This is a genomic window from Rhizobium sp. NZLR1b (assembly GCF_019685155.1).
Taxonomy (GTDB): domain Bacteria; phylum Pseudomonadota; class Alphaproteobacteria; order Rhizobiales; family Rhizobiaceae; genus Rhizobium.
In genome coordinates, this window is record NZ_JABDWC010000017.1 from 1 (window position 1) to 55,666 (window position 55,666).

56 protein-coding genes and 1 pseudogene are annotated in these 55,666 nt (G+C 62.3%); 25 read left to right on the plus strand and 32 right to left on the minus strand.

Annotated elements, in window-relative coordinates; genetic code table 11:
* Window positions 1–268: 268 nt before the first annotated feature.
* From ribB to HJB84_RS21975, 3 genes are all read right to left on the minus strand, one after another.
* The gene (gene ribB, locus HJB84_RS21965) at window positions 269–1,372 is read right to left on the minus strand and encodes a 3,4-dihydroxy-2-butanone-4-phosphate synthase (RefSeq protein WP_221116887.1); all 1,104 of its coding nucleotides are present in this window, start codon (window positions 1,370–1,372) and stop codon (window positions 269–271) included.
* Window positions 1,373–1,384: 12 nt separating this feature from the next.
* The gene (gene aroC, locus HJB84_RS21970) at window positions 1,385–2,482 is read right to left on the minus strand and encodes a chorismate synthase (protein ID WP_207583197.1); all 1,098 of its coding nucleotides are present in this window, start codon (window positions 2,480–2,482) and stop codon (window positions 1,385–1,387) included.
* 209 nt (window positions 2,483–2,691) lie between these two features.
* On the minus strand, window positions 2,692–5,865 hold the full coding sequence (locus HJB84_RS21975; protein ID WP_207583198.1) for an EAL domain-containing protein: 3,174 nt from the start codon (window positions 5,863–5,865) through the stop codon (window positions 2,692–2,694).
* A gap of 240 nt (window positions 5,866–6,105) precedes the next feature.
* On the opposite strand from HJB84_RS21975, the gene HJB84_RS21980 reads away from it, so the two are divergent.
* Complete coding sequence (locus HJB84_RS21980) at window positions 6,106–6,366, plus strand: DUF1344 domain-containing protein (RefSeq protein ID WP_003569889.1); 261 nt, start codon at window positions 6,106–6,108, stop codon at window positions 6,364–6,366.
* Window positions 6,367–6,457: 91 nt separating this feature from the next.
* A pseudogene (locus HJB84_RS33635) lies at window positions 6,458–6,652 on the plus strand (type II toxin-antitoxin system HicA family toxin).
* Between the two features lie 14 nt (window positions 6,653–6,666).
* Here the strand turns inward: HJB84_RS33635 and HJB84_RS21985 are convergent.
* The 4 genes from HJB84_RS21985 to HJB84_RS22000 all read right to left on the minus strand — a co-directional run bounded on the left by HJB84_RS21985 (window position 6,667) and on the right by HJB84_RS22000 (window position 10,152).
* Window positions 6,667–7,257: a histidine phosphatase family protein gene (locus tag HJB84_RS21985; RefSeq protein ID WP_207583199.1), complete on the minus strand. Its 591-nt coding sequence runs from the start codon at window positions 7,255–7,257 to the stop codon at window positions 6,667–6,669.
* 21 nt (window positions 7,258–7,278) lie between these two features.
* Window positions 7,279–8,097: an enoyl-ACP reductase FabI gene (gene fabI, locus HJB84_RS21990; protein WP_207583200.1), complete on the minus strand. Its 819-nt coding sequence runs from the start codon at window positions 8,095–8,097 to the stop codon at window positions 7,279–7,281.
* 122 nt (window positions 8,098–8,219) lie between these two features.
* Window positions 8,220–9,410 carry a DnaJ C-terminal domain-containing protein gene (locus HJB84_RS21995; RefSeq protein WP_207583201.1) on the minus strand — a complete coding sequence of 397 codons (1,191 nt, stop codon included), beginning with the start codon at window positions 9,408–9,410 and terminating at the stop codon, window positions 8,220–8,222.
* Between the two features lie 283 nt (window positions 9,411–9,693).
* A complete protein-coding gene (locus HJB84_RS22000; protein WP_207583202.1) occupies window positions 9,694–10,152 on the minus strand; it encodes an RT0821/Lpp0805 family surface protein in 459 nt (152 codons plus the stop codon).
* Between the two features lie 65 nt (window positions 10,153–10,217).
* Between HJB84_RS22000 and pdxH the strand changes: the two genes are divergently transcribed.
* A complete protein-coding gene (gene pdxH / locus HJB84_RS22005) occupies window positions 10,218–10,838 on the plus strand; it encodes a pyridoxamine 5'-phosphate oxidase (RefSeq protein ID WP_207583203.1) in 621 nt (206 codons plus the stop codon).
* Window positions 10,839–10,844: 6 nt separating this feature from the next.
* On the opposite strand, the gene HJB84_RS22010 is transcribed toward pdxH, so the two are convergent.
* Window positions 10,845–11,882: a polysaccharide deacetylase family protein gene (locus HJB84_RS22010; protein WP_221116888.1), complete on the minus strand. Its 1,038-nt coding sequence runs from the start codon at window positions 11,880–11,882 to the stop codon at window positions 10,845–10,847.
* 220 nt (window positions 11,883–12,102) lie between these two features.
* Between HJB84_RS22010 and HJB84_RS22015 the strand changes: the two genes are divergently transcribed.
* On the plus strand, window positions 12,103–13,386 hold the full coding sequence (locus HJB84_RS22015) for a D-alanyl-D-alanine carboxypeptidase family protein (protein WP_207583205.1): 1,284 nt from the start codon (window positions 12,103–12,105) through the stop codon (window positions 13,384–13,386).
* Between the two features lie 83 nt (window positions 13,387–13,469).
* A complete protein-coding gene (locus HJB84_RS22020) occupies window positions 13,470–13,787 on the plus strand; it encodes a pyrophosphatase (protein ID WP_207583206.1) in 318 nt (105 codons plus the stop codon).
* A gap of 19 nt (window positions 13,788–13,806) precedes the next feature.
* Here HJB84_RS22020 and HJB84_RS22025 read toward each other — a convergent pair whose 3' ends face one another.
* The 3 genes from HJB84_RS22025 to HJB84_RS22035 form a co-directional block, all read right to left on the minus strand.
* Window positions 13,807–14,298 (minus strand): GNAT family N-acetyltransferase, encoded by a 492-nt coding sequence (locus tag HJB84_RS22025; protein WP_221116889.1) that lies wholly within the window; start codon window positions 14,296–14,298, stop codon window positions 13,807–13,809.
* A gap of 17 nt (window positions 14,299–14,315) precedes the next feature.
* Window positions 14,316–15,731, minus strand: coding sequence for a metalloprotease TldD (gene tldD, locus HJB84_RS22030; RefSeq protein WP_221116890.1), 1,416 nt, complete (start codon window positions 15,729–15,731; stop codon window positions 14,316–14,318).
* A gap of 399 nt (window positions 15,732–16,130) precedes the next feature.
* On the minus strand, window positions 16,131–16,802 hold the full coding sequence (locus tag HJB84_RS22035; protein WP_221116891.1) for an invasion associated locus B family protein: 672 nt from the start codon (window positions 16,800–16,802) through the stop codon (window positions 16,131–16,133).
* A gap of 317 nt (window positions 16,803–17,119) precedes the next feature.
* Here HJB84_RS22035 and coxB point away from each other — a divergent pair, with 317 nt between their 5' ends.
* The 7 genes from coxB to plsY all read left to right on the plus strand — a co-directional run bounded on the left by coxB (window position 17,120) and on the right by plsY (window position 23,225).
* Window positions 17,120–18,004, plus strand: coding sequence for a cytochrome c oxidase subunit II (gene coxB, locus HJB84_RS22040; protein ID WP_207583210.1), 885 nt, complete (start codon window positions 17,120–17,122; stop codon window positions 18,002–18,004).
* Between the two features lie 17 nt (window positions 18,005–18,021).
* Window positions 18,022–19,728, plus strand: a complete 1,707-nt coding sequence (ctaD, locus tag HJB84_RS22045) for a cytochrome c oxidase subunit I (RefSeq protein ID WP_207583211.1) — start codon at window positions 18,022–18,024, stop codon at window positions 19,726–19,728.
* A gap of 66 nt (window positions 19,729–19,794) precedes the next feature.
* A complete protein-coding gene (locus HJB84_RS22050) occupies window positions 19,795–20,745 on the plus strand; it encodes a heme o synthase (protein WP_207583212.1) in 951 nt (316 codons plus the stop codon).
* Window positions 20,745–20,885: a hypothetical protein gene (locus HJB84_RS22055; RefSeq protein WP_207583213.1), complete on the plus strand. Its 141-nt coding sequence runs from the start codon at window positions 20,745–20,747 to the stop codon at window positions 20,883–20,885. The genes HJB84_RS22050 and HJB84_RS22055 overlap by 1 nt, the downstream gene beginning before the upstream one ends.
* Window positions 20,882–21,490: a cytochrome c oxidase assembly protein gene (locus HJB84_RS22060; RefSeq protein ID WP_207583214.1), complete on the plus strand. Its 609-nt coding sequence runs from the start codon at window positions 20,882–20,884 to the stop codon at window positions 21,488–21,490. Before HJB84_RS22055 ends, HJB84_RS22060 begins: the two co-directional genes overlap by 4 nt.
* 60 nt (window positions 21,491–21,550) lie before the next feature.
* Entirely contained in the window at window positions 21,551–22,429 is an 879-nt protein-coding gene (locus HJB84_RS22065; protein WP_221116892.1) for a cytochrome c oxidase subunit 3, read from the plus strand.
* Window positions 22,430–22,547: 118 nt separating this feature from the next.
* Window positions 22,548–23,225, plus strand: coding sequence for a glycerol-3-phosphate 1-O-acyltransferase PlsY (gene plsY / locus HJB84_RS22070; RefSeq protein WP_207583216.1), 678 nt, complete (start codon window positions 22,548–22,550; stop codon window positions 23,223–23,225).
* Between the two features lie 31 nt (window positions 23,226–23,256).
* On the opposite strand, the gene HJB84_RS22075 is transcribed toward plsY, so the two are convergent.
* The gene (locus tag HJB84_RS22075) at window positions 23,257–23,697 is read right to left on the minus strand and encodes a GNAT family N-acetyltransferase (RefSeq protein WP_221116893.1); all 441 of its coding nucleotides are present in this window, start codon (window positions 23,695–23,697) and stop codon (window positions 23,257–23,259) included.
* Window positions 23,697–24,338 (minus strand): chloramphenicol phosphotransferase CPT family protein, encoded by a 642-nt coding sequence (locus HJB84_RS22080; protein ID WP_221116894.1) that lies wholly within the window; start codon window positions 24,336–24,338, stop codon window positions 23,697–23,699. Before HJB84_RS22080 ends, HJB84_RS22075 begins: the two co-directional genes overlap by 1 nt.
* A gap of 119 nt (window positions 24,339–24,457) precedes the next feature.
* Between HJB84_RS22080 and HJB84_RS22085 the strand changes: the two genes are divergently transcribed.
* The 5 genes from HJB84_RS22085 (at window position 24,458) to rnhA (ending at window position 28,149) form a co-directional block, all read left to right on the plus strand.
* The gene (locus tag HJB84_RS22085; RefSeq protein WP_207583219.1) at window positions 24,458–24,838 is read left to right on the plus strand and encodes a DUF983 domain-containing protein; all 381 of its coding nucleotides are present in this window, start codon (window positions 24,458–24,460) and stop codon (window positions 24,836–24,838) included.
* Window positions 24,831–25,586: an SURF1 family protein gene (locus HJB84_RS22090; protein WP_207583220.1), complete on the plus strand. Its 756-nt coding sequence runs from the start codon at window positions 24,831–24,833 to the stop codon at window positions 25,584–25,586. Before HJB84_RS22085 ends, HJB84_RS22090 begins: the two co-directional genes overlap by 8 nt.
* 63 nt (window positions 25,587–25,649) lie before the next feature.
* Window positions 25,650–26,651 carry a 4-hydroxy-3-methylbut-2-enyl diphosphate reductase gene (ispH, locus tag HJB84_RS22095; protein WP_207583221.1) on the plus strand — a complete coding sequence of 334 codons (1,002 nt, stop codon included), beginning with the start codon at window positions 25,650–25,652 and terminating at the stop codon, window positions 26,649–26,651.
* Window positions 26,652–26,731: 80 nt separating this feature from the next.
* A complete protein-coding gene (locus tag HJB84_RS22100; RefSeq protein ID WP_207583222.1) occupies window positions 26,732–27,697 on the plus strand; it encodes a homoserine kinase in 966 nt (321 codons plus the stop codon).
* Complete coding sequence (gene rnhA / locus HJB84_RS22105) at window positions 27,694–28,149, plus strand: ribonuclease HI (protein WP_207583223.1); 456 nt, start codon at window positions 27,694–27,696, stop codon at window positions 28,147–28,149. The genes HJB84_RS22100 and rnhA overlap by 4 nt, the downstream gene beginning before the upstream one ends.
* Before the next feature lie 288 nt (window positions 28,150–28,437).
* Here the strand turns inward: rnhA and HJB84_RS22110 are convergent, their stop codons facing one another.
* From HJB84_RS22110 to HJB84_RS22120, 3 genes are all read right to left on the minus strand, one after another.
* A complete protein-coding gene (locus HJB84_RS22110; RefSeq protein WP_221116895.1) occupies window positions 28,438–29,505 on the minus strand; it encodes a putative zinc-binding metallopeptidase in 1,068 nt (355 codons plus the stop codon).
* 94 nt (window positions 29,506–29,599) lie between these two features.
* Entirely contained in the window at window positions 29,600–29,791 is a 192-nt protein-coding gene (locus tag HJB84_RS22115; RefSeq protein ID WP_007632797.1) for a CsbD family protein, read from the minus strand.
* Between the two features lie 100 nt (window positions 29,792–29,891).
* Window positions 29,892–30,497, minus strand: a complete 606-nt coding sequence (locus HJB84_RS22120; protein WP_207583225.1) for a YqgE/AlgH family protein — start codon at window positions 30,495–30,497, stop codon at window positions 29,892–29,894.
* A 139-nt stretch (window positions 30,498–30,636) separates the two neighbouring features.
* Here HJB84_RS22120 and HJB84_RS22125 point away from each other — a divergent pair, with 139 nt between their 5' ends.
* The 6 genes from HJB84_RS22125 (at window position 30,637) to HJB84_RS22145 (ending at window position 35,223) form a co-directional block, all read left to right on the plus strand.
* Entirely contained in the window at window positions 30,637–31,476 is an 840-nt protein-coding gene (locus tag HJB84_RS22125) for a protein-disulfide reductase DsbD domain-containing protein (protein WP_221116896.1), read from the plus strand.
* 142 nt (window positions 31,477–31,618) lie between these two features.
* Window positions 31,619–32,104, plus strand: coding sequence for a peroxiredoxin (locus tag HJB84_RS22130; protein WP_207583227.1), 486 nt, complete (start codon window positions 31,619–31,621; stop codon window positions 32,102–32,104).
* Between the two features lie 459 nt (window positions 32,105–32,563).
* Window positions 32,564–32,692 (plus strand): hypothetical protein, encoded by a 129-nt coding sequence (locus HJB84_RS33640; RefSeq protein ID WP_259669774.1) that lies wholly within the window; start codon window positions 32,564–32,566, stop codon window positions 32,690–32,692.
* Window positions 32,689–33,438 carry a metal ABC transporter ATP-binding protein gene (locus HJB84_RS22135; RefSeq protein WP_221116897.1) on the plus strand — a complete coding sequence of 250 codons (750 nt, stop codon included), beginning with the start codon at window positions 32,689–32,691 and terminating at the stop codon, window positions 33,436–33,438. Before HJB84_RS33640 ends, HJB84_RS22135 begins: the two co-directional genes overlap by 4 nt.
* Window positions 33,435–34,307, plus strand: coding sequence for a metal ABC transporter permease (locus HJB84_RS22140; RefSeq protein WP_221116898.1), 873 nt, complete (start codon window positions 33,435–33,437; stop codon window positions 34,305–34,307). Before HJB84_RS22135 ends, HJB84_RS22140 begins: the two co-directional genes overlap by 4 nt.
* Before the next feature lie 16 nt (window positions 34,308–34,323).
* Window positions 34,324–35,223 (plus strand): metal ABC transporter solute-binding protein, Zn/Mn family, encoded by a 900-nt coding sequence (locus HJB84_RS22145; protein WP_221116899.1) that lies wholly within the window; start codon window positions 34,324–34,326, stop codon window positions 35,221–35,223.
* A 12-nt stretch (window positions 35,224–35,235) separates the two neighbouring features.
* Here HJB84_RS22145 and HJB84_RS22150 read toward each other — a convergent pair whose 3' ends face one another.
* The 7 genes from HJB84_RS22150 to HJB84_RS22180 all read right to left on the minus strand — a co-directional run bounded on the left by HJB84_RS22150 (window position 35,236) and on the right by HJB84_RS22180 (window position 43,186).
* A complete protein-coding gene (locus HJB84_RS22150; RefSeq protein WP_221116900.1) occupies window positions 35,236–35,820 on the minus strand; it encodes a cation transporter in 585 nt (194 codons plus the stop codon).
* Between the two features lie 154 nt (window positions 35,821–35,974).
* The gene (locus HJB84_RS22155) at window positions 35,975–36,283 is read right to left on the minus strand and encodes a Dabb family protein (RefSeq protein ID WP_221116901.1); all 309 of its coding nucleotides are present in this window, start codon (window positions 36,281–36,283) and stop codon (window positions 35,975–35,977) included.
* A gap of 159 nt (window positions 36,284–36,442) precedes the next feature.
* A complete protein-coding gene (locus HJB84_RS22160; RefSeq protein WP_221116902.1) occupies window positions 36,443–38,623 on the minus strand; it encodes a methyl-accepting chemotaxis protein in 2,181 nt (726 codons plus the stop codon).
* Window positions 38,624–38,953: 330 nt separating this feature from the next.
* On the minus strand, window positions 38,954–39,379 hold the full coding sequence (locus tag HJB84_RS22165) for a hypothetical protein (protein ID WP_207583234.1): 426 nt from the start codon (window positions 39,377–39,379) through the stop codon (window positions 38,954–38,956).
* Window positions 39,380–39,573: 194 nt separating this feature from the next.
* Entirely contained in the window at window positions 39,574–40,734 is a 1,161-nt protein-coding gene (locus HJB84_RS22170) for a M20 aminoacylase family protein (protein WP_207583235.1), read from the minus strand.
* Window positions 40,731–41,978, minus strand: coding sequence for a Zn-dependent hydrolase (locus HJB84_RS22175; RefSeq protein WP_221116903.1), 1,248 nt, complete (start codon window positions 41,976–41,978; stop codon window positions 40,731–40,733). Before HJB84_RS22175 ends, HJB84_RS22170 begins: the two co-directional genes overlap by 4 nt.
* Window positions 41,975–43,186, minus strand: a complete 1,212-nt coding sequence (locus HJB84_RS22180; protein ID WP_221116904.1) for a diaminopropionate ammonia-lyase — start codon at window positions 43,184–43,186, stop codon at window positions 41,975–41,977. The genes HJB84_RS22175 and HJB84_RS22180 overlap by 4 nt, the downstream gene beginning before the upstream one ends.
* Window positions 43,187–43,290: 104 nt before the next feature.
* Here HJB84_RS22180 and HJB84_RS22185 point away from each other — a divergent pair, with 104 nt between their 5' ends.
* A complete protein-coding gene (locus HJB84_RS22185) occupies window positions 43,291–43,773 on the plus strand; it encodes an Lrp/AsnC family transcriptional regulator (protein WP_221116905.1) in 483 nt (160 codons plus the stop codon).
* Window positions 43,774–43,825: 52 nt separating this feature from the next.
* Here HJB84_RS22185 and HJB84_RS22190 read toward each other — a convergent pair whose 3' ends face one another.
* From HJB84_RS22190 to thrC, 4 genes are read right to left on the minus strand one after another with little or no spacing between them, the layout of a single operon-like run.
* Window positions 43,826–46,738, minus strand: a complete 2,913-nt coding sequence (locus HJB84_RS22190; RefSeq protein ID WP_207583238.1) for a sensor domain-containing phosphodiesterase — start codon at window positions 46,736–46,738, stop codon at window positions 43,826–43,828.
* Entirely contained in the window at window positions 46,735–47,349 is a 615-nt protein-coding gene (locus HJB84_RS22195) for a GNAT family N-acetyltransferase (protein WP_207583239.1), read from the minus strand. The genes HJB84_RS22190 and HJB84_RS22195 overlap by 4 nt, the downstream gene beginning before the upstream one ends.
* A 26-nt stretch (window positions 47,350–47,375) precedes the next feature.
* Window positions 47,376–48,674, minus strand: a complete 1,299-nt coding sequence (locus HJB84_RS22200) for a pitrilysin family protein (RefSeq protein WP_207583240.1) — start codon at window positions 48,672–48,674, stop codon at window positions 47,376–47,378.
* Between the two features lie 3 nt (window positions 48,675–48,677).
* Complete coding sequence (thrC, locus tag HJB84_RS22205) at window positions 48,678–50,102, minus strand: threonine synthase (protein ID WP_207583241.1); 1,425 nt, start codon at window positions 50,100–50,102, stop codon at window positions 48,678–48,680.
* A gap of 276 nt (window positions 50,103–50,378) precedes the next feature.
* On the opposite strand from thrC, the gene HJB84_RS22210 reads away from it, so the two are divergent.
* The gene (locus HJB84_RS22210; protein ID WP_221116988.1) at window positions 50,379–51,020 is read left to right on the plus strand and encodes a hypothetical protein; all 642 of its coding nucleotides are present in this window, start codon (window positions 50,379–50,381) and stop codon (window positions 51,018–51,020) included.
* Window positions 51,021–51,215: 195 nt separating this feature from the next.
* Here HJB84_RS22210 and HJB84_RS22215 read toward each other — a convergent pair whose 3' ends face one another.
* The 5 genes from HJB84_RS22215 to HJB84_RS33650 all read right to left on the minus strand — a co-directional run bounded on the left by HJB84_RS22215 (window position 51,216) and on the right by HJB84_RS33650 (window position 55,548).
* Entirely contained in the window at window positions 51,216–51,905 is a 690-nt protein-coding gene (locus HJB84_RS22215) for an HAD family hydrolase (RefSeq protein WP_221116906.1), read from the minus strand.
* 163 nt (window positions 51,906–52,068) lie between these two features.
* On the minus strand, window positions 52,069–53,895 hold the full coding sequence (locus HJB84_RS22220; RefSeq protein ID WP_221116907.1) for a methyl-accepting chemotaxis protein: 1,827 nt from the start codon (window positions 53,893–53,895) through the stop codon (window positions 52,069–52,071).
* A 231-nt stretch (window positions 53,896–54,126) separates the two neighbouring features.
* On the minus strand, window positions 54,127–54,570 hold the full coding sequence (locus HJB84_RS22225) for a hypothetical protein (RefSeq protein ID WP_221116908.1): 444 nt from the start codon (window positions 54,568–54,570) through the stop codon (window positions 54,127–54,129).
* Between the two features lie 9 nt (window positions 54,571–54,579).
* The gene (locus HJB84_RS33645; protein WP_246762719.1) at window positions 54,580–54,924 is read right to left on the minus strand and encodes a hypothetical protein; all 345 of its coding nucleotides are present in this window, start codon (window positions 54,922–54,924) and stop codon (window positions 54,580–54,582) included.
* Window positions 54,925–54,975: 51 nt separating this feature from the next.
* Window positions 54,976–55,548 (minus strand): hypothetical protein, encoded by a 573-nt coding sequence (locus HJB84_RS33650; protein ID WP_259671147.1) that lies wholly within the window; start codon window positions 55,546–55,548, stop codon window positions 54,976–54,978.
* Window positions 55,549–55,666 lie beyond the last annotated feature (118 nt).

Here is a 55,666-nt window from a genome sequence, read left to right on the forward strand (position 1 = left end):
ATGGAACGGCGGACGGAGACCCAGGCTCTCCCACGGGCTTGGTGTCCCAAAGGTGCAACGGTCTTCCATCCGCCACCGCAACAGGCAGTACTACGCCAATAGCGGGTAAAGGGAAGTTACAAAGGTGGCGGCAGCCGGATGAGGGGGCTTCATAGCACGCCGCTCATTATTGCCCTTCGCTCGCGCTCAGTGCATTCGCTCCTAGCGTCGCTCACCCCCTTATCTGTCCTTCGGACATCTCTCCCCGCTGGGGAGAAGGGGGAAACCCTCAGCAGATCTCCGTCGTGCTGATCTTGATGCCGAAACCTTCCAGGCCGACATAGTGGCGCTCGCGGCTGGTCAGCAGCTTGATCGAGCTGACGCCGAGGTCCTTGAGGATCTGGGCCCCGAGGCCGATTTCCAGCCATTCGCTGTCGCGCGTCTGGGCTTCGGCATGGGCCTCGCGGCCCTGGTTGCGGGCTTTGCGGCCATTGTCGTGGTGGCCGACGCCGACCGAGCCTTCGCGCAGATAGACGATGACGCCGCGGCCTTCCTCGGAAATCTTCTGCATGTAGAAATCGACCGGGCTGTTCTTGCCAAACAGATCCTCGGCGACATTTTCCGGATGCAGGCGCACCGGGATATCGACGCCGTCGCGAATATCGCCGAAGACGACGGCGAGATGCTGCATCGGGTCCCAGGGCAGGGAATAGGTATGGGCCTTGGCCTTGCCGAACGGCGTGTCGACATCGAAACTGGTGCCGAGTTCGATCAGCGTTTCCTTGCGCTGGCGATAGGCGATGAGATCGGCGACGGAGACGAGCTTCAGCCCGTGCTGCTCGGCGAAATCGACCACCTGCGGGCCGCGCGTGACGGTGCCGTCATCGTTGACGAGTTCGGAGATGACGCCGATCGGCGGCAGGCCGGCGAGCTTGCAGAGGTCGACGGCAGCTTCCGTATGGCCGGAGCGCATCAGCACGCCGCCCTCGCGGGAAACCAGCGGGAAGATGTGGCCTGGACGGACGAAATCGGCAGCGCCGACATTCGGGTTGGCAAGGTTGCGCACCGTCAGCGTCCGGTCGTCGGCGGAAATGCCGGTCGTCGTGCCATGCTTGAAATCGACCGAGACGGTGAAGGCCGTCGTATGGGCCGAATCGTTTTCCGCCACCATGGCGTTGAGGTTGAGGCGCCTGGCCTCCTCCTTCGGCATCGGCGCGCAGACGATGCCTGAAGTGTGGCGCACGATGAAGGCCATCTTCTCCGGCGTGGTATGGACGGCGGCAACGATCAGGTCACCTTCGTTCTCGCGGTCATTGTCGTCCATGACGACGACGATCTCGCCGGCCTCGAAGGCCCTGATGGCGTCGACGACGCGCTTCTGGTCATAAGACATGAGCGAGCACTCCTATTTCAGGCGGCCGGTCTGGCCGCGGTCGCGAAGATAATGGTCGGCGACGGCGCAGGCGACCATCGCCTCGCCGATCGGCACGGCCCGGATGCCGACGCAGGGGTCGTGCCGGCCCTTGGTGCGGATATCGACATTGTTGCCGCTGGCATCGATCGACTGGCGTTCTGTCAGGATCGAGGAGGTCGGCTTGACGGCGAAACGCGCCACCACCGGCTGTCCGGTCGAGATGCCGCCGAGAATACCGCCGGCATTGTTGGAAAGAAAGATCGGCACACCGTCATTGCCCATGCGCATTTCGTCGGCATTGTCTTCGCCGCTGGTCTCGGCAGCGGCAAAACCATTGCCGATCTCGACGCCCTTGACGGCGTTGATCGACATCAGCAGCGAAGCGATATCTTGGTCGAGCTTGGCGTAGATCGGCGCGCCGAGACCGGCCGGCACACCTTCGGCGATCACTTCGACGACCGCGCCGATCGACGAGCCGTTCTTGCGGATGCCGTCGAGATATTCCTCCCAGACCGGCACGATGGCCGCATCGGGGGAGAAGAACGGGTTCTGCCCGACTTGGTCCCAATCCCAGTTGCGGCGGTCGATCTTGTGTTTGCCGATCTGCACCAGCGCGCCGCGCACGGTGACGCCAGGCACGACGAGACGGGCGATGCCGCCGGCGGCAACCCGCGCCGCGGTCTCGCGCGCCGAGGAACGGCCGCCGCCGCGATAATCGCGAATGCCGTATTTGAGGTCATAGGTATAATCCGCATGGCCGGGGCGGTATTGCCTGGCGATCTCGCCGTAATCCTTGGAGCGCTGGTCGGTGTTTTCGATCAGCATCGAAATCGGCGTGCCGGTTGATGTCATCGTCTCGCCATCGGCATCGAGCATGACGCCGGATAGTACCTTGACCAGATCGTCCTCGCGCCGCTGCGTGACGAAGCGGGATTGCCCGGGCTTGCGCTTGTCGAGCCAGACCTGCAGATCCGCGAGCGTGAAGCGCAGCCCCGGAGGGCAGCCGTCGACGACGCAGCCGAGCGCCGGACCATGGCTTTCGCCCCAGGTGGTTACGCGGAAGAGGTGACCGAATGTATTGTGCGACATGTGTTCCCACGGTGGCGCGCCAAAGCCGGTCGCGCCATTGCTTGAAAAGGCGCGACACTCATAGGCCAAAAAACCGTCGAGGCAAAAGCCTTTCTTTGCGCCAAACCGGCAGTCGCGGGAATGCTGTTCCGGATGGAGCGCGCATCGTTAAGCCACCTTCACTCCGCCAGCCGAAAGAGCCGAGGACGAGGGCGATCAGCGGACGTCGATCACGACGCCAGCCGCCATCCCGTTCCGGTCGCCTCGTTGGTGAAATCATCGAAGGAGAGCGGCCGGGAGAAGGCAAAGCCCTGCAGGATATCGCAGCCGAGATCGCGCAGCAGTTCGGCATGCGCCGCCGTCTCCACCCCTTCGGCCACTGTCTCGACGCCGAGCGAGCGGGCGATCTCGATGATCGAGCGGACCAGCGCCCGCTCCTGCGAGGCATTGACGATCGGCTGCACCAACTGGCGGTCGATCTTCAGCCGCTTCGGCTTCAGCTTCAACAGGCTGACGATCGAGGTATGGCCGGTGCCGAAATCGTCGATCTCGATATCGATGCCGAGCGCCTTGATGCGCTCGAGGTTGTGCGAGACCACATCCTCGCTCTCGTCGAGGAAGATCGATTCCACCAGTTCGAAGGAGATCTCGCCGGGGCGGATCTGCAGATCTGTAAGCGATTCCAGCAGGCTGCCGTCATGCAGCCGCCGCGCCGAGACATTGACCGAGACCTTGGGCACGGCAATCCCCAGCGCCGTCCAGCGCATCTTGTCGCGCAACGCCGTTTCGAGCACGATCCGGTCGAGCATCTGCACCACATTGATCTCGTCGGCAATGCGCAGGAACTTGTCGGGCGCGAGCAGACCTTTGACCGGATGGTTCCAGCGCACCAGCGCCTCCACACCCGTCAGCTCCATCGTCCGGGCGCAGAATTGCGGCTGATACCAGGCGGTGAATTCGCCATTGTCGATGCCGGCGAGGATCTCGTCGGCGGTGCGCTTGGTGTTGATGATATCGGCCTGGAGATTGTGGTTGAAGAATTCGAAGCGGTTGCGGCCCATGCTCTTGGCGCGGTAGAGCGCGATATCGGCATTGATCAGCACCTTGCGTGCGTCGACATGAATGCCGTTGGCGAGCGCCACGCCGATCGACACGCCGCAGCGGCAGGAAAAACCCTGGAAATCGATCGGCTGGCGCATCTCCTCGATGATCCTGGTCGAAAGCTGCGCCATCTCCTTGTCGCCGACCTCAAGCGCGAGGATGACGAATTCGTCGCCGCCGATGCGCGCCACGATGTCGCTGCCGCGGACATTTTTGGCGAGCACCTTCGAGGCGTGCACGAGCATGGCATCGCCGGCGGCATGGCCAAGCGTGTCGTTGATGTCCTTGAAGCGGTCGAGGTCGATGTGCAGGATCGAGAATTTCTGCCGTTGCCGGCGGCCGTCATTGGTCAGTTCTTCAAGCGCGATGTCGAGCTTGCGGCGATTGGCGAGTGCGGTCAGCGGGTCGTGCAGCGAATTGTGCTCGATCCTGTTCTTGGCAAGCTCGAGCTCGATATTCTTGGCGACCGCCTCGTCCTTGGCCGCCTTCAGCCGGATGGTCATCAGCACGTCTTCGGTGGCGTCGAAGGCGATGCCCATGATCTTCATCTCGCCGGTCCCCGTCTGGTGGACCTTGCCGACCGAGCGCACGTAACGCACTGAGCCGTCGTCGACGATCACCCGGCAGACGAGGGTGTGCGTATCGCCGTTCTGCTTGAAGTGGCGTGCGCTTTCGAGCGCCAGAGCCCGATCCTCGGGATGGATGCGCGAAAGCCAGGTCTCCTCGGTCATGAAGCCGTTGCGCGGCCCAAGCCCATAGAGTTCGTGCATCCGCTCGTTCCAGATCGAGCCGCCTCGGTGGGGCCGCGCTTCCCATATGCCGCATTGATAGGAATTGAGCGCCAGGTCGAGCCGGCTCGACAGCTCGGCGAGCTGCCCCTCGCGGCTGGAAAGCTCTTCAAGCGCCAGCTCCAGCTCGGCATTCTTGACCTCGCTTGTATCCTTGGCCTTGCGCAGCATGTCGGTGGTCACCGCATCGGCGGTCACGTCCCAGACGATGCCGATCGTCTTGCTGACGCCGCCGGCATCCGTATAGAAGGCCCCGACCGAGCGCAGGTGCCGGATGCCGCCATCGGCAAGCAGGATGCGGTACTGCGCCGTGCAGGCAGTACCGGCGATGCTGCAGCTGAAGAAATGCACTTCGGCGATGTCTCGGTCCTCCGGCAGGATCGCCGCCAGCCATTCGTCGAGCGCCCGGCTTCCTTCCTGCGCCGGCTTGCCGTGCAGTGCTGCGGCGCGCGCATCCCAGAGCAGGCTGCTCGTATGATCCTGCAGCTCCCAGATGCCGATATTCGAGGATTTCAGCGCCAGATTCAGCCGCTGCGACAGTTCCTTGAGTTTCGCCTCGCGCGTCTCCAGCTCGGTGATGTTGCGATTGCGCTCGCCGAGCAGGAGTGTGGCGAAGAAGATCGGGATGATGATGATGCAGCCGGCGGCAGCGACGATCAGGCGCAACTCGGTTCGGTTTTCCGGTATCGCGTCCCAGCCGCTGTTCGGGACGACGGAGAGTTCCCACTTGCCGCCGGCAAAGCCGATCTTCTGGCGCATCGGATCCTTGTCGTCGATATCGGACGACCCGAAGAAGGGCGCGGCTGTCACGGCCCTCGCCGGCGAGCCAATATCCCGGATGGCGATCGAAAGATGGTCGAGATGCGGATAACGTTCCCGGTTCTCGCGGTCGCGCGCCGGCATCAGCCCGGTCGCCTCGTAGAACATCTGCTGGTCGATGATGAGTTCAACCGCTCCCCAGATCCGCCGCTGGCCGTTCTCCTTGATGAAAACCGGGAAGAATATGGCAAAGGCGTCGCGGCCCTCGGCGCTGATCGGGCCATAGAAGCGGGCCGACTGATCGCCGGCTGCAGGCGTCATCGCCTGGCGTGAAAAAAGCGCTTCGCGCACGTCGCGGCCGATTCGCGGATTGCCCGATTGCGGTGGATAGACGTTGCTGACGATGAAATCGGGGGCGACGGCGATATGAATGAAGGATGGGTTCTGAATCAGCAGCCAATTGATCTGCCGCTCCATCTCCTCTCCGTTTGCTGCGCTGACGGAGATCAGATTGGTCAGGTCGCGGACGATGCTGAGGTCCATGTGGATCTCCGCCATGACCCGGGCGCGGATGAGGTTAGCCTCGCTTTCGGTGCGGATATGAAGTTCGCGCTCATAAGATGCCGTATTCGCGCGGTCGAGGCCGAAGCCGACCATGATGACGACAAGGGCGGCAAACGATGAAACCAGGAACGAGACGCGGGTATTCCTCAACACGCGCCGCAACTGCTTGTTGTCGCTCAGCCTGGATAGCAAAATGAAACCCCCATCGTCCGGGCAACTGTAGGGGGCGGGGGTTAATTTACGATTGCCCGCAGGCGATGCCAAAAATCATGGGAAGGGAAAACCGCGGTTAACGCGGCACCTTGATTATATTTAAAATCCTATTCATCAATTAGGCGGGAAAAGACATTCTTACGGGCAATTTTCGCCATATTCAGGAGGCTATGTGTGGCCAGTCATGTTCTCGTGCAGCGTTTGAAAAGGATTGTCGCCATGCGTTTCGTCGTCGCCACGCTTTTGGCAACAGCAAGTTTCCTGTCGCCGATGAGCGGTTTTGCCGAGAGCGCCGATGTCGAGGCGACGATCAAGAAGGTCGACACCGCCAATCTCGTGCTGACGCTCGATGACGGCAAAACCTATCAGGCGCCCGAGGAATTCAATTTCGATGGCCTGGAAGCCGGCGTGAAGGTGATCGTCTTCTATACCGAAGTCGACGGCAAGCGCGTCATCAACGATCTCGATATCGTCAAGTAGGAAGCCTAAACGTCGAGAGCGGCTATAAATTCCTCTTCATTCAGCTACTACATACACTATGACACGCCGGCCAATCCGACCTACTGAGCGCATGGCCGGCTATCTACGTGAACTCAAAGAGCTACTGTTGAAAGCCGGCTGCGAATATGTGCGACCGGGAAAGGGTGATCACGAAATCTGGTAAAGCCCGATTTCCAACCGCCATTTCACGGTCGATCATGGGGTAAAATCACGCCATACAGCCAATGAAATGCTGAAACAGGCGGGACTTCCGAAAGCATTTTGATTCAGATGCAATGCCTACAGCCAGACGATCGTCCGCTCGGCGGTGTCGATCCTGGCGATCTGGTCCTGCGGGATTGCGCCTTCGGCAGCGCTGCTCTTCGGCAGGTTGGAAATCGCCTGGAACAGCGTGCGGATGACGCCGCCGTGGGTGACGCAGACCGTCGGGCGATCGACGGATTGCAGCCATGAGCCGGTGCGCCAGGAGAGGATCTCGTAGCTCTCCGCGTCATTGCCGGGCGGGATGAAATCCCATTTCGAGGCGTTGCGTTCGGCCACCCGCTCGCGCTGCGTCGCCTTCAATTCCTTGATCGTCGAGCCCTCCCAGTCGCCGAAGGAAATCTCGACCAGCCTCGGATCGGTGCGATAGGCAAGCGGCGGCAGGCCCATGGCGGTGCGCATGATTTCCATCGTCGCGCGGGTGCGGCCGAGCGGGCTCGCGACGAAATCGAATTCATCGACGGTGTCGCCGAGAATCCCGGCAAGCGCGATGCCGTTCTGCCGGGCCTGTTCCAGGCCCGTGGCATTCATCGGAACGTCCTTCTGACCCTGCAGGCGGCGCTCGGCATTCCAGGCAGTCTGGCCGTGTCTGATCACGTAGATAAGCACGGTCTCGGCTCCGGAAATGCTTTAGTCCTTGATGACGGAAATGTCGGGCGCGTCGACCGCCTTCATGCCGATGACATGATAGCCGCTGTCGGCATGGTGCACTTCGCCGGTGACGGAGCGCGACAGGTCCGACAGGAGATAGAGGCCGACATCGCCGACTTCCTCGATGGTGACGGTCCGGCGCAGCGGCGCGTTGTATTCGTTCCACTTCAGAATGTAGCGGAAATCGCCGATGCCGGAGGCGGCAAGCGTCTTGATCGGCCCGGCCGAGACGGCGTTGACGCGAATGTTCTGCGGCCCGAGGTCGACGGCCAGATATTTGACGCTCGCTTCGAGCGCGGCCTTGGCGACGCCCATGACGTTATAATTCGGCATCACCTTTTCGGCGCCGTAATAGGTCAGCGTCAGCATGGCGCCGCCATCCGTCATCAGCTTCTCGGCGCGGCGTGCGACCGAGGTGAAGGAATAGACGGAGATCTGCATCGTCTTGGCGAAATTGTCGGCCGAGGTGTCGACGTAACGGCCGGTCAGCTCGTCCTTGTCGGAGAAGCCGATCGCATGCACGAGGAAATCGATCTTGCCCCAGAGCTTTTCGACGTTTTCGAAAACGGCGTCGATCGTGGCTTCGTCGGCAACGTCACAGTGGCCGACCAGCGTCGCGCCGATTTCGGCGGCGAGCGGCTCGACGCGCTTCTTCAGCGCATCGCCCTGGTAGGTCAGCGCGACTTCTCCGCCCTGCGCATGAATGGCCTTGGCAATACCCCACGCAATCGAACGATTGTTGGCGACACCCATGATGACGCCGCGTTTGCCTGCCATGAGGCCGGATGCTTGAGCCATATTTCGCTCCCTAGGAATTCTGATTGATCCTGCCTATGGCATAGGCCGCTAATCGGTTCAAGCTTGGCCTGGATCATCAACTGTTAGGTATCGTAACAAAGGGTGCGAAAGTCATAAATATTTCACAGGAACAGGCCTTCGCGCATGCTCCGCATCAGATCGGTGACTTTGTCGTCGGGTTTTTCCCACAGGATAATGCGCAATTCGACGACTAGATCGCCTCTGCCGCCCTCTTCGCGGGGCAATCCCTGGCCGGGGATGCTGATCGTCTTGTCCGAGCCCGACCACGCGGGGACCGTGATGTTGAGCGGCCCGCTCGGTCCCTCGATGCGCGCCTCGGTGCCGAGAACGGCATTTTCGATGCTGAGCGGCAGCACGGCGTGCAGGTCGAAGCCGTCGACCGTGAAGCGCGGATCGGGCGCAATGCGGATATTGATGACGGCATCGCCGCGTTGCATGCCCGGCAGCTTGAAGCCCTGTCCCTTGAGCCGCAGTTCGTGGCCATCCCTCGTGCCGGCCGGCAATGCGAAGCCGATCTCGCGACCCTCCGGCAGTGACGCGGTGATCCAGCCGCTCTTCAACACGTCGTCGATCGTCACCGTTGCCGTCGCCACCTCATCCGGTGCTTTTTCCAGGCCGGTATCCTTGGCGCCGGTGAAACGGCGCACCAGGGAGGTCAGGATGCTGAGCGGCAGCGGCAGGTTGGCGCCGGCATTTGGCCCAGCCTCGCCGGCCTCCTCGTCGACCTTGGTGTCGGCCTCCGCGGCGTCGCCGTCCACGCGCCTGCTGGCCTCGCCCGCCTGCTGATTCTGGGCCTGCTGGTTTTGGGCCTGCTGGTATTGCGCCTGTTGCGCGCGGCCCTGCGCCTGGCCGCCGCCGGCAGCGCGTGCCTGGGCGCCGAAAATGCGCTCGACCATCTCGTCGGCGGGCTCAGCCGATCCTGCCTGTTGTCTGGGGCCTTCGGCAGCCGCCTTCTGGGCGGCGCGCGCAAGCTCTTCCATCACCCGCTCGGCATTGGCCTGCGCCGCCTTGGCGCGCACGGCAGCCTCGCGCGCGGCGTGCCGCTGCTGCATGATCGTCTGTTCGTTTTTCTTGGCTTCCGCCATCCGCACGGCATTGTCGAACAGACTGCGTTTGCGCGGGTCCTTCAGCGTTTCATAGGCGCGACCGATCTCGGCGAACCGGGCCGTCGCCGTCGGGTCGCTCTGATTATGGTCGGGATGGGCAGATTTGGCCATATTGCGCCAAGCCGCCTTAATCTCGTCTGCCGCCGCGTCGCGCCTGACGCCCAGAATTTTATAAGGATCGCGCATGTCAAACCGCCGGTGTTGCGATGCGGGAGGCCACGTCCTTGCCCGGCATCCCCAAATTTCAATAGTAAAAGCTCAATATCAACTCGGAACGCGCCATCCCGCCGCAAAGGCAGGGACAACCCCTCTCAACGCTGATCGTGCGTCGGAGTTGCTAATCACTTCTTATTTCTGTGGGGAGATGTGCGATGTTTTGCGTCGAATGGTTAGCTTTTTGCTAAGCATGCGGCGGAAAGCCCGCAGGCGTTAACCTGTCGGCGATGCCGGATCAGCTCGTTTGCCCGAATTAACTTTCCGGCTGAAAGCTCAAAAGCTGCCAGTTGCCGCCACCGACGAGGCAGGTCTTGCCGTAAAATTTGGCGATACCGACATAGGAATGCCGCGTGGTGCGGAACTGGCGGCAGATCTGGCCTGATTCGTTGTTCTCGACGATCGTATCGATGACGCCGGCGCTGCCCGTCGATGCATTCGCCCAGGGAAGCGGCTGGCCCTCGAGCCTTTGCACATCGGCCGAGGTTACGGCATTGCGCACGGTCATCTCGTCGGAAAGCGTATCGGTGCTCGGCGGCGTCTGCGGCACGGTGCCGGTTGCCACCGACCGGTCGACCTTGGCTTCACTGAGAAAATCCATGCCGCCTGCAAGGCAGCCGGAAAGCGAAAGCATTGCAACGCCGATGACGAAGAACACGCTGCTGCGTCGCCGCAGGCCCTTTGTATGGCGATATGACTTTGCTATGACTTCCACCCTGCATCCTGTCCAGTTATCGAAAGCTGGGCGAGTTTTGAATAATCCGGGGCATTTGAACCAATATGTCGGCAAACGAGTTAACAAGCGGTGACTTTACCGAAAGTGGCGAACCCTTCAAGCTCTTTGCCGAATGGCTTGGAGAAGCGGAGGCTTCCGAACCCAACGACCCGAACGCCGTGGCACTGGCAACGGTCGATGAGGATGGTCTTCCCAATGTCCGCATGGTTCTCCTGAAGGGATTCGACGAAGACGGTTTCGTCTTCTACACCAATTTCGAGAGCCATAAAGGCCTTGAAATTCTGGGCCAGAAAAAGGCCGCCATGTGCTTTCACTGGAAAAGCCTGCGCCGCCAGGTAAGGCTGCGCGGCCCGGTCGAGATCGTCACCGATGCCGAAGCCGATGCCTATTTCAAGACGCGGGCGCGCGGCAGCCGCATCGGCGCCTGGGCTTCGAAACAATCCCGCCCGCTCGAAAGCCGTTTCGCACTTGAAAAGGCCGTGGCCGAATATACCGCGCGATATGCCATCGGCGATATTCCACGCCCCGCCCACTGGTCGGGCTTCCGCATCCGGCCGACCTCGATCGAATTCTGGAAAGATCAGAAATTCCGCCTGCATGACCGGGTCGAATTCCGCCGGCCCTCGCCGGAAGGCGCATGGGACAAGGTCAGGATGTATCCATAAGCGGCGCTATTTGCCCATCAGCTTCAGCGGAATGCCGGAGGCAAGGGCGGAGACGTAGCGTCGCTTCTGGTAGAAGCCGTTCAGCGAAATGCGTGAGAGATAGGCGGTTTGCTTCGCCGCCGGCAGGCCCGGCTGGGTGGTGACGGCAGCCTGAAAGCCGAGATTGCGGGCAATCGCCGCCTCGCGCGCGGTCACAGCCTCCGGTGTGCCGTAGGGGTAGGCGATCGTCACGGGGCGGATGCCGGTCAGCGCCTCGACGTAATCGGCCGAAACCTGCATCTCGATCCGCGCTTCGGCTTCCGGCAGGCGGGCCAGCGCCCGATGGCTGATCGTATGGGCGCCGAGGGTTGCAAGCGGATGGGTCGCCAGCCATTGCAACTGGCCGGGCTGCATCACCAGTTCGCGGGTGATATCGGTCGGCTCGATGCCGTTTTCCCGGGCCAGCATGTCGATTGCGGCGACCGCCCGCGCCTCGTCGGAGCGGTGGATATAGGCGGCGAAGCGGTCGAAGGCACCCCATTGCTGCTGCGGATTGTTGAGCATCAGTCGTTCGCTGCCGCGGCCGAAATCGAAGCGGAGTTCGCTTTGCCGGCGCAACAGGACGGCGAGCGTCTCCCACCAGATGCTGTGCGAGCCCTCGGCAAAACCCTTGGCGACGAACACCGTGAACGGCGCCCGATGCTGTTCGAACAGCGGCAGCGCATGCTCCAGATTGTTGATGTAGCCGTCGTCGAGCGTGAAGGCCGCGAAAGGCTTTCCGCCCTCGGGCTCGGCCAGCAGCGCCGGCACCTGATCGAGCGGCACGAAGCGATAGCCCTCCCGCCGCAGCCGCCGCAGCGCGGTATCGAGAAAACGCGGGGTGATTTCGAGATGCGCGTTCGGCTCGAAAGCCTCCGGCACGTGCGGGCGGACATGATGCAGCGTGAAGATGACGCCGCGCCCACGGGCTTCGCGCATCAGCCCGGCGGCGGCGAGAAGCCAGGAGAGCTCGAGCCCGGCGCCGATCGCTGCGCGTTTTGCCAGTCGCTTCAAATGTCCCGTCATCAGGCGCCTGTCCCCAACATTTGCGGGAAAATAGCAAGCGCGACTTAAGGCTTGCTGAATCCCGATTTTGCACAGGCCTCTCATTTCCTGTTAACCAAGACGATGAAAAGACTAGAAAAATGATAGGCGTTGCCTCAAAGTCGCGCCAAACTTACGGCTTCTGTCACATTACGGCACAAAGGCCGATCCATTCGAGAGCCGACGCATCAAGGGGAACTGCATGAGAACGCTTTTGGCGGCTGTTTTGACCGTAACGCTTGCCGTTTCGGCGCCTCTTGCAGCCCTTGCCGGCAGCGCCTCGCTGGTCCTCGATGCCCGCACCGGCAAGGTTCTCGTCGCCGAAAACGCCGATACGCTGAACCATCCGGCCTCGCTGACGAAGATGATGACGCTCTATCTCACCTTCGAAGCTCTGAAGCGCGGCAAGATCGCCTGGGATACGCCGATCAAGATGTCGAAATACGCCGCTTCCCGGCCGCCGACCAAGCTTGGCGTCAAGGCTGGTGGTACGATCACCGTGCGCGAGGCGGTCTATGGCATGATCATCAAATCCGCCAATGATGCAGCCTCCGCCATGGGCGAAAAGCTCGGCGGCTCGGAAAGCGGTTTTGCCGGGATGATGACCGCCAAAGCCCGCCAGCTCGGTATGAGCCGCACCGTTTTCGTCAACGCCTCAGGCCTGCCGGACGGTCGTCAGGTCACCACGGCGCGTGACATGTCGACGCTCGCCATCGCGCTGATGAAGAATTATCCGAACGAATACCGGCTGTTTTCGACGGCGAGCTTCAATTTCCGCGGCCGGACCGTGCGCGGCCACAATAATCTCATGTATCGCTACCAGGGCATGGACGGCATCAAGACCGGGTATACCAACGCCTCCGGCTTCAATCTCGTCAGCGCCGTCAGGGACGGCAACCGCCGGGTCGTCGGCGTCGTGCTCGGCGGCCGTACCGCCCGCAGCCGCGACGACAAGATGGCCGGTCTGCTCGATCGTTATCTCGGCCGTGCCTCGTCTTCCGGCGGTGCAAAGCTGGTGGCGAGCGTCGGCGCCAGCGAGCCTGTCGAAGTCGCGTCGGCCGCCGACGATTCCGATGTTCCGGTGCCGCTCAGCGCACCACGCCAGGCCGACGATCTCGCAGCCAAGAGCCTGGCCTATGCCGATGACACCGTCGTGCCGCTGGAGCGTCCGGTCGCGATGGACGAAATCCTGAACGCCGGCAAGGCGCCGAAGATGTCGGCAGAGAAGAGCGATGGCGACTGGCAGATCCAGATCTCGGCCGCTCCGAGCGCCGATGCGGCCCGGGCGCTTCTCGCCCAGGCGAAGTCTGAGGGCGGCGCGCCGCTCGTTTCCGCCTCGCCCTATACCGAGGCGGTCGGGAAGGGCGCCAACAAGATCTACCGCGCCCGCTTCGTCGGCTTCGCCAGCAAGGACGCCGCGGTCTCCGCCTGCGCTGCGCTGAAGCAGCGCTCCTATGACTGCATGCTGCTGCCAGAGCACGGCTGATCGTCAAATCACCCACTCGGGCAATCCCCTCTGGACACACATCGGGAATCAGCGTCTCTTCCATAAACAAAAGGAGAACGCCGATGTTGCGTCGTCTTGCCGACCAGTTCGAAATCTCTTCCTCGGCGCATGTCGCCGCCAACGGCATCGAACGCGACGCCGACTGGTTTCTGCTGAAACTGCAGGAGGAAATGGGCGAGCTGACCCAGGCATGGAACCGGCTGACCGGCCGCGGCCGTGCGAAAGGCCGCTCGCCTGAAGACATGCGGCGCGATCTGGCCGACGAGACGGCCGACCTTCTCGGCCACCTTCTGCTGTTTGCCCGCCGCAACGATATCGACCTTGCCGCGGCGATTGAACGGAAGTGGCTGTTTCAGCCGGCGGAGGTGCTGAAGGGCTGAGGCATGCCGGCCGCTGGAGTCAGTCGACCTTATGTCGATAAAACTTGCTGTCCACCGCCATCAACGGAAAGGAGCGGGGCAGGGCGCTCTTGGCGATCTCGGTAAAGCCGTTCTTCTCGTAGAAGCGGTGGGCGGCGACGAATTTGTCAGTCGTGCCGAGGAAAATTTCGGTGAGGCGGGCATCCCTGGCGTGGGAAAACATCCGGTCGAGGAGCCGCGCCGCCACCCTGTGTTCGCCACCGCGAACCGCGGCGGCGACGAACATCTTGCGCAGCGCCGCCTGATGATTGCCGATATCCTTGAGCCCGAGCGTGCCGACGATCGCGCCATCCTCGACCGCGACCCAGAACTGCCCCTTGCCGGACTGATAGAAATCCGGGATCACCCGCAGATCCGGCTGCGCATCGGCTGATATATCGATGCCGAACTCCTGGCGCTGGATCGTCAGGATCACCGACAGCACGGCATCGGCGTCGTCTTCCGTGAAACGCCTGATCTCGACCTCCGCCATCACAGGCTCCTTTCGCCTCAGGTCTGAGTGCCGCCGACCGTCACCTGATCCATGCGCAGATGCGGCTGGCCGACGCCGACGGGAACCCATTGGCCGCCCTTGCCGCAATTGCCGATGCCGGTATCGAGCTTCATGTCGTTGCCGATCATCGATACCCGCTTCATCGCATCCGGGCCGTTGCCGATCAGCATCGCGCCCTTGATCGGCGCGCCGACCTTGCCGTTTTCGATCAGATAGGCCTCGGTGCAGCCGAAGACGAACTTGCCGGAGGTGATATCCACCTGGCCGCCGCCGAAGGAAACGGCATAGATGCCCTTCTTCACCGAGGCGATGATTTCCTCAGGCGGCTTGTCGCCGCCAAGCATATAGGTGTTGGTCATGCGCGGCATCGGCACATGGGCATACCCCTGGCGGCGGCCGTTACCGGTCGGCGCCATACCCATCAGCCGAGCATTCTGGCGATCCTGCATATAGCCGACCAGCTTGCCGTTCTCGATCAGCACATTATAGCCGGAGGGCGTGCCCTCATCGTCGATGGTGATCGAGCCGCGGCGGTTGTCGATCGTGCCGTCGTCGACGACGGTGACACCGGGGGCGGCGACCATCTGGCCGAGCAGGCCGGCAAAGGCCGACGTCTTCTTGCGGTTGAAATCGCCTTCTAGCCCGTGGCCGACGGCCTCGTGCAGCATCACGCCCGGCCAGCCGGAGCCGAGTACGACATCCATCGTACCCGCCGGCGCATCGATCGCCTCGAGGTTGACGAGCGCCTGGCGCAGCGCCTCGTCGGCGCCATATTGCCAGCTGCCCTCGGCGATGAAGTCGCCGAAGCCGACGCGCCCGCCGCTGCCGTAGGAGCCGCTTTCCTGCCGATCGCCTTCGCCGACCATCACCGAAATGTTGATGCGCGTCATCGGCCGGATGTCGCGCACGCGGTGCCCGTCGGCGCGCAGGATGTCGACCACCTGCCAACTCGCCGCAACCGAGGCCGTCACCTGCCGCACCTTGTCGTTCTTGCCCCTGAGATAGGCGTCGATGTCCTGCAGGACCTTGACCTTTTCCTCGAAGCTCGGCTGGCCGATCGGGTTCTGGTCGCCGTAGAATTTCTTGTTGGTGCGTTGGGGGGCGGCTGCGTAAGTGCCGGAGTAGCCGCGTGTCACTGCGCCGACCGCATCCGCCGCCCGCTTCAGCGCCGCCACCGAGAGATCGCCGGCATGCGCGAAACCGACCGCTTCGCCGGCAACGGCGCGCAGGCCGAACCCCTGCTCGGTGTTGAAGCTGCCGCCCTTCAGCCGGCCATTGTCGAAGGTCAGCGCTTCGGCCTGCGCATGCTCGATAAACAGCTCGCCATCATCCGCGCCGGCGAGCGCCTCGGCGACCAGACCACGCATCGTGGCTTCGTCGGCATCGAATAGCGTCAGGAGATCGGTGGTCATGGTCTGGCTCCAATGGGCATACGTTCAGAAATGCGCTTACGCACTTAGATAGGGCTCCAACCGACAAAGAGTGAAGCCCTGCCGTCGAATTTTCTTTGTTGAGCAAGTTCATCTCAGGAGATGGGAGTGCGCGCGAAGGAGATATAAGTGTTTTGTCGCATTGCCCTGCAGGGGCGCTCCCGCCGGATGGCTTTCCCCGCGCCAGCGTCAAGTTTGGCTGGAACGTCACCCTATCCTCCGTCATCCTCGGCCTTGAGCCGAGGATCCATCCCCGCCACCGAGGGTGCCGCGTGGATGCTCGGGTCAAGCCCGAGCATGACGGAGGGTGGGATAAGCCTATGGAGCAAGTACAGCGACGGGGGAGGGGGCGAGCGTAGTTGCGCTACGCTCGCATAGCCCTCAAGGCAGCGCGTCGAAGCCTTCGGCGAAGCCTTTGAGGTCGACCGGGATGCCGATGCCTTCTTCGGGTGTCTGGAAGACGATGAAGGTTGCCTGGGCGCCGCTGCGGAAGGTTTTCAGCAGTTCGTCCTCGAGCACGACCTCGGCATAACAGCCATCGGCGAAGCAGCGGACGAAATAGGCACGGCCGATATCCTTGCCGTCGACATTGAGGCCGAGGCCGTTCGGCAGCAGCACGCCGAGCGGCGCCAGCACGCGGAGAATCTTCGACTTGCGGTCGGCCGTCTTCAGCACGACGACGGAAAGCCCGACCTCCGGCCGATCCTCGGCGATGACGTTCTGCATCAGCGCGCATTGTTCGGTCGAGGCGCCTGCCGGCTTGTCGCAGACGACGGACCATGCGCCGTGATTGGATTTCACCGTGCCCGGCGCCTGCGGCTGGGTCTGGCCGGGTGTCACCTGGATATTCGGACTGGCCGCACTCGGCTGCTGCGGCGTCGTAGCGGGAGCCGGGGCAGGGGCCGGCGCGGCAGCCGGCGGTTTGGCCTGGGCCGGCGTGGGTTGCTGTTGTGCGAAAACGGGCGTCGTCGCTGCGGCCGCGATGCTGGCGGTCACGAGAAGCGACTGCGCGAGGGAACGGAAACCCATGGAAACCTCTGGATATCGAATCATTTGCGGCTATTGTTGAAGCTGCCCACCAAAAATGAAAAGCCCCACCCCGTGAAAACCGGGGGACTGCGGCGGAAATTGGACCTTTCGGAAATAATGTGTGGCGCGCGGGTTGGCCGGAAAGCCGATTTTTCATATGCTGATGAAAAACTTGGGATGTTTTGCCGTTCTGGCCTGCCTGTGCTTTCAGCAAAAATGCCGCATAGACAATTGCTCTGACCTGTTGCGGCAAATGCCAAACTGTGGTTTGAAGCGCTGAAGATGGCAAGGATTCTGCGTCCTATTTTGCAGGTCAAGCGCTCGAGGGAGATAATAAGGTGATGAAGAAGGCTTATGCAGCTCTGACCGCGCTGGTCTGTCTGCTTTTTGCTTCCGGCACATATGCCGACCAGCCAATGCCGTGGCAGGCGACGCTGCAGCCGGCGGCAACGCCGATCATGCGGGAGATCCACTGGTTCGAACAATATACCCTGTGGTTTATCGTTCCGATCACGCTCTTCGTTCTGGTCCTGCTCATCGTCGTCTGCTTCAAGTTCCGCGCCAGCGCGAACCCGGTTCCCTCGAGGACGAGCCACAACACGCTGATCGAGATTGCCTGGACCGTGGGGCCGGTCCTGGTGCTGCTTCTTCTTGCGATTCCCTCGTTCAACCTGCTGACGGCGCAGCTGACGCTGCCCGAAAACCCCGATGTGACGATCAAGGCAACCGCCACCCAGTGGCAGTGGAACTACGAATATGAAGGTTCGGGCGACAGCCCGCTCGCTTTCGACAGCTACCTGCTGAAGGATCAGGACCGCGCCGCGGCCGGCAAGGAAGACAAGTCGGTTTATCCCAGGCTTCTCGCCGTCGATAACGAGTTGGTCCTGCCGGTTAACAAGACGGTCCGCGTTCTCGTGACCTCTGCCCCGACCGACGTCATCCACGCTTTCGCCATGCCGTCCTTCGGCGTCAAGATCGATGCCGTGCCGGGCCGCCTGAACGAGACCTGGTTCAAGGCCGAGCGCGAAGGCCTGTTCTATGGCCAGTGTTCCGAGCTCTGCGGCAAGGACCATGCGTTCATGCCGATCGCCATCCGCGTCGTCTCCGAGGACAAGTACAAGCAGTGGCTGACCGCAGCCGCCAGCGACCTGCCCGGCGCCTACAAGACACTCATGGCCGCAACCGATGGTCCCGCAAAGACCCTCGACGTCGCCGAAGCACAGTAATTAAGGGGACCGGGACAATGGCTGGACCTTCCGCTCACGACGATCATTCTCATGATCACGACCACGCGCATGATGATCACGATCATGGGCACGGTGATCACCATGCGCACAAGCCGAGCTTTGCCAATCGCTGGCTGTTCTCTACGAACCACAAGGACATCGGCACGCTTTATCTGATCTTCGCGATCATTGCCGGCATCATCGGCGGCGCGCTTTCCGTCGCCATGCGCATGGAGCTGCAGGAGCCGGGCATCCAGATCTTCCATGGCCTGGCCTCGATGGTCTACGGCTATGAGGGCGATGCCGCCATCGACGGCGCCAAGCAGATGTTCAACATGTTCACCACGGCCCACGCGCTGATCATGATCTTCTTCATGGTCATGCCGGCGATGATCGGCGGTTTCGCCAATTGGATGGTGCCGATCATGATCGGCGCGCCCGACATGGCCTTCCCGCGTCTGAACAACATCTCCTTCTGGCTGATCGTTCCGGCCTTCGCGCTGCTCTTGCTGTCGATGTTCGTCGAGGGCCCGGCAGGCGCTTACGGTACCGGCGGCGGCTGGACGATGTATCCGCCACTGGCAACAACCGGTACGCCCGGTCCGGCGGTCGACCTTGCGATCTTCGCGCTCCATATTGCCGGCGCCTCGTCGATCCTCGGTGCGATCAACTTCATCACCACGATCCTCAACATGCGCGCTCCCGGCATGACGCTGCACAAGATGCCGCTGTTTGCCTGGTCGGTGCTGATCACCGCCTTCCTGCTGTTGCTGTCGCTGCCGGTCCTGGCAGGCGGTATCACCATGCTGCTCACCGACCGTAACTTCGGCACCTCCTTCTTCTCTCCGGAAGGCGGCGGCGACCCGATCCTCTACCAGCACCTGTTCTGGTTCTTCGGTCACCCCGAGGTCTACATCCTCATCCTGCCGGGCTTCGGCATGGTCAGCCACATCATCTCGACCTTCTCGAAGAAGCCGATCTTCGGCTACCTCGGCATGGCCTACGCCATGGTCGCGATCGGCGCCGTCGGCTTCGTCGTCTGGGCCCACCACATGTATACGGTCGGCCTGTCGCTCGACGCGCAGCGCTACTTCGTCTTCGCGACGATGGTCATCGCCGTTCCCACCGGTGTGAAGATCTTCTCCTGGATCGCGACGATGTGGGGCGGCTCGATCTCGTTCCGCACGCCGATGCTCTGGGCGATCGGCTTCATCTTCCTGTTCACGGTCGGCGGCGTTACCGGCGTCCAGCTCGCCAATGCCGGTCTCGACCGCTCGCTGCATGACACTTATTACGTCGTGGCCCACTTCCACTACGTTCTGTCGCTCGGCGCCGTCTTCGCGATCTTCGCCGGCTGGTACTACTGGTTCCCGAAGATGACCGGCTACATGTACAACGAGTTGGTCGGCAAGCTGCACTTCTGGGTCATGTTCATCGGCGTCAACCTGGTGTTCTTCCCGCAGCATTTCCTCGGCCTTGCCGGCATGCCGCGCCGCTACATCGATTATCCGGATGCCTTTGCCGGCTGGAACTATGTGTCCTCCATCGGCTCCTACATCTCGGCCTTCGGCGTGCTGATCTTCCTCTTCGGCGTCTTCGAAGCCTTCGCCAAGAAGCGCGTCGCCGGCGACAATCCGTGGGGCGAGGGTGCGACGACGCTCGAATGGCAGCTGCCTTCGCCGCCGCCCTATCACCAGTGGGAACAGCTTCCGCGCATCAAGTAATTGCGCGGGTGTCAGGACGCCGCATTCGATACGGCGTCCTGATATTCTGACATTCAGGACGGAATGATGACGGTCATCGACAATCACGGGACGCTTGCAAAGGACGGCGAATTGTCGGAAGCGAGTGCACGCGATTATTTCGAATTGCTGAAGCCGCGGGTGATGTCGCTCGTGGTGTTCACCGCCCTTGCCGGCCTGGTGCTGGCGCCGGGCCACATCCATCCCGTCCTCGGCCTGATCGCCATTCTCTGTATCGCCGTCGGCGCCGGCGCCTCCGGCGCTCTGAACATGTGGTACGATGCCGACATCGATGCCATCATGAGCCGCACCGCCAATCGTCCGATCCCGGCCGGCCGCATCGCCCCCTCGGAAGCGCTGGCCTTCGGCCTGGTGCTTTCGGGCTTTTCGGTGGTGATCCTCGGCCTTGCCGTCAACTGGCTCTCGGCCGGCATCCTTGCCTTCACCATCTTCTTCTACGCCGTCGTCTACACCATGTGGCTGAAGCGCTCGACGCCGCAGAACATCGTCATCGGCGGTGCTGCCGGCGCCTTTCCGCCGATGATAGGCTGGGCCTGCGTGACCGATAGTGTGACGATCGAGAGCACCGTGCTTTTCCTGATCATCTTCCTGTGGACGCCGGCGCATTTCTGGGCGCTGGCGCTGTTCAAGATGCGCGATTACGAGGCCGTCGGCGTGCCGATGCTGCCGAACGTCGCCGGCGAGCGGGTGACCAAACATCAGATCGTCGCCTATGCAGTGCTGACCGCCGTCTGCGCGGTGTTGCCAACCTTCCTCGGCTTCGCCAGCCTCGGCTATGGCCTGGTGGCCGCCGCCCTCGGCGCGATCTTCATCTACTGTTCCATCGCCGTCTGGCGGATGCCCGACGGCGATCTGAAGATGATCCCGGCAAAGAAGCTCTTCGGCTTCTCGATCTTTTATCTTTTCGCTGTGTTCTCCGCCTTGATGATCGACCGGCTGGCGTCGGTGCTGGTCTCGCATACGGGAGGTTGGTTCTGATGGAATTGGTCAAGCTCACGGAAAAGCAACTCAGGTCGCGCCGCAACCGCAACATCGCCCTGGGGCTGGTGCTTGCCGGCCTCGTCGTTCTCTTCTACGTGATGGCAATCGTGAAGATCGGCGGGGGAACGGCGGGATGAGCGACAACGCCGCCGCACCGAAAAAGCCGGGCCGCAACAACGGCGCCGTGGTGATGATGTGCCTGAGCTTCGTTTTCGGCATGGGCGCGATGAGCTACGCTGCCGTGCCGCTCTACCGGATCTTCTGCCAGGTCACTGGTTATAACGGTACGACCCAGCGCGTCGACCAGGTGTCGAGCGTCGTGCTCGACCGCACGATGCGCGTCACCTTCGACGCCAATGTCGCGCCCGGCCTGCAATGGGACTTCAAGCCGGTCGAGCGCGAGGTCAATCCGAAGATTGGCGAAACGATAAAGGTCCATTTCACCGCCGAGAATCGTTCGAACGAAACCCAGCGCGGCCAGGCGGTTTTCAACGTCACGCCGGGCGAGGCGGGCGTCTATTTCAACAAGGTGCAATGTTTCTGTTTTACGGAAACGGACCTGAAGCCGGGCGAGAAGCTCGACATGCCGGTGGTGTTCTACATCGATCCGGAAATCGTCAAGGCCGTGGAATCGAAGAACATCCGTACGGTCACGCTGTCATATACGTTCTACCCGAAAGAGGGTCCGAAGCCGCTGGCTTCGAATGAGGGTGGAGCGGTAAAGATTGAAAAGAAACTTTGATCAAGGCTCGTTTCCGGCTAAGCCGGGAGCCGAGTGAAGGAAGACATCCGGGGATAATACATGGCCGATGCTCATCAGAAAAATCACGACTATCACATCATTGATCCGAGCCCGTGGCCGATTATCGCCTCGCTCGGCGCCTTCCTCATGGCGATCGGCGGCGTCTGCTACATGCGTTACCTGAACGGCGGCTCGTTCAAGGTCGCCGGCTTCGAACTCGCCAATCCCTGGCTCTTCTACATCGGCTTCGCGCTGGTTCTCTACGTCATGTACGGCTGGTGGGCCGATACGGTGAAGGAAGCCCATGAGGGCGCCCACACCCGCGTCGTCTCGCTGCACCTGCGCTATGGCATGATCATGTTCATCGCTTCCGAAGTGATGTTCTTCGTTGCCTGGTTCTGGGCCTATTTCGACGCCAGCCTCTATCCGAACGAAGCGATTCAGGCCGCGCGCCTGCTCTATACCGGCGGCACCTGGCCGCCGAAGGGCATCGAGGTCCTCGATCCCTGGCACCTGCCGATCTACAACACCGTCATCCTGCTGCTTTCCGGCACGACGGTCACCTGGGCGCACCATGCGCTGTTGCACAACGACCGCAAGGGCCTGATCCAGGGCCTGACGCTAACGGTGCTGCTCGGCGTGCTGTTCTCCTGCGTGCAGGCCTATGAATATGCCCACGCGCCCTTCGCCTTCAAGAATTCGATCTACGGCGCGACCTTCTTCATGGCGACCGGCTTCCACGGTTTCCACGTCCTCGTCGGCACGATCTTCCTGGCTGTCTGCCTGATCCGCGCGATGCGCGGCGACTTCACCCCGAAACAGCATTTCGGCTTCGAGGCGGCCGCCTGGTACTGGCACTTCGTCGACGTCGTCTGGCTGTTCCTGTTCTTCTGCATCTACGTCTGGGGCGGCTGGGGCGCACAGGTCGCAGCCGGCTGATTGCAGCGATATTCAAATAGAAGGCGGGCCTCGTGCCCGCCTTTTTTATGGCTTGATGCGTGTCGCCCGAAAACGACGAAATGATGATTGCCTGACATTCGAGCGGCGAGGTGCCTCCATGGTTTTCTGGATAACTGGCGTGGTTGGTTTGGCGATCGCTTATCTCATCGGTTCCATGCCGACAGGTTATCTCGCGGGGAGACTGCTCAGGGGCATCGATATCAGGGAGCACGGGTCTCGGTCGATTGGCGCAACCAACGTATTGCGAACGCTGGGGAAGTGGCCTGCGTCGGCCGTTCTCCTGGTGGATGTGCTGAAAGGCGTGGGGGCAATCCTCTTTGCCTGCTGGTTTTATCCCTGGTTCCACAGATTGCTGTACGGCACGCCGCCAGGGCTTGATCTGGAAACCTGGCTGGCCTGGACTGTTTGCCTGGCCGGATTGGCCGTGTTGCTGGGCCATAGCCGGTCGATCTGGCTGAATTTCAAAGGTGGAAAATCCGTTGCGACCGGGCTCGGCGTATTGCTCGCAATATCCTGGCCGGTGGGTTTGGGCGCCGTGGCGGTTTTTGGCGGCGTCCTCGCCGTCTTCAGGATTGTGTCCCTTGCTTCGATGCTGGCGGCTTTGACCGCGATCGCCCTCATCTGCAGTCTGGAGCAGCCGGTGCCCTATCGCTTGCTGGTGATTGCAGGCGGCGTTTATGTGATTGCGCGCCATCGCGCCAACACCCAGCGACTGCTGGCGGGGACGGAGCCGCGCCTGGGGCAAAGCAGCCCGGAATCGAAAACGTCTGCGTGAATTCAGAGCCGCGACCTGGACTGTTGCCCGATCAGGTGCCTCGAACGGATTGAATGTCCTTCACCATGAGCGGACTGCTTCTGTCGGTGTCGACCATGACCCAGCCGAGCTTTTCGTAGAAAGGCACGGCATCCGGCGCGGCATGGACCTCCAGGCGGCAGAGGCCGTGCTTGGCCGATAGTTTCTCGACTTCGGACATCAAAATCCGCCCGAACCCTTGTCTCTGGTGTTCCGGCAGGATGGCGACAAGCCGCACGACACCGGTCACACCATCCGACAGATCGAGGCGGACTGTGCCGAGAGCAACGCCGTCCTTCCTCAGCAGGAGCGGTATATGGCGCGCCTCATGCTCATCCGGATGCTGGTCATCGTAACCGTCGAGGCCGCGCAGTTCGAACAATACATGCCGCCGAATGGCATGATAGGCTTGCCAGCCCGCGGCCTCTTTCACCTGCTGAAGTTCTATAGCCATCAGCGCGCGCCAGCAATCCGCTCGAAAGCCGAAGGCACTGGAATGCCGAGATCCAGCCGCAAGCTGATCGCCTCGGCGCATTCGAGCGCGGTGAGCACCGACGTATCGACCTCCATGTCATAGATGCCCGGCCGGTGCACTTCATCCTGCCAGCGCTGCACCGGCTCGGGGACCGGCACCGCTTCGCTGGCGCGGAGATAGAGTGTCTCGCGGCCTTCTTGTTTGAATTCCCGCCGCTGCATGATCGTCTCGATCGGACAGTGCACGCCGACGAACAGCACGGAAAAGCCTTCCAGGCGTCGGGTACAGTCGCCGAGGATGCCGAGCGGCTGCGAGTAGCTGTCATGATGGCCGAGATCGGCCACTACATTGAGCCCCAATCCGGCGTGGATGGCGATCGACTCATAAAGGGCCGCATAGAGGAACGGCACCAGTTCTTCGAGTTCCGGCCGCTCACCGCCGGGCCTCAGGCCGATGCCGGGCAGGAAACGCTTCGGCGTCATGGTATTGTAGCTGTCGACGCCGAGGTTGATCCACGGCCCCTCGAATTCCTCCTGGATTGCGCGCGCAATGCTGGATTTTCCGCTTCTCGGCGCACCGTTCAGGATAATGATCTGTCCGGCATGGTTATCGCTCGTCATCAGTTTTCTTCTTCTGTTTGGCGCGAATCACCAACAGGTGGACGCGCAGGCATTTCCATTCGGGATGCGAATACTTTATGGGAGAGTTAAGGCAGCATGGACTGCCGAGAAGGAATGGCATGAGCGAAGATAGCGCCCATTATCCCCCCGTCGACCCGGTCAAGACAGGCATCAAGGGCTGCTGCCCGCGCTGCGGCCAGGGCAAGCTGTTCGATGGTCTGCTCGGGCTCAAGCCGCGCTGCGCGTCCTGCGGCCTCGATTATTCCTTCGCCGATTCCGGTGACGGCCCGGCCGTTTTCGTCATCCTCATCGTCGGCTTCATCGTCATAGGCATGGTATTGTGGCTGCAGGTGAATTACGGGCCGCCGATCTGGGTGCACATCCTGCTCTTCGGGCCGCTGACGATTATCCTGTCGCTGCTGACGCTGCGCTGGTTCAAGGGCATCCTGATCGCCATGCAATACCGCCATAATGCCCGCGAAGGACGCCTGAGTGACTGATATAGAGCACGTAATGCCGCGCCGCCGGCTGCCTGTCATCACCGGCATCCTGGTCCTGATCGCCCTTGCCATCCTGATTTCGCTCGGCACCTGGCAGGTGGAACGCCTCCACTGGAAGGAAGGCCTGCTTGCCGATATCGCCGCGCGCCAGCTGGCTGCCCCCGTTCCGCTTGCCGATATCGAGGCGATGGCAGCAAGCGGCGGCGACATCGAATATCGCAGGGTCACCGCCACCGGCCGCTATATCAACAACAAGGAGCGGCACTTCTTCGCCACCTGGCGCGGCCAGACCGGCTTCTACGTCTATACGCCCCTCGAGCTTGCCGACGGGCGCACGCTCTTGGTCAATCGCGGCTTCGTTCCCTATGAGAACAAGGAGCCGGAAATGCGCATGCAGGGCCAGCTGACCGACCAGCAGACCGTCACCGGCCTGGCCCGCGAAAAACTTCCCGGCAAACCCTCCTGGGTGGTGCCGGACAACGACGTCGCCAAGAACATCTTCTACTGGAAAGATCTCGACGTCATGGCCGAAAGCGTCGGGCTGGACAAGGCGCGCGTCATTCCGTTTTTCGTCGATGCAGATTCCACCCCCAATCCGGCCGGCCTGCCGATCGGCGGCGTCACCCAAGTGGCTCTGCCGAACGACCACCTGCAATATGCCTTCACCTGGTACGGGCTTGCCGCCGTGCTCGTCACCGTGGTCGGGATCTCCTGGTTCCGCAAACCCGGCAAGCAGCCTGCGCAATAGTATCGCTTCAATTCTCGCTTATATTGGGCTAGAGGTCCCTAAATCTCTCAACCCGGAACAGACATGAATATTGCGGCGAAACCTCCTTTGACGATCAGGCTCTGCGGCCCGCGCGGCTTCTGCGCCGGCGTCGACCGCGCCATCCAGATCGTCGTGCTGGCGCTGAAATCCTATGGCGCGCCAGTCTATGTGCGCCACGAGATCGTCCACAATCGCTACGTCGTCGAGGGGCTGGAGGCCAAGGGCGCCGTCTTCGTCGAGGAGCTCGACGAGATCCCGGCCGAGCATCGCGCCCAGCCGGTGGTCTTTTCAGCCCATGGCGTGCCGAAATCCGTGCCGGAGGATGCGGCGAGCCGCAACCTGTTCTATCTCGACGCCACCTGCCCGCTGGTCTCCAAGGTCCACAAGCAGGCGATGCGCCACAATCGCCTCGGCCGCCATGTCGTCCTCATCGGCCATGCCGGCCACCCCGAGGTGATCGGCACGATGGGGCAGCTGCCGGAGGGTTCGGTTTCGCTGATCGAGACGATCGAGGATGCCGACGCCTATGTTCCCGTTGACGCCGACAATCTTGGCTATGTCACCCAGACGACGCTGTCGGTCGACGATACCGCCGGCGTCATCACCCGCCTGCACGAGCGCTTCCCGAATCTGACGGCGCCGGCAGCGGACTCGATCTGTTATGCGACGACCAACCGCCAGGAAGTGGTGAAGCAGGCAGCTCCCGGCTGCGATCTCTTCATCATCGTCGGCGCGCCGAATTCCTCCAATTCCAGGCGCCTCGTCGAAGTGGCGCTGAGGGCAGGGGCGAAGAAATCGATCCTGGTGCAGCGCGCCGCCGAACTCGACTGGAACGAGATCGGCACGATTTCGACGCTCGGCCTTTCCGCCGGCGCCTCCGCTCCCGAGGTCATCGTCAATGAGATCATCGAGGCGTTCCGCGCCCGCTTCGACGCCCGCGTCGAGCTGGCCGAAACGGTGCGGGAGACCGAAAATTTCCTCGTCAATCGCGAATTGCGCAGCATCGAGCTGACGGCGGCCGACATGGCCTTCGTCAACGGCTGATCATTTTAAAACCCTATCGCGACCCCGGATCGTCAGTCCGGTGGATCCAATAACAGCAATGCATGAAGGCGAGACCTCACTTGGCAGTCTATACCGATATCGCCGAAGACGATCTGAAATGGTTCCTGACGGAATATGACGCGGGCACGCTGCTCTCCTACAAGGGGATCGCCGAAGGCGTCGAAAACTCCAATTTCCTGCTGCACACCTCCAAGGACCCGCTGATCCTGACGCTCTATGAGAAGCGGGTGGAAAAGACCGATCTGCCGTTTTTTCTCGGCCTGATGCAGCATCTTGCCGCCCGCGGCTTGTCCTGCCCGCTGCCGCTGCCGCGCCGCGATGGCGCGCTGCTCGGTTCGCTTTCCGGCCGCCCGGCGGCGCTGATTTCCTTCCTCGAAGGCATGTGGCTCAGAAAGCCGGAAGCCAAGCATTGCCGCGAGGTCGGCCGGGCGCTGGCCGAAATGCATGTCGCCGGCGAAGGTTTCGCGCTGAAGCGCCCGAACGCGCTTTCGATCGACGGCTGGCAATCGCTCTGGGAGAAGTCCGAGGCACGCGCCGGCGAGGTCGAGCCCGGCCTGCAGAACGAGATCCGCAGCGAACTCGATTTCCTCTCCGCCGCCTGGCCGAAGGGCCTGCCGGCTGGCGTCATCCACGCCGACCTCTTCCCCGACAATGTCTTCTTCCTCGGCGATCGGCTCTCCGGCCTGATCGATTTCTATTTCGCCTGCAACGACCTGCTCGCCTATGACGTCTCGATCTGCCTGAATGCCTGGTGTTTCGAAAAGGACGGCGCTTACAACATCACCAAGGGCACGGCGATGCTCGAGGGTTACCAGAGCGTGCGCCCGTTGAGCGAAGCCGAAATCGCCGCCTTGCCGGTGCTGTCGCGCGGTTCGGCGCTGCGGTTCTTCCTGACGCGGCTCTATGACTGGCTGACGACGCCTGAGGGCGCCATGGTCACCAAGAAGGACCCGCTTGAATATCTCCGCAAACTGCGCTTCCACCGGCAGATCAAATCGCCGGCCGAATATGGATTGAGCCTATGAAACACGTCGATATCTTCACCGACGGCGCATGCTCCGGCAATCCCGGCCCCGGCGGCTGGGGCGCGGTGCTGCGTTATGGCGACACCGAAAAAGAGCTGTGCGGCGGCGAGGCGGATACCACCAACAACCGCATGGAACTGCTGGCGGCAATCTCGGCGTTGCAGGCATTGAAGAGCCCGTGCGAGGTCGATCTCTATACCGACAGCGCCTATGTCAAGGACGGCATCTCCAAGTGGATTTTCGGCTGGAAGAAAAACGGCTGGAAGACCGCCGACAAGAAGCCGGTGAAGAATGCCGAGCTCTGGCAGGCGCTGGAAGAAGCCCGCAACCGCCACACGGTGACGCTGCACTGGGTCAAGGGCCACGCCGGCCACCCGGAAAACGAACGCGCCGATGAACTTGCACGCAGGGGCATGGAGCCGTTCAAGAAGGGCAAGGCGGTTTCGTTCTAAGTAAGCCGGATAATGGGCAGGATTGTTTCTCCTGCTGCTCGAGGCGCTGCCACGATTCCCCTTCTCCCCAGCGGGGAGAAGATGCCGGCAGGCAGATGAGGGGGTGAGCGGCGAGCGCGAATGCGCTGAGCGCGAGCGAAGGGCAATGATGAAGGGCACGCCGTGCGTGCACCCTCATCAGACCCTTCGGGCCACCGACCGCGGTCGAGCCACAGGTCTCGACCCGTCCTTCGGACCCCCGCTGGGGAGAAGAGGAAGCAAGCAGCAGCTCTCTCGCGCCGCCGCCTGCTACGATGCCGCCGCGCCTTGGATCAGCCGGTGCAGATATTCGAGCTTGGCCACGACAGGTGAGGAGAGCACGAAGGGGTAGGAATCCGGTTGGCCCATGCTGCGCTGGATGGCGTTGATCGCCAGGCTGAGCGGCACCCAGGCGCTGACCAGCTGTTCGGCGCTCCTTGCCCGGTAGGGGAGGAAATCCACCTCGCCGGCGATTTCCTCATGGCCGCGAGGATCGATGGCGATGCCGAAGGCGCGGGCGGTTTCGAGCGTATCGACGATATGGAGGTAGTGGGCGAAACATTCGGCAAAATCCTCCCAGGGGTGGGATGCCGCATAGGCGCTGATGAAATTGTCCTGCCATCCCGAGGGCGCGCCGCCGGCATAGTGGTTTTGCAGGGCGGCTGCATAATCCTGCCGCTCGTCGCCGAAGACGGCGCGGAAATCCGCCTGGCCGTTGCGGTCGCGCACCAGCTTGTTCCAGATGAAATGGCCGGTCTCATGGCGGAAATGGCCAAGCAGGGTGCGATAGGGTTCGTTCATCGAACTGCGCGCCTGCTCGCGCGTCGCATCGTCGGCCTCTGCGGCGCGGATGGTGATCAGCCCTTCCTCGTGGCCGGTCATGGCCGGCACGACGTAGCCGTTGCTCTCGATCGAATCTTCGAGGAAATCGAACACCAGGCCACCTTTCGGATCTTGCGCCCGATCGGGATGCGGCAGCCTCCAGCGCAACAGCGAATAAAACAGATGACGCTGCGCCTGGCTGATGCGCCGCCAGCGATCGATTCCGTTTTGGGTATCGGTGTTCGGAACCAGCCGGTTATGGCGGCAGGCAACGCAGAATTCGCTTTCGCCATCGCCATCCACCAGCCAGTTGCAGATATCGAGGCCGGCATTGGCGCAGAAGCGGACTTCACGGTCGGGGTCCGAAACGAGCTGCCAAAGCGTTTCGTCGCGCGGCTCCAGCGCATGCATGGCGAGATCGCCGGGCAGGAAGCCGAGGCGATGGTTGCAACGGACGCATTGGCGGTTGTCGAAGTGGACGACCTGATCGCAATTGTCGCAGGCGAAAAGCTTCATCGTATATCTCTGCACAGCCTGAGTGTGGTGGATTAAAAATGCCTGCCGCGCGAGGGGCGCAGCAGGCATGGTTCATGACGGATGAGCTTGTGGCTCAGAGCCGGTCGACGGCGCCCTTGAGCTTGTCCTTGACCTTACCGGTTGCGACCTGCCCCTTGCCTTTGGCTTCCTGAACGGTGCCCTTGGCCTGCATTTCGCGATCATCCGTGGCCTTGCCGACGGCCTGCTTGGTCTTGCCGGCAATTTCGTTTGCCTTGCCGGAAATCTTGTCGCTGGTGCTACCCATAGGTGATGTCTCCTTCGTCAGCACGGGCCTCTTGCCCGTGTTTGCCGAAATGAAACGTCAATCGCAACTATTCGTTCCCGCCACATTCAGGCCAGTCGGCTCAGGCATGCCCGGCTTCGGCCGAAAGCATGGCAGCGGTAACACCCATGCCGGCGAGCGCCCGCTCGTATTTGTCGTCGAGGCTGCGGTCGAAGATCAGTTCCTCATTGGCCGCGCAGGTGAGCCAGCCATTGTTGACGACCTCGTTTTCCAGCTGGCCGGCCGACCAGGAGGAATAGCCGAGCAGCATCGTCGCGCGCGTCGGCCCATCGCCCTTGGAGATGGCGCGCACGATGTCGAGCGTCGCCGTCAGGCAGATGTCGTCGCTGACGGGGATCGAGGAGTCGCTGGAGTAATCGTCCGAATGCAGCACGAAGCCGCGGCCGCTTTCCACCGGGCCGCCGGTCTGGATCGGGAAGTCGCGCGCTCGCTTCGGCAGCACGATCGAATCTTCCTGCTTGATCATATCGAGATGCAGCAGCACATCGGTGAAGGTGAGGTTCTGCGGGCGGTTGATGACGAAGCCCATGGCGCCGGCATCCGAATGAGCGCAGATATAGATCACCGTGCGCGCAAAATTGCGGTCTTCGATGCCGGGCATGGCGATGAGGAACTGGCCATCGAAGAAGCCACGTTCCCGTCTGTTCTTCAGCGTCGATAAGGACATCGTTCCTCCTGCTGCCAACCGCACCGAGGCTTGACAAGAGAAACATGGGCCAATGTCACACATCAATCAACCAAAAATGAAGATTTAAATCGCCGCGACTTCTGGCGGCCAAACAGCACTTTCGATAAACCTTTGTTCCATGATGATTATTTCCTCGGTCCCGCGCCGGCTTTTAATTACGGTCGTCTCAATGGGCGCAGCCCTCGCCGCCCATTGTTCGGCCCACGCGGAAATGAGCGCCTGGGCGGAGAACGAAGGCGGCCGCATGCGCCTCGTCGCACTGGCGCCCGATGCCGCCGGCAAAATCCGCGCCGCTCTGCAGATCGAGCCGAAAGCCGGTTGGATCACCTATTGGAAAGAGCCCGGAAACACCGGCATTCCGCCTCAGTTCACCATGGCGGCGGGCAGCGGCGTGACGCTCGATGCCATCGGCTATCCCGTTCCGAAGCATTTCTTCAACGGCGCGGTCGAGGATATCGGCTATGACGCGCCGGTAACGCTGCCGCTGTCGCTGAAAGCGGCAGGCAAAGGCGAAGTCGAGATCGACGCCTTGGCCTTCATCGGCATCTGCAAAGATATCTGCATTCCCTTCCAGGCGAATTTTCAGCTGAAGCTTGGCCCTGCCATCCAGTCGCACCGCCAAGAGGAGGCGATCCTTGCGGCGGCCGATGCAAGCCTGCCGAAGCCGCCATCGGCCGATTTCGATGTGACGGCGCATGCGATGGCGGCTGACCGGAAGACGCTGTCGCTGACGCTGGCCTTGCCGGCCGAGGGCAAGGGCGCGCCCGATATCATCGTCACCGGGCCGAGCGGTTATGCCTTCACCAAGCAGATCGGCGGCAAACGCGACGGCGCTGTCTTCAAGACCGATGTCGCCATCGGCAAACTGCCGAAGGATTACGACATATCAGGCAAGCGCTGGGGCGTGCTGGTAATCAATGGCGAAAGGGCAATGGAGACGACCGTTCCTTTTGAGTGACGGGCTTGCCTTTGAACGCTCGGCCTTGCCTTTGAAGGAGCCGATCTTATAGTCGCCGCAGATCCTTCTGCGGTGCCCGCCGCCGCCAATGCCAGAACCTCAACAAGCCGGCCCTCCAAAGCCGGAACTCAAGGAGAAAACCATGACCATCGCAATCGGCGACAAGCTTCCTGCTGCCACCTTCAAGGAAAAGACCGCTGACGGCCCGGTCGAAATCACCACCGAACAGCTCTTTTCCGGCAAGCGCGTCGTGCTGTTTGCCGTGCCGGGCGCCTTCACGCCCACTTGCTCGCTGAACCACCTGCCGGGTTATCTCGAAAACCGCGACACCATCCTCGGCAAAGGCGTCGACGACATCGCCGTTGTCTCTGTCAACGACTGGCATGTGATGGGCGCCTGGGCGCAATCCTCCGGCGGCATGGGCAAGATCCACTTCCTCGCCGATTGGGACGCCGGCTTCACCAAGGCCGTCGGCCTCGACACCGACCTCTCCGCCGGCGGCCTCGGCCTGCGCTCCAAGCGTTATTCGATGCTGCTGGAAGACGGCGTGGTCAAAGCCCTCAACATCGAGGAAAGCCCCGGCCAGGCCACGGTCTCGGGTGCAGCCGCGATGCTGGAATTGCTCTGAGCTTTCGATGGGTATCTGCCACTTAATACCTGGAAATCGACGCACTGAGTTTGGCCTATTGGCCCCCAACCCTCTGTCATCCCAGGCCTTGAGCCTGGGATCCACGCCCGGTGCCGATCGAGGTCAGGGTATCCTCGGGGCAAGCCCAAAGACGACGGAGGGTGGGGTGGGTTCTGCAGCAAGGACAGCAACGTTGGTGGGATGCGCGCGGATTATGCCTCCCATCGATAGCTCTCTCTAGCTCTCATCACGCTCAGGCTCCGCTGCCGATCGACGCCACATCGACGGGTTCAGTTTCTCCGCCGACCCCTATATGCGCTAAGCCGCCCTGACGCACTTGGCTGTCAAATGGCCGCACCTCGCTATCCCGCAATAACAACTTCGCGACGAAGCCGCGCCTCAATCTCGCCGCAATCGTTATAACATAACCGTAATGTTATTACATTTGTAGGATGAGCCATGCCCCCGAGTCCCGACCGCCCCTTCGTTAGCCTGCTGGGACAGTCGGCTCTATCCAGGGTGATCGGCATCTCGCTGGTCGTTGCCGCCCTTTGGCTGGCCATTCATTGGGCGGTTCTGCTGCCATGACGCCGGCGATCCGTCTCGACAACCTGACGGTCGCCTATAACCGGCATCCCGCCATCCACCATGTCTCCGGCGCCTTTGCGCCGGGCAGCCTGACGGCGATTGCCGGGCCGAATGGGGCGGGCAAGTCGACGTTGTTGAAGGCGATTATGGGTGAGCTTCGCCCGGCCGAAGGCAGGGTCGAGCACCGGCTGGGGCGAGCGGAGTTCGGTTATCTCCCGCAGGCGGCCGAGATCGACCGGCGTTTTCCGATCTCGGTCATCGACACCGTCATGCTCGGCGCCTGGAAGACGGCAGGAGCCTTCGGTCGAATTGCTGCGGCCGAGGTGAAGAGGGCAGGCGAGGCGCTATCTGCCGTCGGCCTCGAAGGTTTTGGAAAACGTCATGTCGGATCGTTGTCGGCCGGCCAATTCCAGCGTGTGCTGTTTGCCCGCCTGCTGCTGCAGGATGCCGGCATCATCCTGCTCGACGAGCCGTTTACGGCAATCGATGCCCGCACCACCAGGGACCTGATCGATATCGTCACCCGCTGGCATGGCGAGGGCCGCACGGTGATTGCCGTGCTGCATGATTTCGAGCTCGTGCGCGCGCATTTTCCCGAGACCCTGCTGCTTGCCCGCGAGCTTGTCGGCTGGGGCCCGACCGCCGAGGTCATGTCTTCAGTCAATCTGCTGAAGGCCCGCGCCATGGCCGAGCGCTGGGATGAGGATGCCGAGGCTTGCGGCCCTGAACAGGCGCCGGCGGCATGACGGCTTACGATCTCTTCTTCGCGCCGTTTGCCGATTTCGGTTTCATGCGCCGGGCGCTGGTCGCCTGCCTTTGCCTCGGACTCGGCTCCGGGCCGATCGGCGTCTTCCTGATGCTCAGGCGCATGAGCCTGATGGGCGATGCCATGAGCCATGCCGTGCTGCCGGGGGCGGCGATCGGTTACCTCGTCGCCGGCTCGCTGTCGCTGACGGCGATGGGCCTCGGCGGCCTTGTCGCCGGCCTGTCGGTGGCGCTGCTTTCCGGCGCCGTCAGCCGGATGACCGTGCTGCAGGAGGATGCGAGCTTTGCCAGCTTCTATCTCGCGTCGCTGGCGCTCGGCGTGCTGATCGTCTCGCTGCGCGGTTCGAATATCGATCTGCTGCATGTGCTCTTCGGCACCATTCTGGCGATCGATGCTCCGGCCCTTTATCTGATCGGCGCGATCACCTCGCTGACCCTTGTCATCCTCGCCCTCATCTACCGCCCGCTGGTGGCCGAATGCTTCGATCCCGGTTTCCTGCGCGCCGTCGGCGGGCGCGGGCCGGTCTATCACGTGCTGTTCCTGCTGCTGGTGGTCTTGAACCTCGTCGCCAGCTTCCAGGCGCTCGGCACGCTGATGGCCGTCGGCCTGATGATGCTGCCGGCGGCGGTCGCCCAGCTCTGGTCGCGCAACTTAGCCGTGATGATGGCGATCGCTGCTTCAAGTGCCGCCGCCTCCGGCTATCTCGGCCTGATCGCCTCCTACCATCTCGAACTCGCCTCCGGCCCGACGATCATCATGACGGCGGCGATCCTCTACGCCTTTTCCATCCTTTTCGCGCCCTCCGGCCTCGCCAGGCGCTTCTTTCCCCGCCCGCATCTGAAGGGCTGATCCCAAGGAGACTTCGATGACCCCGCAAAGACTGCTTCTCTCCGCAGCAATCCCCGCTCTGATGGCGCTGTCGGCCATGCCGGCCTCCGCCGAAACGCTGAAGGTGGTTGCCTCCTTCACCGTGCTTGCCGACGTCGTCAAACAAGTCGGCGGCGACCATGTTGACGTGAAGAGCCTGGTTGGGCCGAATGGCGATCCCCATGAATTCGAGCCGTCCCCGGCCGACGCCAAGAATTTGAACGCGGCTCAAGTGACTTTCGTCAGCGGCGAAGGGCTGGAAGGCTGGATGGACCGGCTGATCATCGCCTCGGGCTACAAGGGCAAGCCGGTCACCGTCTCCGAAGGCATCGACACCCGCACCATGGATGAGGACGGCGAAAAGATCACCGATCCGCATGTCTGGAACAGCCCGGTCAACGTCAAGATCTGGGTCGCCAATATCGAAAGGGCGCTGTCATCTGCCGACCCCGCCGATGCCGCGGCGTTCAAGGCCAATGCCGAGACGTATACAAAGAGGCTGGACGAATTGAACACCTACGCCCACGCGAAATTCGACAAGGTAGCCGACGATCGCCGCAAGGTGCTGACCAGCCATGACGCCTTCGGTTATTTCGGCCGCGAGTATAATGTCAGCTTCCTCGCGCCCCTCGGCCTTTCCACCGAAAGCGAGGCATCGGCCGCCGACGTCGCCAAGCTGATCGAGCAGATCAAGGGCGAGCACGTGAAGGCCTATTTCTTCGAGAATTCCAACGATCCCCGCCTCGTCAAGCAGGTCGCCAAGGCAACCAGTGCCGAGCCCGGCGGCGAGCTCTATGTCGAGTCCCTCTCCGACGCCAAGGGTCCGGCGCCGACCTATGAGAAGATGTTCCGCTACAATGTCGACCAGCTCGCCGCCGCCATGGCGAAATCGAGCTGAGCCGGCGCACAGTCAGGGTGCGGCCCGGTGCTCGTCACGGGCCGCAGTCCACACCTCGCGCGCCGCATCGACATTCATGATTGCGATGCCGATCCCGACGATCAGGTCGGGCCACGCCGACGTCCAGAAAAACGCGGTGATCAATCCCGCACCGACGATTGCAATATTCGCGACCGCGTCGTTGCGGGCGGACAGGAAGGCCGCCTTCGTCAGGCTTCCGCCGTGATGACGAAAGCGGGCGAGCAGCAAGGCGCAGCCCAGATTGACGACGAGGGCGCCGAGGCCAGTCAGGGATAACGCAAAGGCCTCGGGCGCAACAGGCACGGTGAACTTCTGCCAAGCGGTCCAGATCGTGGCGATCGCCGGTGCGAGCAGAATTGCGGCGAGTGCCATGCCGACGCGGGCTCGCGACCGCATCGACCAGCCGAGCGCCATCAGGATCAACAGATTGACCGAGGCATCTTCGAGGAAATCGACCGAGTCTGCGAAAAGCGAGACAGACCCGATCGAAAGGGCGACCGTGAACTCGATTCCGAAATAGGCGAGGTTCGCGAGCGCGACGATCGTGACGGCGCGGCGAAGGGCGGAACTTTGCATATCCGTATCAGTCTTTTCCATAAATCAGCCGAGGACGGCGCTGTTTGCTCGCGGCTGCGAGACACTGCTGCAAGCCTAAGTGCAGCATGTCCTTGCAGCACAAGGGGAGGGCCGCTCGGGCCGATCCCGTTTTCGCGTAGACCGCTTGCGGCTCTTACAGATTGAGGTCGAAGACCAGGATGCCGGCAAGGCCTCCATCCGTCGAAGAGACGATACGCTCGCCAACGGTCGCATGCTCGGGATGGATGAGATAGGCGTCGCGAGCCTCAGCACTCTCAAAGGTCACGGCAAAACCGTCGACGAAGCCGCCGTGCAGCCCCTCGGGCGAAACGTTCGGCCCGTATTTGATATCAAGGATGCCGGGAATGATCTGCTTGAGGGCGGCGATCGCCGCAAACAGCGACTGCTTGTCGTCGCTCGTCACCGCGGTCTTCAGCCGCAGGAATACGCAGTGCAGGATCATCAGTGCTCCTCCCGATTTTCTGTGTCGGCAGAATAGCCGCGAAAGCCGGGAGGGCAATGAGATTATTTCCACGCCGGCGTTGCGGCGTGAAGCTGGCTCTTTTGTTTATGCAGGTCGGTGTCTCGGAACCGCTGCACACGTCCTGATGACATGCATTGATCAGCTCGCCAGCTTCATCGCTGCTGGCGACTGGCTGGCGCGCGAAACTGCGCCGCCGAGGCCGAAGCGGCCGACGACCGCTGCCAGGTTCTCCGTTTCCTGCGCAAGCCCCTGTGCTGCGGCCGTCGTCTCTTCGACCATGGCGGCGTTCTGCTGGGTAACCTTGTCCATCAGATCGGCGGCGGCGGAAACTTCCCGCAGGCTGATTGCCTGCGCCTGCGCGCTGGTGGCGATTTCATTGACCGTATCGCTCATGCCGACAACGCGATCGACGATCTTGGAGAGCGCCACACCGGTTTCTTCGACCAGGTTGACGCCGGTCTGAACCTGCGACGACGACATCGAGATCAGCCCGCTGATTTCCTTTGCCGCCTGGGCGGAGCGTTGCGCCAGTTCCCTGACCTCCTGGGCGACGACGGCAAAGCCCTTGCCGGCTTCACCGGCCCGCGCTGCCTCGACGCCGGCATTGAGCGCCAGCAGGTTGGTCTGGAAGGCGATTTCGTCGATCACCCGGATGATATTGCCGATCTTGCCGGAGGAGCCCTGGATTTCGGTCATCGCCTCGATCGCACGGGCAACGACTTCGCCGCCCTTTTCGGCATCGGCGCGGGCAAGCTTCATCGTTTGCTGCGCGCTGTTTGCCCCTTCGGACGTGTCGTTGACGCCGCGGGTGACTTCACCGAGTGCCGCGACCGTTTCCTCCAGTGAGGCGGCCTGCTGTTCCGTGCGCCGCGCAAGATCGTTCGACGCCGTCGAAATCTCGCCGAGGCCTGAGCGGATGGTGTAAACGGCGTGGACGACGTTGCGGATGGTGTCTTCCAATGCGGAAACCGACGTATTGAAGTTCGCCCGGATCGTCTCGAATTCCGGCGCCACCTTGTCGTTCATCCTGACGGTCAGATCGCCCGAAGCCAGAAGGCCGAACCGGCTCTGCACGACTTCGACGAAATGGTGCAGATCCTCGGCCTTGGCCTGCTCGAGGTCGCCCTGGCGTTTGCGGTCGGTTTCGACCTGCGCCTGAAGCGTCTCCTGCTCGTCCTTGAGCGCCTCGCCGCGGGCGAGTTGATGGCGGAATTTTTCGAGCGCGCTCTTCAGGCTTCCAAGCTCGTCGGCGCTGCCATTATGGTCGATCTGCTCGCGATAATTCCCGCCCGCCATCTTCTGGACGGCGCTCAGAATCCCCTTCAGCGGCTTGCCGATCAGGGTGCGGCTCGCCGTCAGGATGACGCCGAGCATCACGGCCAGAATAAGAAGTCCGCCAATGACCGTATTGTAGATCTGTTGCCAAACCGGCGCCGAGAAGGTTGCGGCCGGCACATCCAGGACCGCCGCCCAGGTGGTGTTCATTCCGCGGGCGGTAAACGGATAGACCAGGCGGACGGCGCCATCAGGCAAACCAGATATCACCCGCATCTTGCCGTCGGCCAGCGCCTGCTTGACGTCATCTGCGCCGGCATCGGCGTAGTCCTTCATCAGATTGTCTTTGTCGGGATGGGCGAGCCACTTGCCGTCATTGGCAAGCAGCATGACCCGCCCGCCATCGAAGGGGTGCATCTGCGTCAAGGCGGCTGTGAGATCATCGAGCTTGATATCGACGCCGGCAAGGCCAACGACAGTCCCGTTCACTTGCATCGGCACCGAAACCGAGGTGACGAGCTTATTCATGTTGGTCAGATAGGGAGAGGTGATGATCGCCTTTCCGCTCTTCAGCGGCGCGCTGTAATATTCGTCCTCAGGCTTGATGCTCCATGTCGAGAATTCCATCTTGCCGTCATCGCCCTTGGTCCAATACGGCGTGAAAATACCTTCCTTGTTCAAGGCCTCCGTGCCGGTTGTCGGGTGGGGACCGTCGATCAATTCGCACATCCAGGCGCCGAACACGCTCGGATATTGCGGAGCCACGGCCTTGATCATCGCAACGATGTCGGCCCGGCTTTTCGATCCGCCGTCGACGAAACCGGAGAGGCTTGCGGCCAGAGCCGTACCGGCCGAGGTGGCCTCGGTGATATTGGTTGCCACCTGTTGGCTGACCACGGCCGCCTGCTCGGTCGCCAGCGCCATGACCTCCCGCTCGGTATTGGTCTTGGCACTCACCGCATTGAAGGCGGTGTAAGCGATCAGGACGCCGGCGATCACAGTGCCGGTCGCAAGGATGAGTTTCGCTGAAACGGTTCTGATCATCTAAAAAGCCCTTCATGTCGGCTGATGAAATCTGCTTCGGGCGCGAGGTCATCGAGGAAGGCTGGCGGCGCTGAATGAGGGATAGGCGAGCCACGCATGCGTGCGGGTGAGCACGCGTCTCTGTCTTCGAAACCAGGCGAATTGAAAATTTCGGCGGGTTCATCCCGAAGATGCAAGCGGAAACATCACCGCGCGCCGTGCGGATCTTCATCGGGAGCGGCAACATTGCCGGCTGCGATGACGATCATCATTGCGGTCAGTACAAGATCAGCAGGCTGTGAATAAAAGTTTAAGGGCTAGGAAATTCAATCAAAATCGGCGAGATGAAGACTACATCTGATCGGTCGTGACCATCGGGCGCTTATAGATCTTCTGGACCAGATCGCGGGACAAGGCGCGGGCCTGGTCTTTCTCAGCCGGCGTCATCGGCCGGCAGGTGTTCCTGAGGTTGGAACCATCGAGCACTGTCGCGGCACCCGAATTGGCGATGACGAGGTGCCAGCTGCAGGAAGCGACCTTGTCGATGGTGACGGCGCCATGGCATCCGGTGGACAGGCAGAAGGCGACGGTTACCTGTGCGCCGTGATCGCCTTTATGCGCCAGTTCCGTGGCTGTCTTGAAATCCTTGACCCAGCGCTCGCAATGCCCTTGTTTTTCCCCCGACAGGCAGCTTTTGGTGGCGGGAGTGAGTTCGCCGGCCTGAAGCGGCGCGACGCAAAAAACACCCAAGGACAGGGTGAGCAGAAATTTGAGCATGGGATTTTCCTTGTGCAAGCACTGAGAGGCGCACATCGCAGACCGTTGGTCAATGGTCTGTCGGAGGGGGTTGTAGACGCCTTCGTCTATTCCCGTAACGCGATGCATCCGAAAACGGGCGGCGAGGTCCCCGCGCGCCTCAGATGTCTTCGGTTTCGAGGCTCGGTGCAGGCCGCGCCCGATCGGATCGGATGTCAGTTTGCGTTCAGGCGCCGACGCACGATGCTCGTGTGGAATTTGGCCCCATGGATCAGTCCATCGTCGTTGAAATCGTAATTCGGATTGTGAAGCGGCGCGGAGTCTTCGCCATTGCCCAGGAAGACGAAGCAGCCGGGGACATGGTCGAGGAAGCGCGCGAAGTCTTCCGATCCGGTCATCGGCTCGCGCCGGGCATTGATATTTTCCGTGGGGAAGACACTGCTGGCTGCGGCAAAGGCTTCCTCCACAAGGACGGCATCATTGAGCAGCGGGACGAATTCTCTGGTGTAATTCACCTCGGCCGAAACATTGTGGGCAAGCGCCGTCCCCTCTGCGATCAGGCGCATCTGCTTCTCGACCAGCGCGCTGACCTCGGGGCGGAAGCTGCGGGCATCGCCGAGGATGCGCGCCAGCCCGGGCAGAGCGTTGCGGGTGCCGTCGGTCAGAAGTTCGGTCACCGAGACGACGCCGATATCGGTCGGATCGAGCCGACGGGAAACGATCGTCTGGAGGTTCGTCACCAGTGCGCAGGCGGCGACCAGGACTTCGTTGCCTGAGTGCGGACGCGCGGCGTGTCCGCCGACGCCCTTGAGGACAATCTCGAAATTATCCTCAGCCGACATGATCGCGCCGGCGCGGGTCTCGAAAACGCCGACCGGAAGACCCGGCATGTTGTGCAGGCCGTAGATTTCGTCGAAGGGAAAGCGCGTCATCAGGCCATCGCCGAGCATCGCCAAGGCGCCTTTGCCCCACTCCTCGGCAGGCTGAAAGATGAACCGGACCGTGCCGTCGAAATGGCCTTCCTCCGACAGCATCCTGGCGGCGCCAAGCAGCATTGCCGTATGGCCGTCATGGCCGCAGGCGTGCATCACGCCGGCGGCCTGCGATCGATAGGACCGATCGCCCTGTTCGGTGATCCTGAGGGCATCCATATCGGCGCGCAGCGCGATGGAACGATTGCCGCCGCCACGCCTGAGCGTTCCGACAACCCCTGTGCCGCCAACACCTTCGACCACCTCGTCGAGCCCGAATTCCCGCAATTTCCGCGCGACGAAGGCCGCCGTCCGCTTCTCCTCGAAGCCGAATTCGGGATGGCTGTGAAGGTCGCGCCTCCAGGCGGTCATTTCCCGTTGCAGCATCTGGCTGTCGACGCTCATTTCGGCCGTTCCCCTGTTGCAAGTCCGCAAACGACGTCGAGGAGGATATTCGCTCCCGCGACAAGGTCCGTGTCTGATGTGAACTCCTTCGGATTATGACTGATCCCGCCGCGGCTGGGCACGAAGATCATCGCGCTTGGCGCGATGCGCGCAATCATCTGGGCGTCATGGCCGGCACCCGATGTCATGCGCCTGCACGCCAGGCCGCGATCCCCGGCGGCAACCTCAATCCGTTGAACGATCGCTCGATCGAACTTGACCGGCTCGAATCGTGCCAGCCGCTCGACGGATACGCCAACCTTTTCGTCTGAGGAAAGCAGATCGAGGAATGCGGCGAGCGCGTTTTCCTCTTCTTTCAGTCGGTCTTCGTCCGGATCACGCAGATCGACCGTGAACGTCGCGCGTGAAGGAATGACATTGATGGCGTTCGGTTCGAAGGCGATGCAGCCGACGGTCGCGACAGTTGGGGTGTTCGATGCCTTTGCGCGGTCCCGCAGAAAGGTGATGATGCGGGCAGCCGCGTATCCGGCGTCCCGGCGCATCGAGATCGGTGTCGTGCCGGCATGATTGGCATCGCCGTCGATGGTCACCCTCTGCCAGGAAATGCCCTGCAGGTCCTGGACCGCGCCGACCGATATGCCCTCCCTCTCGAGAACCGGACCCTGCTCGATATGCAGTTCGACATAGGCATTCGGCATCATGAAGCCGGGCGCATGGGTGCCGGCATAGCCGATCCGCGCGAGTTCATCGCCGAGCACCGTGCCATCCGTGCCCACCGTCTTCAGCGCCGCCGTGACATCGAGGCCGCCGGAATAGACCAACGAACCCATCATGTCGGGTGCATAACGCACCCCTTCCTCATTGGTGAACGCGGCAACAACGATGGGGCGCGACGGTTCAAACCCTTGGCTTTTGAGGGTCTGGATCACCTCGAGGCCGGCCAGCACGCCATAACATCCATCATAGATGCCCGCATTGATCACCGTGTCGATGTGGGAGCCGATCATGATTGGCTTTTCGCCGTCGACGCCCGCGGCATTCCAGACGCCGAAGATGTTGCCGATGTGGTCGACTGTAACCTCCAGCCCGGCCTCATCGAGCCAGGAGACAACCTGATCGCGCCCAAGCTTTTCGCTATCGGACGCCGCCAATCGAACAAGCCTTCCCTCCGCATCGCGGCCGATCGTGCCGAGCGTGGCGATGCGTCCGAGCAGGCGCGCGGGATCGATCGAACGATGGCTCATGCTGAAGCTCCGATCTTGCCTTTAGCGGCGACCACCGCCGGGGATAGGCCGACGATCTCTTCATATTTGCCGGGATCGGTCGCGCCTTCGGTGTTCACCAGGAAGATACGGGAATGGCCGTCGAGAGACAGGGCTTGTTTGATTGCGGGATCGCTGACCGCGCGGATCAGCCCGGCAAGCCCCACCCCGCCACTTTCGCCGGCGACCATCGCGGGATCGTTGCCAGCCGGATCGGCGAGCCGCTTCATCACCGAGATCGCCTCGTCTTCGTCCACGGTCATGAACGCGTCCGCGACCCGAGAGAGAATACGCCAGGCGACGAGCGAAGGTTCGTAACATTCGAGCATCGCCATAACCGTCGGCTCGCCATGGGCAACGGTCACCAAATGTCCCGCCCGCGCCGTTTCGAACAGGCAGGCGGCGCGGGCGGGATCGACGACTGTGAAGGTCGGGCGTTTGTCGCCGAAGGCGATGGCCATGTGGCCGGCCACGGCGGCAGCGATCCCGCCGACGCCTGCCTGAATGAAGACATGGGTGGGCGGCTGCGGCATTGCCCTCAGCGCCTCCCGGACAAGGGCGGTGTAGCCCTGCATCACCAGCCCGGGAATGCGCTCATAGCCGGGCCATGAGGTGTCCGAGACGATGGTCCAGCCTTTTTCCTCGGCAATGCGCGCCGCCTCCCGAACGGAATCGTCATAGGTCCCGTCCACACGGATCATCTGAGCGCCAAAGCGGGCGATGGCGGCGACGCGTTCGTCGCTGACACCGGCGTGCACGAAAATCGCCGCCCGGGCTCCCACCAGCTGTGCACCCTGCGCCACCGACCGGCCGTGATTGCCGTCGGTGGCGCAGGCCACCGTCATCGCCTCGGCGACCTCTCGAACATGAGAAGAATGCAATTCCGAGACATCGACGGCGCGGCCGAGCCTGTTTGCCGCTTCCTCGAGGACGAGCCGGATCACCGCATAAGCGCCGCCAAGCGCCTTGAAACTTCCGAGGCCGAGGCGGTGGCCTTCGTCCTTGATGTGGATCGAGCCGACACCAATCTCGGCCGCCAGTGCCGGCAGAGCAACGAGGGGCGTTTCCGCATGATTTTCCCGGAATGTCAGGTGGCTCTCGACGGCGTTTGCGGCATCCATGCCGAGGGTTTCGGCGTCTCGCGGGTCGAGCGGCTGACGGTAGTCGGAATTGGTGTTCAGCAGAAACATGCGCGCCTCGCTTAATGTGTTCGGCTAAATTATATTGCAGGCGAGGCGAAAAAGGCGCTGTATTTTGGCGTCGGTTTTGCAATTTTGTTTCGTTGGGGCCTGTTTTGAGCCGACCAGTAAATTCCCTCTTGGATGCGTTCGACCACAAGATCCTGGCGATCCTGCAGAGGGACAATACCACGCCGCAACGGACGATCGGTGAAGCCGTCGGCCTGTCTGCGCCTGCCGTCCAGCGCCGGATCAAACGGATGGCGCAGGAGGGGGTCATCCAGGCAAACGTCGCCGTTCTCGACCCCACGGCACTTGGCCAATCGATCACCATCTTCGTGGAGGTGGAGGTTATCAGCGAAACTGCAAAACAGATCGAACAGGCAAAAAGCCAGTTCGCCGCCGCGCCGGAAATCCAGCAGTGTTACTACGTCACCGGCGAGGCAGATTTCATTCTGGTCATCGTCGTCCCCTCAATGGCCGACTACGAGGCGCTGACGCGGCGGCTGTTTTTCGGCAACAACAACGTCAAGCGCTTCCGGACATTCGTCGCGATGGATCGGGTGAAGGTCGGTCTCAGCGTTCCTATTGAGCGGTGAGACCGGCCGTCGTCAGTTAGGCCGACCGGTCTGAAACCATCCTGTTCTAAGATCACGCCCGCTTGGTCAGCGGAAACCGCTCCCGCAGCAGCCGCAGCACCGATTCCGAAGCGATCGGCGGCCCGAACAGATAACTTTGCCCGTAGTTGCAGCCCATCTTGGCGAGCTCGATCGCATCCTCGTTGGATTCGATCCCCTCGGCCACCACCTTCATTTCAAGTTCGCGCGCCATGGCGATCACCGATCTGAGCACGGTCGCCTTCTTGTCGCTGCCGTCGCGCACCAGGGCCTTGTCGAGCTTGATCATGTCGAAGGGAAAACGGGTGAGATAGGCGAGCGAGGAATAGCCGGTGCCGAAATCGTCGAGTGCCAGGCCGATGCCGGCTTCCTTCAGCTTCTGCAGCACGAGCCGGGCCTGTTCCGGATTTTCCATCACCATGGACTCCGTCAGTTCGAGCTTGAGGCGCGAGGGCTGGCAATGCGTCTTGGCAAGAACCGAACGCACGTCGTCATAAAGCTCGTTGTTGAGCAGCTGCACGCTCGACAGATTGATCGACACGAAGATCGGCAATTCGCCGGTCAGTTGCTGCCAGCTCATCAGATCGTTGGTCGCCTGTTCGAGCGCGAACATGCCGAGCGCGCCGATGAGATCGGAGGCCTCGGCGATCGGGATGAATTCGGAGGGCGGGATGTTGCCGCGTTTGGGATGTTCCCAGCGCATCAATGCCTCGAAACCGGCGACCTCGACATCCTCAAGCCGGGCGATCGGCTGGTAGACCATCGACAATTCCTTGCGCTCGATGGCGCGGCGCAGATCCGTTTCCAGCTGCAGCCGGTCGGTGCCGAAGTCGCGGAAGGCCGGCTGGAATGGCTCGACACGGTTGCCGCCGGCCCGTTTTGCCCGGTACATGGCAAGCTCTGCGTCGCTGAGCAGGCCGGTGGCGCTCTCCTGACGGTCTACCCAGGAGGTCAGTCCGATCGAGGCCGTCAGGATGATCTCGCGGTTGGCGAAGTTGATCGGCACCATGATCGCCTTGCTGATCGCATCGGCGAAATCGGCGACCTTGGTCGGATTGTGCTCGGAAACCAGGATCAGGCCGAACTGGTCGCCGGCCAGCCGCGCCAGCGTGTCCTGCGGTTTCAACAGCCGGCGCAGGCGCCGCGTCAGCGCGATGAGGATATTGTCGCCGGCAGCGACCCCGAGCGAATCATTGACCAGCTTGTAGCGGTCGATGTCGATCACCATCACCGTGGGCTTGAGCGTATCGCCGCCCGGCGCCAGCGCCAGGACCGACTGCAGCCGGTCGAGGAACACCTGCCGGTTCGGCAGCCCGGTCAGATTGTCGTGCAGCGCATCGTGCAGCAGCCGTTCGACGGAGTTCTTCTGCTCGGTCACGTCGACGATCGTGCCGACGCAACGGATGATTTCGCCGTTGGAGCCGAGCACCGGCCGGGCGCGGATCAACAGCCAGTGGAAATGCCCGTCCTCGGCGCGGATGCGGAACTCGTGGTTCAGCCGGCCGCGCCGGTGTTCGAGCAGCACGTCGAGCGTGGCGCGGAAGCGGTCGCGGTCATCGGGATGCAGCCGCGGCAGCCAGTTGCGCGCTGCGCCATGCATGGTGCCGGGGGAAAGGCCGAGCTTGGTCGAGACGTCGGGAATGGTGACGACGCGGTCGCGCGCCACGTCCCAATCCCACACCATGTCGCCGGATCCGGTCAGCGCCAGCGATTGCCGCTCAAGATCGGAAAACAGCCCCTGCTGGAAGGCGCCGCCGGCAAAAGCATGCTGCATGACGGTGAAGCCGATCAGAAGCACGATGAGCACCAGGCCGCCGCCGAGTGCCGGCTGGATGATGTCGTTGTCGAGCCGCCCGGTGACCGTCATCCATGCCCCGAACAGCCAGACGAGCGTCAGCGCCCAGGCCGGCACCAGGAGGATGGCGCGGTCGTAGCGATTGAAGCCGAGATAGATGATCAGCAGCAGCCCGGTCGCCGCCGTCAGCGCGAAGGAAAGCCTGGCGATGCCGGCGGCAATCGACGGATCGTAGATCGCCACGCCGAAGAGCAGGGCAAGGCCGAGCACCCAGGCAAGCGTCGCGTAGCCGAGATGCGCATGCCAGCGGTTGAGGTTGAGATAGGTAAATAGGAAGATGACGAAACTGGAGGCGAGCGCCACTTCCGCGCAGGCGCGCCATATTCGCTGGTCGGCGGAGGCGACGCTGATCAGTTTGCCGAGAAAACCGAAGTCGACGCAGATATAGCCGAGCACCGCCCAGGCGAGTGCGGCGGTCGCCGGCAGCATCGAAGTGCCCTTGACGACGAAGAGGATGGTCAGGAACACCGCCAGCAGGCCGGCAATGCCGAGCACGATGCCGCGATAGAGCGTGAAGGCGTTGATCGTGTCCTTGTAGGCGTTCGGTTCCCAGAGATAGATCTGCGGCAGCTCCGGCGTCGACAGCTCGGCAACGAAGGTGATGACGGCGCCGGGGTTCAGCGTAATGCGGAAGACGTCGGCCTCGTCGCTCGGCTGCCGATCGAGCGCAAAACCTTCGCTCGGCGTGATGGCGCTGATGCGCTGCGAGCCGAGATCCGGCCAGAACAGCTTGGAATTGACCAGACGGAAATGCGGCGCGACGATGACGCGTTCGAGCTGTTCCTCCGAAACATTGGCAAGCGCAAACACCGCCCAGTCACCTTGGTGGTTCTCCGAGCTTGCCCTGACCTCGATGCGGCGGCGGATACCGTCGGCGCCGGCAGCCGTCGAAACCTGAAAGGCCTCGCCCTGATTGACGTAGATTTCGGTCGTCGCGGTCAGGTCGAGCGCGGTGTCGTCACGGGAAATCTTCACCGGTTCGGCCGCCTGGGCAGCGCCCGCCACCAAGGCGAAGACTGCCAGGAAAAGGGCTGCGATCACCGCGATCATTCGTCCGGACGGTGACTTGGGCAGCATGCGGTCTCTGGTCATCGGCTGTCGGGTTTCCTGCCGTTATCCGTATCGGTGGCGAGACGTGAAAACATCACATGGTCATGCCACTGACCGTTGATCTTCAAATATCCGCGCAAATAACCCTCCTGCTGAAACCCGGCCTTTTCAAGCAGGCGGATGCTGCGCGCGTTATCTGGAATACAGGCTGCTTCGATACGGTGCAACTCAAGCCCGGCGAAGATGTAAGGAATAACCAATTGCAGGGCGGCGAACATATGCCCCTGGCCGGCATGGCGTTCGCCCATCCAGTAGCCGATCATGCAGCTTTGTGCCGCACCCCGCCTGATATAGCCGATGGTGACGCCTCCGACGAGGGTGTGGTTCTCCTTGAGGAAAATGAACAGCGGCACCGCTTGGCCCGAGGCATATTCCTGCTTGCCGCGGATGACGCGGGCGCGGTAGGCGCCCTCCGTCAGCTCGTCGCGCCGCCAGGTCGGCTCCCAGGGTTCCAGGAACTTGCGGCTTTCGGCGCGCAGCCGGTGCCATTGGTTGAAATCCTGATAGCGCGGCAGGCGCAGCAGATATCTGTCGTTCTCCAGCTCCACCGCTTCCGGTTGCCGCGACAGAAACCGAAACACCGATTTTGGCATCGATCACTCCCGGCAGGACGAACGGCTCAGCGGCCGGCCTGCATCGTCTTCGGTGCCGGGACCGAAAGCGAAGCGGTGATGTCTTCCATCGGTGCGAGCTGGTCCAGCGGTCCGATCGCCGAAAGCGTCGGCACCGTGTCGTAGAACAGCCGGCCGGCGAGATCCGTCAGCCGCTCGATGGTGATGCCCTCAAGCCGTTCCATCATCTCCGGATTGGAGATCGGCCGGCCGTAAAGCATCATCTGCCTGGCGATCTGGCCGGCGCGCGACGCCGGGCTTTCCTGGCCCATCAGCAATTGGGCGCGGATCTGGGCGCGGGCGCGCTCGATTTCCTTCTGGTGGATCTGATCGGCGGATTTGTGCAGCTCGTCGATGATGACGGGCACCAACTGCGGCAGGTTTTCGCCGCCGGTCGCGGCATGAATGCCGAAGATGCCGGTGTCGGAAAAGCCCCAGTGGAAGGCATAGACCGAATAACAGAGGCCGCGGAACTCGCGCACTTCCTGGAACAGCCTGGAGGACATGCCGCCGCCGAGGATATTGGCAAGGATCTGGGAGCAGTAGAAATCGCGGGCGTGGTAGGGTTTGCCCTCGAAGCCGAGCAGGATCTGGGCGTCCATCAGGTCGCGCGGTTCGCGCACGCTGCCGCCGATATAACGCGCCGCTTCCATGACCGGCGGCGCCGAAGGCTCGCTCGGCAGGCTGGCGAAACGATCCTCGACCATCCGCAGGAATTCGTCGTGTTCGACGGCGCCGGTGGCGACGATGAACATGCGATCGGTCGTGTAGTTGCGGCCGAGATAGCCGCGGATCTGCTGCGGCGTGAAGGAGACGACGGTCTCCGGCGTGCCGAGGATAGCCCGGCCGAGCGTCTGGTCGCGATAGGCGACTTCGGAGAACCGGTCGAACACCACGTCGTCGGGCGTGTCGTTGGCGGCATTGATCTCCTGCAGGATTACCTGCTTCTCACGCTCCAGCTCCTCCTCCTCGAAGGCCGATTCCGTCAGGATGTCGGCAAGGATATCGACGGCGAGCGGCACGTGGTCCTTGAGGACGCGGGCGTAATAAGAGGTCGTCTCGGTCGACGTCGCGGCGTTGACCTCGCCGCCGACATCCTCGATTTCCTCCGCGATCTGGCGGGCCGTGCGGCGCCCCGTGCCTTTGAAGGCCATGTGTTCGAGCAGGTGGGCGATGCCGTGCTCGTCTGCCGTCTCGTTACGCGATCCCGATTTGATCCAGACTCCGAGCGCAACGCTTTCAAGGTGCGGCATGGTTTCTGTCACTACTGTCAGCCCGGATTTCAGCCGGGTGCACTCAACTGTCATTGGCTATCTTTCTGCGCCTGCCGTCGTCTTGTCGCGGGCATGTCTGCCGATAAAGCTTTCTACGGCTTTGAGCTCCGGTTCGATGATCTGGAAGCGCTCCTCCCTGTGCATCAGATCAGCAAGCCACGTCGGAAGCGCCGGGTCAATACCGCAGGCCGATTTTACGGCGGCGGGGAATTTCGCCGGATGCGCGGTCGAAAGCGTCACCATCGGCGTATTCGGCTTTTCCTTCTTCTTGGCAACGAAGACGCCGATCGCCGAATGCGGATCAAGCAGATAACCGGTCTCGGCATGGATCGTACGGATCGTCTCGGCCACCTGCTTCTCGCTGGCGCGGCCGGCGCGGAAGTCGCGGCGGATCGCCTTCAGCGCTTGCGCGCCGATCTCGAAACCGTTGGATTGCTTGAGGCTTTCCATTGCCGCGCGCACCTTCGAGGCGTCGCGGTCATAGGCTTCGAACAGCAGCCGTTCGAAGTTCGACGAGATCTGGATGTCCATCGACGGCGAGCTCGTCGCCTTGACCGCCTTCATGTCGTAGCGGCCGGTCTTCAGCATCCGTTCCAGGATGTCGTTTTCGTTGGTGGCGATCACCAGCCGGTCGATCGGCAGGCCCATGCGCTTGGCGCAGTAGCCGGCGAAGATATCGCCGAAATTGCCGGTGGGCACCGTGAACGAGATCTTCCGGTCCGGCCCGCCGAGTGCGACCGCCGCCGTGAAATAATAGACGATCTGGGCCATGATGCGCGCCCAGTTGATCGAGTTGACACCGGAGAGGCCGACCTTGTCGCGGAACGCCGCGTCGTTGAACATCGCCTTCACCAGGTTTTGGCAATCGTCGAAATTGCCCTCGACGGCAAGCGCATGCACATTTGCTGAAGACGAGGTGGTCATCTGCCGCTGCTGCACCGGCGAGACCTTGCCATGCGGGAAGAGGATGAAGATGTCGGTGCGCTCGCGGCCGGCAAAAGCGTCGATCGCCGCACCGCCGGTATCGCCCGAGGTGGCGCCGACGATCGTCGCCCGTTCGCCGCGCTTTTCCAGCGCATAATCCATCAGCCGGGCCAGCAGCTGCATCGCCACGTCCTTGAAGGCGAGCGTCGTGCCGTGGAACAGCTCCATGACGAAGCTGTTCGGTCCGGTCTGGACGAGCGGCGCGATCGCCGGATGGCGGAAGGTGCCGTAGGCCTCGTCGATCATCGCCCGGAAGGTCGCCTCGGGGATCTCGCCATTGGTGAAGGGCGACAGGATGGTGAAGGCGATCTCCTGGTAGCTCTTGCCGCGCAGCGCCCGGATCTGTTTTTTGGAGAAGCTCGGAAATTCACGGGGAACATAGAGCCCGCCGTCGCGCGCCAGCCCGGTCAGCAGGGCGTCGCAAAAGCCGAGGGCAGGGGCCTCGCCGCGGGTCGAGATATAGTCCACGTTCGTCATCCTTGATCTATCGCTGGAGGAAATCCGGTCGGGCTGAGCGGTGGCCCGCACTGCCGGAAACCGGGCCCGGAAATCGAGAAGGGGCTGCCTTCAGGCCATACCATCGCCGTTATCTTGTTGAAGTTGCCCGCATCCGGCGGCGAAAAGTGCATCAAAACGGCGCGTACCCAATCGATTTTTGTTTTCGCCGCTGATATAGACCATCGCAAACCGTCGTGAAAGGCCTCACGGAAAAGACCTGGGGCCTCCAAGAAACGCTTGTACAAAGGGTGGAACATAGTGCTCGGCAAGGTCTCGCGTCTCATTATCTCAGCTTCCCTCCTTGCCCTGCTCGCCGGCTGCGATACGCTCGGCACCGGTGGTGACAGCAAGTCGGCGCCGACGCAGCCGAACGGCACCGCCCAGATCATGCCGCTGGCACCGGCCAACCCATCCTCGAACAATCCTTCGATCGGCACGGCCACGACGGCACAGGGCGCTGTCGCCCCCGTCGTCCAGGGCGCCTGCCCGCAGATCTTCATGCGCGACCAGGATGCGATCTTCCGCACTTATGCCAAGGGCAAGAAGGATGATCCGCAGCAGATCGTTTTCCAGGCCTCGTTCGGCGATTACACTCGCCAGTGCTCGCTGAGCGACACGAACCTGACGATGACCGTCGTTGCCCAGCTGCGCCTGATCACCGGCCCGGCCGGCGCCCCCGGCCCGGTGACGCTGCCGATCCGCGTCACCGTCGTCGACGGCGAGACGGTGCTCTATTCCGAAGTCACCAAATTCCCGACCGAGATTCCGGCGGGCGCACCGGGCACCCAGGTGATCTTCCGCAAGGACGGCATCAAGATGCCGGTCGGCTCCGGCGCGCTGGTGCGTGTCAACATCGGCTTCGACACCCAGCCGGCCAAGACCAAGAAGAACAGCTAAAGCGATATCGGCGACCGGGGCCGGATGCCCCACTTTGCCTCATTCCTGTGCTTGTCACAGGAATCCAGCCACGGCGCGTCGGCGCCGTGAATGACTCTGATGCGATGAAGCCGTTCTCCCGCGCCCAAGCACTTGGGCGCACTGGATTCCTGTGACCAGCACAGCAATGAGGGGGAGAGGCTCAGCGCCCAGACTTTAGAGAACGTTGTCCCAGGCGGCCAGGGCGGCGACGACGCCCGGCAGGTCGTTCATGCGGGAGATCGCCGTTTCGGCGCCGGCATCCGTCAGTTTGTCGGCATGGGCGGGATAGCTGTGCGAGGCACCGGTGAAGCCGATGACCCGCATGCCGGCGGCGCGCGCCGCATGCACGCCATGCACGGAATCCTCGACGACGACCACCTTGTCCGGCGACACGCCCATCTGGCTTGCGCCGTGCAGGAAGACGTCGGGTTTCGGCTTGGCGCGGTCGGGGCCGAGATCCTTGGCGGAGAAGATATTGGGCGCAAACAGCGGCTTCAGCCCCACCTTGCCCAGCATCATGTCGAGCCGCTTGCTGCTCGAATTCGAGCAGATGCAGCGCTTCATCGGCAGCCTGGAGACGGCGAATTCGACGCCTGGAATGGCCTTGACGTCGGCGGCCAGCCTGAGGTCGAGCATCTGCTCGGACTTTTCGAGCAGCGAGGCCGAAAACGGAATGCTCGCCTCACGCTCGATCTGCAGCAGGATGTTGCGCCATGTCATGCCGGCGAAGCGTTCGCCCATTTCCTCGACGCTGATCGGATATCCGGCCTCCGTCAGAAGCGCGGATTCAACCTCCGCGGCGATGATTTCCGAATCGACGAGAACGCCGTCGCAGTCGAAGATGATGAGGTCGAAGCCGTCCATATGTTCACGCCTTGCTGGAAGTCTGGGCTGGAAGTCCGGATCCTGTCTGGGAATGCTGCGGCTCTACACGAAGCCCGGCCAAAGCTCAACCGGATCCCAAGCATGGCTGCGATGCGGCAAGCGACCGGCTCCGTGGTCGCTGCCGAATCGCCTCGTCAGGCCGTCAGGCCGCCAGCTGCCCAGCCCGTCGTCCGGACTGCGTCGAAGCGGTCGCACGCAGCTTGAACCGGGAAACGAGTTCACGCAGCCTGGCGGCTTCCTGAGCCAGATGACCGGACGCGGCCGTCGATTGCTCGACCATCGCGGCGTTCTGCTGGGTCACCTGGTCCATCGAGTTGACGGCGGTATTGACCTCGGCAAGGCCGGTCGACTGTTCTCTTGCCGATACGGCAATGGCATCCATGTGCTGGTTGATGCGGGCGATCTGCTCGCTGATGGCGCTCAGGACCTGGCTGGTGTCGAGAACCAGTTTGACGCCGCTTTCGACTTCCACCGACGATTTCTGGATGTGGCCTTTGATTTCCTTTGCCGCCTGAGCCGAGCGCTGGGCGAGTTCGCGGACTTCCTGGGCCACCACTGCAAAGCCCTTGCCGGCATCGCCGGCGCGCGCAGCTTCGACGCCGGCGTTCAGCGCCAGCAGGTTGGTCTGGAATGCGATCTCGTCGATTACGCCGATAATGCTGGAGATCTGCTGCGACGAGGCCTCGATGCGGCGCATGGCTTCTTCGGCATGGGACACGACCTCGGAAGATTTGGCGGCATTGCGGTTTGCATCGGTCGCCTCGGTGCGCGCCTCGTCGGTCCGCTTGCTGGAGTTCGAGACATTGGCGGTGATCTGGTCGAGCGCTGCTGCGGTTTCTTCGAGAGAGGCTGCCTGCTGTTCGGTGCGTTTCGACAGATCACCGGCTCCGGACGCGATTTCCCTGGTGCCTTCGTCGATCGCCGCAATGGCAGCGGCGATGGCGCCGAGGGTTTGATCGAGCTGCCGGATCGACATGTTGAAATCATGCCGGAGGCCCTCGAAATCAGGTGCGAACGGTTCTTCGATCTGGAAGGCGAGATCGCCTGAGGCAAGCCGCTTCAGACCTGCGGCAAGGCCCGATGTCGCCGCCCGCAGCCGCTCGGCAGCATCCTCCTCAGCCTGCTTGCGGGCCGTGACCCTTTCGGTTTCGCCCTGCAATCGAGCCGCCGCGGCGTCCTGCTCCAATTGCTTGTTGGCAATCGCTGCCTGGCGGAAGATTTCGACAGCCGATGCCATCGTGCCGATTTCATCGGAGCGGCCAATGCCGGTGCAGGCAATGGCCGTGTCACCATCGGCGAGCTTCTGCATATCGCTGGAAAGCGCCAGGATCGGCTTGGAAACAGTCTTGCGGGTCAGGAAATAGAGGCCAATGGCGAACAACGCGGCCGCGGCCAGAAGCGCCTTCAGAACGATATCGACCGAGGCTTTGATGTCGGCGCTGCGCTTGGAAATGTCATCCGATACAGCGGTGATCTGGTCCCCGGCCTGTTCCATCGCCGTTTCCAATGTCGAGAACTGCTGCATGAAGTCCGGCAATGCCTTCAACGCGGCCGACGGATCCTTGCCGGCAAGGTCGACCATCTTCGTGGCGCTGTCGACATAGACGAGAAGGGGACGTTCGATGCCGGAAAGGACCGTTTTCGTTTGTCCATCGGAGACAAGAGCCTTGTTGGCGTCAATCATCTCCCGGAACGATGCCTCGTGCTCCACCAGATCCGCCTTTACCGCGGCTGGGTCGATGCCGGCTGCCGGGTTCGACGCCAGCAAGGCGGCGAGCACGTCGGCGCGCAACGCGTCATGCATCATATCGGCTTGCATGTGATTGCGCAGGATTTGCGCCGACTGGGCGACATCGGTGCTGTTTGCCGAGAGGGTGGAGGCAGACCAGATGCCGACCTCGGTGGCGCCGCCCGCCAGGGCGAATATCGCAACGCTTGCCATGATGATCTTGTTTTGGATCGACGCCATATCCGGGCTCTCACGTTAATGTAGAACCTGAGAATATCGGAACATGCTTAATGATTTCTCAGCGAGACGCCGTTAAGCCGCGTAAAAACAACGGGTTGTATTCTTTGCTTCATTCGATGAGCAGTTGAATGCTCTGGCCGATCGTGCAGGGGAGGAGCGCTTCAAGCACCGGGCGCCATTCGTGCCGAGGCAAAGGGCCCGCCCTTGTTCGGGTGAGCGAGCCCATCTAACCTACTGTTGCGGCAGGACGATCTTCTGATTGGTGGTATTTTTGACCGGTTTCTCGCCGGGCACATGCGACATCGTACGGGTTGTGCTTTCCAAGGCGCTGCCGTCGGTGCTGGTCTTTGTGCGGGACTTGCTGAAAGTTCCCTTGTCGACGGCCTGGGCCTTGGTCTGCGCCTTGAGCTTGTCGCCGTTGTCGTTGACATGCGTCTTGCTTTGCGCCTTTCCGTCGACGGTGGCCGCACTTCCTCCCGATCCGATTGAAGAGGTCGTGCCGCCGTCGGTCTGGCAGGTGCCTGCGGTGCCGAGCGAGCTTGCCGACGTGCCGCCGGCTGAAGCGCTTCCGCCCGTGCCGACCGTCCCGGCCGCTTTGCAATCCTGCGCAAGGCCGGCAGAGGTCGATGCCAGCAAGACGATCGACGCTGCTGCGATAAGGTTGATGTGTTTCATGGCCGTCTCCTATTTCGCCGGTTTCGTCAATGAGCAGGTTCCGTCGGACCGTTTGGTGATGACGGTGCCGTCAGGCCTGGTGATGCTTGCCGTCGAAAAGCTGTCGACGCTTCCCGATCCCGCCGAGGATCCGGCGGAGGCCGAGGACGAAGAAGAGCCGGCCGAGCCGCCGCCGGTCGTCGTCGATGACGACACGTGCCCGTTGCCCGCCGTCACCGTGGTGGACATGTCCCCCGCCTGCGACTGGACGATGGTGCATGTCGTTCCGTCGTCGAGCTTGATCTCCTCGGACAGGGTCTGCCCGGCGATCAAGGTGAGCGAAGCGGTCAGTGCGATCGTGGAAAATTGGGTCATTGGTTTTCTCCAAGGGATTGGCCGACGCCGCCAGGGCGCCGGCCGACATCATCAGCAGCCATGGCTGCCGGTGGCGTCCTTCTTGACCTGGCCGGGTGCACAGCCCTTCTTGCCCTTGCTGTCGTGCGAGGTTCCGGCTGCACTGCCGCCGGTGCCGACGGTGCTGCCGGTCTTGTCACCGTCCGCAGACGACGCGCCGGTTCCGACACTCGAGGCTGAGTTCGCATCGCCGGAGCCCGCGGCGGAACCGCCGGTGCCGACCGAGCTGCTGGATGTGCCGCCGCCGGCCGACGACCCGCCGGTTCCGAGCGTTGAAGCAGAGCCGGAGCCGGAGCCTGAGCCGGAAGCCGAACCGCCGGTGCCGACGGTGCTGCTCGAGGTGCCGCCGCCAGCCGACGAGGCGCCGGTGCCGACCGTCGAGGACGAGCCGGAATTGCAGTTGGTTGCGCCGGCAGGGCAGGTGCCTCCGGCAGAGCTGCCACCAGTACCGATCGTGCTGCTCGCAGTTCCGCCGCCGGCCGACGAACCGCCGGTGCCGACAGTGCTTGACGATTGAGCAAAGCCGGAAACGGCCGTACCGGCCAGAAAGGCCGCTGCCAAGGCGAGATGTGTTACCTTCATCATTGTGTATTCCTCCGTTTGATTTTCAGCTCTGTCACATCCGGAGCGGAAGGAGAGCTGCCTGACAAACTTCGGTCACACCCCACTGTTCCGGCCTTAGGCCCTCAGTCGGAGGGGCGCC

Coding starts and splice junctions, on each gene's coding strand:
- pdxH (WP_207583203.1), top strand. CDS start 10,218: ATGTCGGCAAACGAGTTAACAAGCGGTGACTTTACCGAAAGTGGCGAA.
- HJB84_RS22125 (WP_221116896.1), top strand. CDS start 30,637: ATGATGATTATTTCCTCGGTCCCGCGCCGGCTTTTAATTACGGTCGTC.
- HJB84_RS33640 (WP_259669774.1), top strand. CDS start 32,564: ATGCCCCCGAGTCCCGACCGCCCCTTCGTTAGCCTGCTGGGACAGTCG.
- fabI (WP_207583200.1), bottom strand. CDS start 8,097: ATGGCTCAAGCATCCGGCCTCATGGCAGGCAAACGCGGCGTCATCATG.
- HJB84_RS22130 (WP_207583227.1), top strand. CDS start 31,619: ATGACCATCGCAATCGGCGACAAGCTTCCTGCTGCCACCTTCAAGGAA.
- HJB84_RS22165 (WP_207583234.1), bottom strand. CDS start 39,379: ATGCTCAAATTTCTGCTCACCCTGTCCTTGGGTGTTTTTTGCGTCGCG.
- HJB84_RS33645 (WP_246762719.1), bottom strand. CDS start 54,924: ATGACCCAATTTTCCACGATCGCACTGACCGCTTCGCTCACCTTGATC.
- HJB84_RS22135 (WP_221116897.1), top strand. CDS start 32,689: ATGACGCCGGCGATCCGTCTCGACAACCTGACGGTCGCCTATAACCGG.
- HJB84_RS22060 (WP_207583214.1), top strand. CDS start 20,882: ATGAGCGACAACGCCGCCGCACCGAAAAAGCCGGGCCGCAACAACGGC.
- HJB84_RS22140 (WP_221116898.1), top strand. CDS start 33,435: ATGACGGCTTACGATCTCTTCTTCGCGCCGTTTGCCGATTTCGGTTTC.
- HJB84_RS22050 (WP_207583212.1), top strand. CDS start 19,795: ATGACGGTCATCGACAATCACGGGACGCTTGCAAAGGACGGCGAATTG.
- plsY (WP_207583216.1), top strand. CDS start 22,548: ATGGTTTTCTGGATAACTGGCGTGGTTGGTTTGGCGATCGCTTATCTC.
- HJB84_RS22025 (WP_221116889.1), bottom strand. CDS start 14,298: ATGGCGGAGGTCGAGATCAGGCGTTTCACGGAAGACGACGCCGATGCC.
- thrC (WP_207583241.1), bottom strand. CDS start 50,102: ATGACGAACGTGGACTATATCTCGACCCGCGGCGAGGCCCCTGCCCTC.
- HJB84_RS22195 (WP_207583239.1), bottom strand. CDS start 47,349: ATGCCAAAATCGGTGTTTCGGTTTCTGTCGCGGCAACCGGAAGCGGTG.
- HJB84_RS22055 (WP_207583213.1), top strand. CDS start 20,745: ATGGAATTGGTCAAGCTCACGGAAAAGCAACTCAGGTCGCGCCGCAAC.
- HJB84_RS33650 (WP_259671147.1), bottom strand. CDS start 55,548: ATGATGAAGGTAACACATCTCGCCTTGGCAGCGGCCTTTCTGGCCGGT.
- HJB84_RS22035 (WP_221116891.1), bottom strand. CDS start 16,802: ATGATTCGATATCCAGAGGTTTCCATGGGTTTCCGTTCCCTCGCGCAG.
- HJB84_RS22145 (WP_221116899.1), top strand. CDS start 34,324: ATGACCCCGCAAAGACTGCTTCTCTCCGCAGCAATCCCCGCTCTGATG.
- HJB84_RS22085 (WP_207583219.1), top strand. CDS start 24,458: ATGAGCGAAGATAGCGCCCATTATCCCCCCGTCGACCCGGTCAAGACA.
- HJB84_RS22160 (WP_221116902.1), bottom strand. CDS start 38,623: ATGATCAGAACCGTTTCAGCGAAACTCATCCTTGCGACCGGCACTGTG.
- HJB84_RS22200 (WP_207583240.1), bottom strand. CDS start 48,674: ATGACAGTTGAGTGCACCCGGCTGAAATCCGGGCTGACAGTAGTGACA.
- ctaD (WP_207583211.1), top strand. CDS start 18,022: ATGGCTGGACCTTCCGCTCACGACGATCATTCTCATGATCACGACCAC.
- HJB84_RS22215 (WP_221116906.1), bottom strand. CDS start 51,905: ATGGACGGCTTCGACCTCATCATCTTCGACTGCGACGGCGTTCTCGTC.
- tldD (WP_221116890.1), bottom strand. CDS start 15,731: ATGACCACCGATCTCCTGACGCTATTCGATGCCGACGAAGCCACGATG.
- HJB84_RS21980 (WP_003569889.1), top strand. CDS start 6,106: ATGCGTTTCGTCGTCGCCACGCTTTTGGCAACAGCAAGTTTCCTGTCG.
- HJB84_RS21995 (WP_207583201.1), bottom strand. CDS start 9,410: ATGCGCGATCCTTATAAAATTCTGGGCGTCAGGCGCGACGCGGCGGCA.
- HJB84_RS22015 (WP_207583205.1), top strand. CDS start 12,103: ATGAGAACGCTTTTGGCGGCTGTTTTGACCGTAACGCTTGCCGTTTCG.
- HJB84_RS22115 (WP_007632797.1), bottom strand. CDS start 29,791: ATGGGTAGCACCAGCGACAAGATTTCCGGCAAGGCAAACGAAATTGCC.
- HJB84_RS22220 (WP_221116907.1), bottom strand. CDS start 53,895: ATGGCGTCGATCCAAAACAAGATCATCATGGCAAGCGTTGCGATATTC.
- rnhA (WP_207583223.1), top strand. CDS start 27,694: ATGAAACACGTCGATATCTTCACCGACGGCGCATGCTCCGGCAATCCC.
- ispH (WP_207583221.1), top strand. CDS start 25,650: ATGAATATTGCGGCGAAACCTCCTTTGACGATCAGGCTCTGCGGCCCG.
- HJB84_RS22075 (WP_221116893.1), bottom strand. CDS start 23,697: ATGGCTATAGAACTTCAGCAGGTGAAAGAGGCCGCGGGCTGGCAAGCC.
- HJB84_RS22120 (WP_207583225.1), bottom strand. CDS start 30,497: ATGTCCTTATCGACGCTGAAGAACAGACGGGAACGTGGCTTCTTCGAT.
- HJB84_RS22010 (WP_221116888.1), bottom strand. CDS start 11,882: ATGACGGGACATTTGAAGCGACTGGCAAAACGCGCAGCGATCGGCGCC.
- HJB84_RS22170 (WP_207583235.1), bottom strand. CDS start 40,734: ATGAGCGTCGACAGCCAGATGCTGCAACGGGAAATGACCGCCTGGAGG.
- ribB (WP_221116887.1), bottom strand. CDS start 1,372: ATGTCTTATGACCAGAAGCGCGTCGTCGACGCCATCAGGGCCTTCGAG.
- HJB84_RS22180 (WP_221116904.1), bottom strand. CDS start 43,186: ATGTTTCTGCTGAACACCAATTCCGACTACCGTCAGCCGCTCGACCCG.
- HJB84_RS22020 (WP_207583206.1), top strand. CDS start 13,470: ATGTTGCGTCGTCTTGCCGACCAGTTCGAAATCTCTTCCTCGGCGCAT.
- HJB84_RS22065 (WP_221116892.1), top strand. CDS start 21,551: ATGGCCGATGCTCATCAGAAAAATCACGACTATCACATCATTGATCCG.
- HJB84_RS22080 (WP_221116894.1), bottom strand. CDS start 24,338: ATGACGAGCGATAACCATGCCGGACAGATCATTATCCTGAACGGTGCG.
- HJB84_RS22150 (WP_221116900.1), bottom strand. CDS start 35,820: ATGCAAAGTTCCGCCCTTCGCCGCGCCGTCACGATCGTCGCGCTCGCG.
- HJB84_RS22110 (WP_221116895.1), bottom strand. CDS start 29,505: ATGAAGCTTTTCGCCTGCGACAATTGCGATCAGGTCGTCCACTTCGAC.
- coxB (WP_207583210.1), top strand. CDS start 17,120: ATGAAGAAGGCTTATGCAGCTCTGACCGCGCTGGTCTGTCTGCTTTTT.
- aroC (WP_207583197.1), bottom strand. CDS start 2,482: ATGTCGCACAATACATTCGGTCACCTCTTCCGCGTAACCACCTGGGGC.
- HJB84_RS22225 (WP_221116908.1), bottom strand. CDS start 54,570: ATGAAACACATCAACCTTATCGCAGCAGCGTCGATCGTCTTGCTGGCA.
- HJB84_RS22175 (WP_221116903.1), bottom strand. CDS start 41,978: ATGAGCCATCGTTCGATCGATCCCGCGCGCCTGCTCGGACGCATCGCC.
- HJB84_RS22155 (WP_221116901.1), bottom strand. CDS start 36,283: ATGATCCTGCACTGCGTATTCCTGCGGCTGAAGACCGCGGTGACGAGC.
- HJB84_RS22190 (WP_207583238.1), bottom strand. CDS start 46,738: ATGACCAGAGACCGCATGCTGCCCAAGTCACCGTCCGGACGAATGATC.